Source organism: Pseudoalteromonas sp. 19-MNA-CIBAN-0066 (assembly GCF_040308705.1).
Lineage (GTDB): Bacteria > Pseudomonadota > Gammaproteobacteria > Enterobacterales > Alteromonadaceae > Pseudoalteromonas > Pseudoalteromonas nigrifaciens.
The window spans coordinates 1-46406 of record NZ_JBEONZ010000026.1; the positions used below are offsets into that span (position 1 = coordinate 1).

The 46406-nt window shown below is 39.3% G+C and carries 37 protein-coding genes, 6 tRNA genes, 1 other RNA gene and 1 pseudogene; 15 read left to right on the top strand and 30 right to left on the bottom strand.

From position 1 onward, the window contains the following. The first annotated feature begins 287 nt into the window (after positions 1-287). Positions 288-469, top strand: a non-coding RNA gene (gene ssrS / locus AAEZ18_RS13740) — 6S RNA. 138 nt (positions 470-607) lie between these two features. On the opposite strand, the pseudogene AAEZ18_RS13745 reads toward ssrS, so the two are convergent. From AAEZ18_RS13745 to AAEZ18_RS13780, 8 genes and pseudogenes are all read right to left on the bottom strand, one after another. Beyond that, positions 608-3699, bottom strand: a pseudogene (locus tag AAEZ18_RS13745) (efflux RND transporter permease subunit). Continuing rightward, entirely contained in the window at positions 3696-4997 is a 1302-nt protein-coding gene (locus AAEZ18_RS13750) for an efflux RND transporter periplasmic adaptor subunit (RefSeq protein ID WP_339683725.1), read from the bottom strand. Before AAEZ18_RS13750 ends, AAEZ18_RS13745 begins: the two are co-directional and overlap by 4 nt. Then, entirely contained in the window at positions 4987-6405 is a 1419-nt protein-coding gene (locus AAEZ18_RS13755; protein WP_350595033.1) for an efflux transporter outer membrane subunit, read from the bottom strand. The genes AAEZ18_RS13750 and AAEZ18_RS13755 overlap by 11 nt, the downstream gene beginning before the upstream one ends. A 309-nt stretch (positions 6406-6714) precedes the next feature. Then, positions 6715-6790 (bottom strand) — tRNA-Phe (locus tag AAEZ18_RS13760). A 222-nt stretch (positions 6791-7012) separates the two neighbouring features. Beyond that, a tRNA-Thr gene (locus AAEZ18_RS13765) sits at positions 7013-7088 on the bottom strand. Between the two features lie 59 nt (positions 7089-7147). Beyond that, a tRNA-Phe gene (locus AAEZ18_RS13770) sits at positions 7148-7223 on the bottom strand. Between the two features lie 144 nt (positions 7224-7367). After that, positions 7368-7443, bottom strand: a tRNA-Thr gene (locus tag AAEZ18_RS13775). A gap of 72 nt (positions 7444-7515) precedes the next feature. Beyond that, positions 7516-7591: transfer RNA gene (locus AAEZ18_RS13780), tRNA-Phe, on the bottom strand. 337 nt (positions 7592-7928) lie between these two features. On the opposite strand from AAEZ18_RS13780, the gene AAEZ18_RS13785 reads away from it, so the two are divergent. After that, the gene (locus tag AAEZ18_RS13785) at positions 7929-10703 is read left to right on the top strand and encodes a hybrid sensor histidine kinase/response regulator (RefSeq protein WP_350595031.1); all 2775 of its coding nucleotides are present in this window, start codon (positions 7929-7931) and stop codon (positions 10701-10703) included. 51 nt (positions 10704-10754) lie between these two features. Here AAEZ18_RS13785 and AAEZ18_RS13790 read toward each other — a convergent pair whose 3' ends face one another. Beyond that, positions 10755-11027 (bottom strand): oxidative damage protection protein, encoded by a 273-nt coding sequence (locus tag AAEZ18_RS13790; RefSeq protein ID WP_011327256.1) that lies wholly within the window; start codon positions 11025-11027, stop codon positions 10755-10757. A 34-nt stretch (positions 11028-11061) separates the two neighbouring features. Further along, positions 11062-12123, bottom strand: a complete 1062-nt coding sequence (gene mutY / locus AAEZ18_RS13795; RefSeq protein WP_350595034.1) for an A/G-specific adenine glycosylase — start codon at positions 12121-12123, stop codon at positions 11062-11064. A 174-nt stretch (positions 12124-12297) separates the two neighbouring features. On the opposite strand from mutY, the gene trmB reads away from it, so the two are divergent. The 3 genes from trmB to arcA all read left to right on the top strand — a co-directional run bounded on the left by trmB (position 12298) and on the right by arcA (position 15614). Continuing rightward, positions 12298-13023: a tRNA (guanosine(46)-N7)-methyltransferase TrmB gene (gene trmB / locus AAEZ18_RS13800; RefSeq protein ID WP_089367781.1), complete on the top strand. Its 726-nt coding sequence runs from the start codon at positions 12298-12300 to the stop codon at positions 13021-13023. Positions 13024-13112: 89 nt separating this feature from the next. Further along, positions 13113-14138: a methyltransferase gene (locus AAEZ18_RS13805; RefSeq protein WP_011327253.1), complete on the top strand. Its 1026-nt coding sequence runs from the start codon at positions 13113-13115 to the stop codon at positions 14136-14138. Between the two features lie 759 nt (positions 14139-14897). After that, complete coding sequence (gene arcA / locus AAEZ18_RS13810) at positions 14898-15614, top strand: two-component system response regulator ArcA (protein ID WP_011327252.1); 717 nt, start codon at positions 14898-14900, stop codon at positions 15612-15614. A 4-nt stretch (positions 15615-15618) separates the two neighbouring features. On the opposite strand, the gene arcB is transcribed toward arcA, so the two are convergent. Further along, positions 15619-17937, bottom strand: coding sequence for an aerobic respiration two-component sensor histidine kinase ArcB (gene arcB / locus AAEZ18_RS13815; RefSeq protein WP_350595029.1), 2319 nt, complete (start codon positions 17935-17937; stop codon positions 15619-15621). 213 nt (positions 17938-18150) lie between these two features. Between arcB and folE2 the strand changes: the two genes are divergently transcribed. The 4 genes from folE2 (at position 18151) to AAEZ18_RS13835 (ending at position 21543) form a co-directional block, all read left to right on the top strand. Further along, complete coding sequence (gene folE2, locus AAEZ18_RS13820; RefSeq protein WP_197182834.1) at positions 18151-19071, top strand: GTP cyclohydrolase FolE2; 921 nt, start codon at positions 18151-18153, stop codon at positions 19069-19071. A gap of 115 nt (positions 19072-19186) precedes the next feature. Continuing rightward, positions 19187-19783: a DUF2726 domain-containing protein gene (locus AAEZ18_RS13825; protein ID WP_011327249.1), complete on the top strand. Its 597-nt coding sequence runs from the start codon at positions 19187-19189 to the stop codon at positions 19781-19783. A gap of 107 nt (positions 19784-19890) precedes the next feature. Then, positions 19891-20598 (top strand): 5'-methylthioadenosine/S-adenosylhomocysteine nucleosidase, encoded by a 708-nt coding sequence (mtnN, locus tag AAEZ18_RS13830; protein ID WP_011327248.1) that lies wholly within the window; start codon positions 19891-19893, stop codon positions 20596-20598. Further along, on the top strand, positions 20599-21543 hold the full coding sequence (locus tag AAEZ18_RS13835; protein WP_350595027.1) for a cobalamin biosynthesis protein CobD/CbiB: 945 nt from the start codon (positions 20599-20601) through the stop codon (positions 21541-21543). Between the two features lie 95 nt (positions 21544-21638). Here AAEZ18_RS13835 and tyrS read toward each other — a convergent pair whose 3' ends face one another. Then, the gene (gene tyrS, locus AAEZ18_RS13840) at positions 21639-22838 is read right to left on the bottom strand and encodes a tyrosine--tRNA ligase (RefSeq protein WP_011327246.1); all 1200 of its coding nucleotides are present in this window, start codon (positions 22836-22838) and stop codon (positions 21639-21641) included. Between the two features lie 502 nt (positions 22839-23340). On the opposite strand from tyrS, the gene AAEZ18_RS13845 reads away from it, so the two are divergent. Beyond that, on the top strand, positions 23341-24654 hold the full coding sequence (locus tag AAEZ18_RS13845) for a peptidoglycan DD-metalloendopeptidase family protein (RefSeq protein WP_011327245.1): 1314 nt from the start codon (positions 23341-23343) through the stop codon (positions 24652-24654). 94 nt (positions 24655-24748) lie between these two features. Here AAEZ18_RS13845 and AAEZ18_RS13850 read toward each other — a convergent pair whose 3' ends face one another. From AAEZ18_RS13850 to AAEZ18_RS13870, 5 genes are all read right to left on the bottom strand, one after another. Beyond that, the gene (locus AAEZ18_RS13850; RefSeq protein WP_011327244.1) at positions 24749-24925 is read right to left on the bottom strand and encodes a hypothetical protein; all 177 of its coding nucleotides are present in this window, start codon (positions 24923-24925) and stop codon (positions 24749-24751) included. A 26-nt stretch (positions 24926-24951) separates the two neighbouring features. After that, complete coding sequence (locus AAEZ18_RS13855; protein WP_089367777.1) at positions 24952-25923, bottom strand: aldo/keto reductase; 972 nt, start codon at positions 25921-25923, stop codon at positions 24952-24954. A gap of 114 nt (positions 25924-26037) precedes the next feature. After that, positions 26038-27168, bottom strand: a complete 1131-nt coding sequence (locus tag AAEZ18_RS13860) for a sodium ion-translocating decarboxylase subunit beta (protein WP_011327242.1) — start codon at positions 27166-27168, stop codon at positions 26038-26040. A gap of 13 nt (positions 27169-27181) precedes the next feature. Then, positions 27182-28963: a sodium-extruding oxaloacetate decarboxylase subunit alpha gene (oadA, locus tag AAEZ18_RS13865; RefSeq protein WP_011327241.1), complete on the bottom strand. Its 1782-nt coding sequence runs from the start codon at positions 28961-28963 to the stop codon at positions 27182-27184. 12 nt (positions 28964-28975) lie between these two features. Next, on the bottom strand, positions 28976-29221 hold the full coding sequence (locus AAEZ18_RS13870; RefSeq protein ID WP_350595025.1) for an OadG family protein: 246 nt from the start codon (positions 29219-29221) through the stop codon (positions 28976-28978). 644 nt (positions 29222-29865) lie between these two features. Between AAEZ18_RS13870 and AAEZ18_RS13875 the strand changes: the two genes are divergently transcribed. The 3 genes from AAEZ18_RS13875 to AAEZ18_RS13885 all read left to right on the top strand — a co-directional run bounded on the left by AAEZ18_RS13875 (position 29866) and on the right by AAEZ18_RS13885 (position 30962). Continuing rightward, complete coding sequence (locus tag AAEZ18_RS13875) at positions 29866-30036, top strand: DUF1328 family protein (RefSeq protein WP_011327239.1); 171 nt, start codon at positions 29866-29868, stop codon at positions 30034-30036. 65 nt (positions 30037-30101) lie between these two features. Beyond that, positions 30102-30293 (top strand): hypothetical protein, encoded by a 192-nt coding sequence (locus AAEZ18_RS13880; RefSeq protein WP_011327238.1) that lies wholly within the window; start codon positions 30102-30104, stop codon positions 30291-30293. A 201-nt stretch (positions 30294-30494) separates the two neighbouring features. Continuing rightward, a complete protein-coding gene (locus AAEZ18_RS13885; RefSeq protein ID WP_011327237.1) occupies positions 30495-30962 on the top strand; it encodes a YcxB family protein in 468 nt (155 codons plus the stop codon). A gap of 50 nt (positions 30963-31012) precedes the next feature. Here the strand turns inward: AAEZ18_RS13885 and csrA are convergent, their stop codons facing one another. The 6 genes from csrA to AAEZ18_RS13915 form a co-directional block, all read right to left on the bottom strand. After that, positions 31013-31204: a carbon storage regulator CsrA gene (gene csrA, locus AAEZ18_RS13890; RefSeq protein WP_011327236.1), complete on the bottom strand. Its 192-nt coding sequence runs from the start codon at positions 31202-31204 to the stop codon at positions 31013-31015. A gap of 90 nt (positions 31205-31294) precedes the next feature. Then, positions 31295-32512 carry an aspartate kinase gene (locus tag AAEZ18_RS13895; protein ID WP_338411469.1) on the bottom strand — a complete coding sequence of 406 codons (1218 nt, stop codon included), beginning with the start codon at positions 32510-32512 and terminating at the stop codon, positions 31295-31297. Next, positions 32513-35119, bottom strand: a complete 2607-nt coding sequence (alaS, locus tag AAEZ18_RS13900) for an alanine--tRNA ligase (RefSeq protein ID WP_350595023.1) — start codon at positions 35117-35119, stop codon at positions 32513-32515. It abuts the gene before it with no gap. 19 nt (positions 35120-35138) lie between these two features. After that, positions 35139-35591 carry a regulatory protein RecX gene (locus AAEZ18_RS13905; RefSeq protein WP_011327233.1) on the bottom strand — a complete coding sequence of 151 codons (453 nt, stop codon included), beginning with the start codon at positions 35589-35591 and terminating at the stop codon, positions 35139-35141. After that, on the bottom strand, positions 35591-36379 hold the full coding sequence (locus tag AAEZ18_RS13910; RefSeq protein WP_350595021.1) for a BPSS1780 family membrane protein: 789 nt from the start codon (positions 36377-36379) through the stop codon (positions 35591-35593). Before AAEZ18_RS13910 ends, AAEZ18_RS13905 begins: the two co-directional genes overlap by 1 nt. Before the next feature lie 13 nt (positions 36380-36392). Beyond that, on the bottom strand, positions 36393-37016 hold the full coding sequence (locus AAEZ18_RS13915) for a GTP cyclohydrolase II (protein WP_011327231.1): 624 nt from the start codon (positions 37014-37016) through the stop codon (positions 36393-36395). 254 nt (positions 37017-37270) lie between these two features. On the opposite strand from AAEZ18_RS13915, the gene AAEZ18_RS13920 reads away from it, so the two are divergent. Next, positions 37271-38368 (top strand): energy transducer TonB, encoded by a 1098-nt coding sequence (locus AAEZ18_RS13920; RefSeq protein WP_011327230.1) that lies wholly within the window; start codon positions 37271-37273, stop codon positions 38366-38368. Positions 38369-38491: 123 nt separating this feature from the next. Here the strand turns inward: AAEZ18_RS13920 and AAEZ18_RS13925 are convergent, their stop codons facing one another. From AAEZ18_RS13925 to AAEZ18_RS13935, 3 genes are all read right to left on the bottom strand, one after another. Next, on the bottom strand, positions 38492-38953 hold the full coding sequence (locus AAEZ18_RS13925) for a low molecular weight protein-tyrosine-phosphatase (protein ID WP_350595019.1): 462 nt from the start codon (positions 38951-38953) through the stop codon (positions 38492-38494). Between the two features lie 55 nt (positions 38954-39008). Further along, positions 39009-39662 (bottom strand): glutathione S-transferase family protein, encoded by a 654-nt coding sequence (locus AAEZ18_RS13930; RefSeq protein WP_350595018.1) that lies wholly within the window; start codon positions 39660-39662, stop codon positions 39009-39011. A gap of 84 nt (positions 39663-39746) precedes the next feature. Further along, entirely contained in the window at positions 39747-40253 is a 507-nt protein-coding gene (locus AAEZ18_RS13935) for a DUF3087 domain-containing protein (RefSeq protein ID WP_011327227.1), read from the bottom strand. A gap of 229 nt (positions 40254-40482) precedes the next feature. On the opposite strand from AAEZ18_RS13935, the gene AAEZ18_RS13940 reads away from it, so the two are divergent. Next, positions 40483-41631 carry a PA0049 C-terminal domain-containing protein gene (locus AAEZ18_RS13940; protein ID WP_350595016.1) on the top strand — a complete coding sequence of 383 codons (1149 nt, stop codon included), beginning with the start codon at positions 40483-40485 and terminating at the stop codon, positions 41629-41631. 113 nt (positions 41632-41744) lie between these two features. Here AAEZ18_RS13940 and AAEZ18_RS13945 read toward each other — a convergent pair whose 3' ends face one another. The 4 genes from AAEZ18_RS13945 to AAEZ18_RS13960 form a co-directional block, all read right to left on the bottom strand. Beyond that, positions 41745-43121, bottom strand: coding sequence for a Na+/H+ antiporter NhaC family protein (locus AAEZ18_RS13945; RefSeq protein WP_089367771.1), 1377 nt, complete (start codon positions 43119-43121; stop codon positions 41745-41747). Positions 43122-43256: 135 nt separating this feature from the next. Beyond that, a complete protein-coding gene (gene pbp4b / locus AAEZ18_RS13950; protein WP_350595014.1) occupies positions 43257-44918 on the bottom strand; it encodes a penicillin binding protein PBP4B in 1662 nt (553 codons plus the stop codon). Between the two features lie 10 nt (positions 44919-44928). After that, positions 44929-46104: an exo-beta-N-acetylmuramidase NamZ family protein gene (locus AAEZ18_RS13955; RefSeq protein ID WP_350595012.1), complete on the bottom strand. Its 1176-nt coding sequence runs from the start codon at positions 46102-46104 to the stop codon at positions 44929-44931. Between the two features lie 225 nt (positions 46105-46329). Next, positions 46330-46406 (bottom strand) — tRNA-Arg (locus tag AAEZ18_RS13960).

Below are 46406 nucleotides of genomic sequence, written 5' to 3' on the forward strand. Positions count from 1 at the left end.
AAAAAGAAAATGGCAGGGCTAGACGATGATTACCGCTCAACCCTGTTAGAGTCTGGGATTAAAATGCGCTAGCCGTGGCTTAAGGGGCACTATTAAACACTTTAATAGTGGCAGCTCTTTATTGCTGCGGTATACTTTATTAAGCCCAATATATAAAAAAACATATTTATGGTTAAAAAGCACACTCATAAGTAAATAACTAGTAACAAGAGCATAATAACCACGCAAACAAAATAATATTTTGCTTTTGGGGTTTAAGCTTTCGATTATGTCTTATATACTGGATTTGTTCCCTGGAGTGCTGGAGCTTGGTTAAGTCCCTGAGCCGATAAATTTTATACCAGGGTTTCTGTTCGTATACTATTGTGCAAGCTCGGCATGTACCGAGAAGCCTACGGTAAACCGCAGATTCCCGCCCTGAAACCTCAAGGTTTCAGGACTGACACCAACACCACACTTTGGGGAACACCTTCTTATTTTTATAATCCCTCTTATTATTTATTTGTCTTTTTTGTTATAACTTTCTAAATTATTTTTATAATCTTTGGCAAAAAGAAGCTGCAAGTAATTGCTTACTTACAGCTAAACTCTAAATGCTTACACTTATTTACTTAAACCAACCCTGAAAACGCTCCATGAGCATATAATTTACCGGTACTAGCAATAAAGTGATGAAGGTGGCGAATATAATTCCAAAGCCTAAGCTCACAGCCATAGGAATTAAAAATTGCGCTTGAGTCGCTTTTTCAAATAATAACGGCATTAATCCTATAAAAGTGGTTAAGCTAGTTAGCATAACTGGGCGAAAACGTGACGCGCCGGCAAGTTTAACTACCTCAATTAATTCAATCCCTTCTGTGCGTTTTTTATTAATATAGTCAACTAATACCAGCGAGTCATTAACCACTACGCCAATTAATGCTAGCATGCCAAGCAAGCTCATAATGGTTAATTCCATTCCCATGATCCAATGCCCTACTACAGCGCCTATCATGCCAAAGGGTATAACACTCATTACTATTAATGGCTGTAAATACGATTTAAACGGTATCGCTAATAGCGCATAAATAATAAAAAATACAAATACTAACGCCCAAGCAAGTGAACCAAACGACTCTCTTTGCTCTTTTGCTTCTCCTTCTAATGCATAATCAACTCCTGGGTATTGCTGCATTAGCTCATCCAAATACTGGGATAAATCAGCTTGGAGTATGGTCATGTTAGTGTTGCTTTTCTCTATATCGGCGGTCACATTTAAAGTACGGTAACGATCGATTCGATTGATAGTAGACGGGCTTTGCCCTGTAATTAAAATAGCCACATGCGATAAAGGCACTGAGCCACCGGCAGGTGTGTTTATGAGTATATTTTGTAAGTCGGCTACCGAGCGTCTTTCATCAATAGGCAAACGTACCATTACGCGCACATCGTCTCGCCCACGTTGGATCCTTTGTACTTGCGAGCCAAAAAACGAGTTACGCACTTGCCCTGCTACATTTACTCTATTTAAACCCAGCGCTAAGCCTTGCTCTGTAAGCTCTATTTGTAACTCTTCTTTACCATCAGACATACTATCGGCAATATCGAATACGGTTGGGTAGGTCGATAAACGCGTTTTAATATGATCTGCCACATCTTGTAAAACCTTTAACGATGTACCGCTAAGTTGTACATCTATTGGATCTGAACTACGACCAATTTCGGCTCTAAAGGTGAGGCTTTCAGCGCCGGGAATAACGCCAATTAATTCGCGCCATTCACTGGCAAGCTCGCGTGAGCCAATATCTGAATCACGTTTTTCAACTGGGGTAATTTCAAAGCGTACTGCGCCTGAGTTAGATACTCCGCCGCGCCCGCCCGTTGTTGCTAAAATATTTAAAATAACGCTTTCACCCGTATCAGGGTCACGGTATTTGTCTTGTAATTGCTGCGCTTTTTGCGACATATCGATCACGTACTTATTAGTTACTTCAAACGGTGTGCCAGCAGGTAGGGTTAAATTTACCCGTACGGTTTTACGGTTTCGCTGGGAATACGTGGAAAAAATACAAACTTAGTCCAACCACTGGTGATCATAGTTAAAATAATTAAAAATACGCCAACAAATAAGCTTACCGTTGCCAGTTTATGGCGCAGAGCTAAATTAAGAATAGGCTGATAATATTTTAAAATAGCGCTTTCAAAGCCATCAGCAAAACGTTGCTGTAGCAGATCAAATTTTGACTGCTTATCTTTTTGATGACGTAGTTTTATGTATTTTAAATGTGCAGGTAAAACAAATTTAGACTCAATTAAAGAAAATAATAATACCGGAATAACCACCACCGGAATTTGTGCAAATAATGCCCCGCGTGCACCTTCAATAAAGGCTAATGGCAAAAAGGCCGCTACCGTGGTTAATACACCAAAAGTCACTGGCGTTGCTACTTCTTGGGTACCTAATATGGCAGCTTGTTCGCCCGATTCGGCTGTTTTTAAATGGGTGTAAACGTTCTCTCCGGTGACTATGGCATCATCAACCACAATACCGAGTACTAAAATAAAACCAAACAAGCTCATTACATTAAGCGTTACGCCAAAAATAGGCATAGCAATAAATGCCCCCATGAACGACACCGGAATACCAATAAACACCCAAAATGCGATAGCTGGGCGTAAAAATAAGGTTAGCAGTGCCAGCACTAAAATACCGCCTTGTAAGGCGTTAGTGGTGAGCGTGGCAATACGGCTTTTAACTAGCTCTGAGTCGTCATCCCAATAACTTAATGCAAAACCTTGCGGCAATGAAGGTTGCTGGGCATTTATATAGGCTTTTACTTCATCGGCAACTGTAATTGCGCTTTGTGGGCCTATTCGGTATACGTCGATAAAAGCGGCTTGTTTACCGTTAAAGCGAGTGCGCACTGGGGTTTCTTCAAAATCGTCATTAATTGTGGCTATATCACCTAAGCGAATAATAGTACCGTCGCTGTGGTTTTTAACCACTATGCTGGCAAATTCGTCCTTTCGGTATGCTTGCCCTTTTGAGCTAATAAGTACATCGCCACCTTGGGTTTTTAAGTTACCTGCAGAAATGTCTGAGCTTGAGTTGGCAACCGCATTAGAAATTTGCGACAGTGTTAAGTCATATTGGCGCAAGGTATCTTGGCTTACTTCAATAGCCAGTTCGTAGTCGCGCACGCCACTTAACTCAACCTGCGTTACACTGGGTAAACGTAATATTTGATCGCGTACTTGCTCTGCATACTCGCGAGTTTCTTTTTCGCCATAATCACTAGATACAGTTACCGCTATAACCTCTCGTTTTCGCTCAGCTAAAGCAACGATGGGTTTTTCAGCATCCCCAGGAAAGGTATTAATAGCATCAACACGGCTTTTTATATCAGCGAGCAACTCTCGAGGATCGTAGCCGCTTTCCACTTCAACAGTGACAGAGCCCGAACCTTCAGATGAGCGGCTAAATATTTGCTTTATACCCTCTAAATCTTGTACAGACTCCTCTATACGTATAGTGACACCTTGCTCAACATCCTCTGGCGTCGCGCCACGTAAACTAACCCGAATGCTGATCATATCGGTTTCAAAAGAAGGAAACACTTCTATCGGTATTTTCGTCGATAAACTAAACAGCCCCGACAGCAACAAAGTTACTAACAATAAATTGGCAGCAACATGGTTTTTGGTAAACCAAGCAATCATGGCTTATCTCCTTGCTTTGCTGCGCGACGTTTTTTTACTAGCTCTGCAACACTAATGCCTTGCTCTTTTGCTTGTTGTGCTAATTGCTCTGCTGTTGGGCGTTGCTTCATACTTTGTGGTTTAGTCGCTTTATTATCTTCGCCTAAAATATTCACTTGTGTACCCGAACTAACTTGCCCCAGTGGCGTAATAACAAGTTTATCACCTGCTTTTAAGCCGGTTTTTATCATTGCAAAAGCGGCATTTTGCCATGCAAGCGTTATATCTTTACGCTTTAATACTCCCTGCTCAACAATATAAACGTAAGACCCCTGATAAATAGTGCTATTTGCAATAATAAGTGCATCAGAAACTGTTTTTCCGGTGATCTGCGCTTTAACGTATTGCCCTATTTTTATTGGGTATTGATTACTTTGTGTTGCTTTATAAGGGTCATTAATTTTAGCAACCACGTAGAGTTGCTGTGCACTTTCATCAATAGCACCTTCGGTACGCGCCAACTGCCCTTGCCATGTTTGCTCACCAACTAAATCAGAGCTAAATTTAATCACGGATCCGGCCTGGTTTTTAGCACCGTCGCGGTACTGCTCAGGTAAATTAATAAAAGGTAGGTCTTTGTTTTTTATTGGCAACCGAATCTCTACGCTGTCTATTGCGTAAATAGTAGCGAGCTGAGTATTGTTGCTAACAACTTGGCCTAAATCTACATTACGACTAAGTACTCGTCCTGCAAAAGGCGCTATTATTTGGGTACGTTCTAAGTTTAACTTAGCTTTTTCAAGTGTTGCTTGCGCCGATAATACTTGTGCTTGTGCTGCAGCTAATTGTGGCTCACGTAGCACCAAGCTACTTGCAGGTTTATCATTACCTAAACGCTGCCAATCTGTAATAGCCTGCTGCCCGCGGGCTTGTTCTTCTAAAAGGCCTTGCTTTGCTGTTAATAAGTTAGCCTGTGCCGATTTAACCTCTGCTTGATAGTCTCTATCGTCGAGTTGGATTAGTAGCGCACCTTTTTTAAAAAAACCACCTTCTCTAAAGTCATCACTTATATTTATAATTAAACCCGATGCTTGAGCAACTAATAAGCTTTGTGTACGTGGTTTTACTGTGCCGTAGCTGTCTACCATCACTTGATAATTTTGCGGCTGCAACATTTGAACTGCTACGTTAATTGATGCTTTTGGTGGTGCACCAAAGCGATTAGCTTCTGGCGGGTTACCTTTAATAAACATGACGATTAAAATAGTGGCAATAATAACCGCGATTGGAATAATAATTTTTGCTGTTTTAGTTTTCATTGCTATTACTCTGTAGTTCGGTTGAAGTGTTTGCAAAATCGCCACCAAGGGCAAGGTGTAAATTAACTCGGTTTGCTATCAATTGATTTTTAATACTAATTAAGGAGCTTTGAGCATCGAACGAGCGTCCTTGTGCATCAAGCACTGTAGTGTAGCTAACCAAGCCACTTTGATATTGCTCAAACGATAATTGCTCGGCAGCAAGGGCATTTTCTTGTGCTTCTAGCGTGCTTGTATATTGCGCTTTAAGTGATTGCTGTAGCGTAATCGCATTTTCTACGTCGCTAAAAGCATCGTAAAGTGTTTGTAAATACTGCTGCTCTTGTTTTTGGCTATTTAAACGCGCAATTTCTTCATTCGCTTTTAACCGGCCGCCATTAAAAATAGGCGCTGAAATACTGCCAAGTAATGACCATGCTAGGCTAGATGGCGAAAACAAATCACTTACTCTATCAGTAGTATCACTTAAACTTGCCGTTAAATTTAAACTTGGAAAACGTTGTTTATGGGCATAAGCCAAGTTTGCATCACTTGCTAAAAGCTGATACCAATTTGCACGTAATGTTGGCTTTCGGGTAATTAACTCTGAGGGTAAACCTAGTGGAATGTCGGTATTGATAACTGGTAGGTCATTATTTGCCGAGATAATTCCTTTTGGATAATCTCCCAATAAACGCTCAAGTACTCTTGCTGTAGTTAATAAGCTAGCTTGCTGAGTAGCAATACGTGAACGCTCATTATTTAGCTCGTTGCGAGCTAAATAAACATCGAGAGCTTCGTTTAATCCTTGACGATAACCTGACTCTATAATATCAAGATTTTGCAAAGCATTGGCTTCTCGGCGCTTATATAAATCAAGTAATTGCTTTGCGGTTACTACATCAAACCAGCCCTTTACTACATCGGCAACTAGCTGTTGTTTGGCTTGTTCAAAGCGCGCCTGTTGCGCTAAGTAGTTTAAATTAGCTTGGCGATTAGAATCTGACAGCTTGCCCCATAAATCAACTTCGTAACCTAAATTCAAGCTCACTGAACTTGCATTATTATAACTAATTGGGCGGTTATTTTTACTGCGGCTAGTACGCGCAGATAAGTCCAGAGTTGGCCACAACGCAGCGCCCGACACAATTAACTGCTGCTTTTGGATCGCCACATCGTAACTACTTTGTAAAAGCTGCTGGTTATTTTTAAGTGCCTGCTCCACAAATTGATTTAACTGTGGATTTTGTAATTGTGTAAGCCATTGCTGTTGTACGTGTAATACCGGCGCAGAGGTTTTTTGTTGCCATTGCTGCGGTACATTACTGGGTGCTTGTTCGCGCTGCTGTGAATTTATATTGCTCGCACAGCCGCTGAGCAGCACAATACTGAGTGCCAATAAAGTTGGCTGGTATTGTTGCCAAATCATAATTAAACCTGAATTACTGCTATTTATAATGTAATTCAAGCACTTTGAACTAAAACGCTCAACTTACTTTACATAACATTACATAATTAGCCATAAACTATCGGATAACTATTTATACTCTATTTCGACATTAATGATCATTAAGAAAGTTGAAAGTAACTATAAGTGGTTTGTATCACTAAGGGGGTTGCTAAGTAGTATACTGATAAGCTTAAAATTAGTCTGGAACAATTTTAAGCTGTATGGGATGCAGGGAAAAATAATCTTTATAAACAAAAAAACCTCACAAATGTGAGGTTTTTTAATAAATGGTGCCTCGACGCGGAATCGAACCACGGACACGAGGATTTTCAATCCTCTGCTCTACCGACTGAGCTATCGAGGCACATAAACTGTGCGAGTTAACTAAATATTCTAAGCTAACTTTTTACTAAACTGATTTAGTAAATAAATGGTGCCGACTAACCGAGTCGAGCGAGTAACTTGAACAGACTACTGATTACAGCTTTCTTTTCAAATTACATTATAAATGGTGCCGACTAACCGAGCCGACGGGTAACTTGAACAGACTACTGATTACAGCTTTCTTTCCAAATTACATTATAAATGGTGCCGACTAACCGAGTCGAACGGTTGACCTACTGATTACAAGTCAGTTGCTCTACCAGCTGAGCTAAGTCGGCACACAAAACTGTGTGCTAAGGCACTTTATCAATTTTAAAGATTGATAACTTTTAATAAATGGTGCCTCGACGCGGAATCGAACCACGGACACGAGGATTTTCAATCCTCTGCTCTACCGACTGAGCTATCGAGGCACATAAACTGTGCAAGTTAACTAAATTTTCTAAGCTAACTTTTTACTAAACTGATTTAGTAAATAAATAGTGCCGACTAACGAAGTCGACGGGTAACTTGAACAGACTACTGATTACAGCTTTCTTTTCAAATTACATTATAAATGGTGCCGACTAACCGAGTCGAACGGTTGACCTACTGATTACAAGTCAGTTGCTCTACCAGCTGAGCTAAGTCGGCACACAAAACCGTGTGCTAAGGCACGCATAATACCGTTTAATATCTTTGATTTCAAACACTATTATTTAATAATGGTGCCCAGACGCGGAATCGAACCACGGACACGAGGATTTTCAATCCTCTGCTCTACCGACTGAGCTATCTGGGCAATACTCGGTTTTAATAAAACCCTTCACAAGGATTTTCAATACAATTCCCACTGAGCTCTACCGACTGAGCTATCTGGGCGTGCGGCGTATTAAACGAGTTTTGCTGTTACAAGTCAACTTTTTTTTCATTCTTTATAACTGTTTGCACGGTTTTTATGCAACTCGGGTCTTTTTTAATTAACACTGCTCATTTATACTACAAACAAGTGAAAAGTAGCACCATAATTTTAATCTAAACTATGCTAAAGTTGCGGCGAGTTATTTTTACTTGTTTTGTTTATCCCAAAGTACGGTAAAGGCTTACCGTGTTATTAATATACCAATTAGGAAAAATCCATGCAGAGTAAGTTCTCTTCAGTGATAAAAGGTTTGTTACCTCTTTTTTTATTAAGTAATATAATTATAACCACACTGTTTATAATTGCCATCTCACTTTATTCTCAAAGTGAGATGGATACTAAAAAAAGTACACCGCTTATTGACATCACTTCACTGGCTAACAAGCTAGAAGCTCCTCTAGTCGACGCTTTAACTATTTACGGGCAAGGTAAAGTACAAGAGCTGCTTGAGCTTACCTCTGTATTTAGTGACAACTTTGAATACACGCTATATCGCTTTAGCGCTACATCACAAACGGAGCTGGTATATAGTACTAACAAACCTGCAATTGCTGCTATTAAACTTAACGAGCATTTAGTTGATCAAGGTATTTTACATAAAGTTTTAACGCTTAACGATCAACCTATTGGCGAGCTTATTTTAAAACAAAAAAAATCCCCTCCCACTTTAACTAAACAGACGTCATTATTGAGCGCCTATTTTATGGCTTGTATAGCGGTTATTACATTATTTGTATTAGCATTGCTATTAAACCAATATATTAATAACCGTTTACGTAAGAGTACGGGCTTGCTTAGCGAAGAATTACAGGCTGTAACTGATAGCAGTAATTTTAACAGCACTGTAAATGAACAGTTAGGTAATGGCTTAAATGTGATCGCACTAAATATTAATTTTTTATTGAAAAAAGTACAAGCAGCTTTATCTGAGAATGAAAAAACTCGAAAAGAATTACAAAAACTGCAAAACAATCTTGAAATTGAAGTGCAAACTCGAACCCTTGCACTTGAAAAAGAAACTTTAAATGCGCAAAAAGCAAGTGAAGCTAAAACCACCTTTTTAGCAACTATGAGTCATGAAATTAGAACCCCTATGAATGGCGTTATAGGGACTATAGATTTACTGCGCCAAACAAATTTAGACGGTTCACAATATCGTCTTAGTACCATTATTCGTGAATCTGCTTTTTCTTTACTGAGTATTTTGGACGATATTTTAGATTTTTCTAAAATTGAAGCAGGCAAACTAAATATTGACCCTATCCCGTTTTCTGTAACCGATACGATTGAAGAAGTGGTGCGCGTGCTTTCTTCTATAGCTAAACACCGCGATCTAGATTTAAACTTATCAATTGCTCCTGATATCCCTATTAATCTTATTGGTGATAACACTCGAGTACGCCAGATACTATATAACCTATGCAGCAATGCGATTAAGTTTACCAGTACGAGTGAATCGCATAAGGGGCAAGTTAATATCTCTGTAGAGGTGGCTCACAACACAGCAGAACACTTCACTTTACGTTTTTGTGTAACCGATAATGGTAAAGGCATGAGCCAAGCGCAATTAAGAGAAATATTTAATCCGTTTATTCAAGCGGAAAGCTCAATAACCAGAGAATACGGTGGAACCGGCCTTGGCTTGTCAATTTGTAAAAGTTTAACCGAGTTAATGTTAGGTACTATATCGGTTAATAGTAATATTGGTATAGGCAGTGAGTTCACTGTAGAACTGCCATTTAGTACCTCAGGAAAAATTAAGTTCGCACATAAAAATAGCTTAGATGGCAGGCATATTGTTGTAGTAAGCAATAATGTTGACCGTGAAAAAGTAATCTATCGTTACTTATCATTTATGGGCGCTAAAATAACCTATGTGCATAACGAGCAAGAAATTGAGTCTCTGCACGATGCTAAAGATATCATTTGGGTTGTTGATGGTATTGATAATATGGACAGCATAAATGCATTTTTAAGGCGTTTACTTTACTCTTTAGAGGATAATAATCAGCAGGTTGTCGTTTTAAGCAAGCTAGATGATGCCGCTATTAATCATAAAAATATTTTTTATATTAACGCAACGCCATTATGTAAGTCTAACTTTATGCTATCAATACTTGTAGCTGCAGGTTTACATCAGCCTAAGCACATTAAAAAAACCATAGCATACGACAACTATTTAACTACAGAGCAAGCTTTAGCCGCTAACAAGCTTATTTTACTAGTTGAAGACAACCTTTTGAATCAGCAAGTTATAACTGATCAACTGCACATCTTAGGTTACGGTGTTGAAGTAGCTAATAACGGTGAGGAAGGGATTAATATGTGGCGAAAAGGTAACTATTCGCTCATTTTAACCGATTTACATATGCCGATAATGTCGGGCTACGATATGGTCGAAAAAATCCGCAATGAGGCCGAAATGCTAGGTTCGGTTATTTCACAGCCTTATATAATAGCCGTGACAGCCAACTCTTTAAAAGGTGAAAAAGAACGCTGTTTAGCTGTTGGTATTAACGACTTTATTACTAAGCCTGTTGAGCTTAACGTTTTAGAAAATACACTAATACGCTGGAATGAAAAAAACAATCACAAGAGCATAGACATACCACATCAAAAGCCAGCAATGCCAATAGATATGGATTCAGTAGCTAAATACATTAATGGCGATGACGCGAAGAAAATACGTTTCTTTAAAATGTATTTAGAGCAAAGCCAAGAGCTAATAAAGTCGATTAACTTTGGTGTTATGCAAAGCAACGTTAATGACATTCTTGAGGGGTGTCATCAGTTAAAGTCTATATCTAAAACCATTGGGGCGCATCGCGTCGCTGAACTGGCCGTCGTGTTTGAAGAGCAATGTAAAACAGATGAACTAAACAGCGATAAGTTAATTGATTTAAGAGATCAATTAGAAATTGAATATTCTAAAGCTGCTCAATTTTTAAAAGAGCAAATTAAAAGTGCCGAGCAGCAAGAACAACCGAATTAATTTAGGTATAAAAAAAGGGCTATTTAGCCCTTTTTTTATACCACATAACAATTACTTTTCTGGTGGTTTGTAGCCTTCAATTTCTACTTCTTTGTTTTCAAACAAAAAACCAACCATTTGCTGTTCTAAAAAGCTACGATGCTCTGGGTCCATCATATTTAAATGCTTTTCGTTAATCAGCATTGTTTGCTTGTGCTGCCACTGCGCCCAAGCCTCTTTAGAGATATTGTTAAAGATTTTTTCGCCTATTTCGCCAGGATATAATTGAAATCCAAGCCCTTCAGCTTCTTTTTGTAACTTTTGACAAAATACTGTACGTGCCATAATTAATTCTCTTTAGCGATAGTTATAAACAAGTCTAACCTATTGGTGCAATTTGTTTAACCAACTTTTTAGTTGGTGCTGCTAAACCCACCTCAATTGACTGATCTAGTAGGTACCAAACTAATTGTCGATCGTTAATTACATCTGGAATTTGTACTACATTTAGCACATGTGGATTAATAGTAAGTTCAAAGTGCGAAAATATATGGGTAAAGGGTTCAAGCGCCACTAAGTCAGCTGTTAGCCCTTGCTGCGCTATAAACACCTCTAGTTCGCTCAATTCATTAAACTCAAAAAAGCCAAACAACCCGCCCCATATTCCTGAGTTAGGCCGTTTTTCCATGAGCACTTTTTCATCATGTTTAATAATTAACTGATGGCAGCTTTTTTTCGGCACTGTTTTTTTAGGTTTTGAGTGTGGGAATGTTTTTACCTGCTGCGTTTTAAATGCACCACAGCGGCTACTTAACGGACATGCAGGGCAGTCAAAACGACTACGCGAACATAAGCTCGAGCCTAAATCCATCATAGCTTGATTAAACTCGGTTACGTTATTTTTAGGCGTTAGCTGCTCGCTCAAATGCCAAAGTTGGCTTTCGACTTTTTTAACACCATACCAGCCTTCAACCATAAAAAAACGGGCTAATACTCGTTTAACATTACCATCGAGTATGGGGTGATGCTGCCCAAGTGAAAGTGATAACACTGCACCGGCTGTAGAGCGCCCTATTCCGGGTAAATCAATAACCTCTTCAAGCGTTGTAGGAAACTGCCCCTGATACTTGTCACGAACTATTTTAGCTGTTTTATGTAAGTTACGTGCCCTTGCGTAATACCCTAAACCAGTCCAGTGATGCAGCACCTGATCTTCATTGGCGTTAGCTAAAGCAATAATATCGGGAAAGCTTTGCATAAACCTTTCAAAATAAGGGATAACGGTCACTACTTGAGTTTGTTGTAACATCACTTCAGACACCCATACTTTATAGGGTGTTTTTGCTAACTGCCACGGCAGCGTTTTTCTACCATGAAGGTGATACCAATCAACCACTTGGTTAGAAAACCAATCTGACTGCTGTTTATTTAAATCCAAAATAGTTTACTTTTTACGTATGCTCAATGGCGGCTCAGTTTATTGCAGTTAGTGAAAAGATCAAGCTATAGCGCCTCTATACACCTAGTAAAATCAGCTAGAGCTTGTTATCCATGGCTTGGTCAGGGATAATACGCAACCATTTTTTAAACCAGTTATTTTTGTCAGGCCAATAATATGAGTGAATCAAGTAACACTAATCTTGAGCAAGCAAAGCAAGAAGGTAAGTATATCCGCACTATTCGTAGTTTTGTAAAGCGCGAAGGTCGTTTAACCAAAGGCCAAGCTGCCGCTATCGAAAAATGCTGGCCAATAATGGGCTTAGAGCATAAAAATGGCATGCTTGATTTAAGCGAAGTTTTTGGCAATAACAATGATGTAGTGCTAGAAATTGGTTTTGGTATGGGCAAATCACTGGTTGAAATGGCAAAAAATGCCCCGCATTTAAACTTTATTGGCATAGAAGTACACCGCCCAGGCGTTGGTGCTTGTTTAATGGATGCTGATGAAGCGGGTATTACTAATCTGCGTATTTTTGAACACGATGCGGTTGAAGTTTTAGCCGATTGTATAGCAGATGAAAGTTTAACAACCTTACAATTGTTTTTCCCTGACCCTTGGCATAAAAAGCGTCACCATAAACGCCGTATTGTACAAGGCGAGTTTGTTGAAAAATTACGTTCACAGTTAAAAATGGGCGGTGTTTTTCATATGGCTACCGACTGGGAAAATTATGCTGAGCATATGCTTGAAGTAATGCAAGCTGCGCCTGGCTTTAAAAACCAGTCAGCAACAAACGACTACGTACCACGCCCTGATTTACGCCCGTTAACCAAGTTTGAGCAACGCGGCCATCGTTTAGGTCATGGTGTGTGGGACTTAATGTTTGAACGCACTAAGTAATCTGTATTTCGGATAATAAATATCTTAACCAACATTTAGGTTAAGTACATAACTCTGTAAATTATATAATCTGTAAGGTAAAGCCATTTATGAGCGTATTAACCAATCCAAGCCTACTGTTACTTCGCAATAGCGAAAAGTTAGTTGGGAAATCTATATTGGTGGTCAACTTTGTTCAAGATGGCTTTTTAGCCGAGCTTAAAAAGCGCAACCCTGAGAGTAAAATAACCGCCTTTAGCTACAATCATGCTAATGGCGAATTTGCCAAAAACACACCCGGCGTTGATGTATGTGTAAACCACTGTATTAGCGGTAACGACTTTGATTTAGTGATTCTTTACTATCCAAAATCAAAACCTGAAGTTCTTATGGCGCTTGATAATATACGCGCAGTAATTACAGCAGATGCTGAGTTACTGGTGGTTGGCGAAAATAAGAGTGGTGTTAAATCAATAGAAAAACAGCTTACTGATAAAGCTAATTTTAGTAATAAAATAGACTCAGCAAAGCACTGTGTTTTATATTCATTTGCAGAGCTTAAACAACTTAGTCAGTTTAATATTAGCGATTATCATAAGCCATTTACGGTCAGTGTGGCCGATAGCGAATTTACCGCTATCAGTATTCCTGGGGTATTTAATCACGGTAATTTAGATGTTGGCACTAAAATATTGCTTGAAAACGCTCCGCTTATTAAGCAAGGTACTGTGCTCGATTTTGGTTGTGGCGCTGGCTTAATTGCAACTTATTTAGGGCTGCAAAATCCGGCATTGAGCTTTGTTTGTAGTGATGTGAGCGCATTGGCAATCTATGCAACAACGCAAACCCTTAAGCTTAATAACATTAAAGGCGAAGCCCTCTTAAGTGATGGACTTACTAACATTACAGGTAAGTTCGATCTTATTATTAGTAACCCACCTTTTCATACCGGTATTGCAACCGACTACACAGTGGCTGAAACCTTTTTAGCCAATGCTAAACAGCACCTAACTAAAGCAGGTAAGTTAAATATTGTTGCTAATAGCTTTTTAAAATACCCGCCAATTTTAGAAGCACAATTTGATAACTATCAAACCGTGTTTAAAAATAATAAGTTTGCCGTTTACAGCAGTTAATAATGCTCATGTTTGAGCACCTCACGTGCTCAAACTTATTTATAAAATTAATTACCCTCCTGAATTTTACCGCTTAGCAATAATAGTCAAAATATTGAGGGGAATAGTAAAATCAAGTATTTGACCTTTTTATAACAAATAAATAAGGATAAGGTACGAGAACTATTTCAAGCCGTCTATCTGCTGGCAAACCTGTTAAGTAATATCCAAGTAAACTCTGAGCGTAAGACAGCTTTTATAGTCAAAGTAAAAACGACACTCACCAACAACACCACAGCTTAAACAACGTACTGATTAATTATAAGCATGCTCTTGAATTTTAACTTTATGACCTCATTAATAGAGCATTCGTTATTCAACTATATTATTTAGTGAATTAACTGCTTAAAGTTAAATATTTTCTGAACTTTAATGCTTTTAAGATATCACATACATTGATGAAAGGTTGGAAAGTGATATAATTTCGTTTTGAATTAGTCTGATTATTTTAAGTATCTTTACCTGATTGATGGATGTATCAATTACTAAAGGGAAATGGCTTTGACTTTAATAATTCAAAATATGCATCCAATTTTAAAGATCAATTAAACAGTAGCTTTACTCTATACCTTTTAAGTAGGCTGTGCGGATCCTGCTGTTTTTCTCTAATTGTTTTTACTTGTTAACAATTAGATATAATCCTATACTCTTTTAGTAATCGGTTTATAAAACTATACCGGTTTTTTTTATAAATAAAACACACCAAAAGGTTAATTAAAAATGCAAACGCCAGTCATTCTGATAGTAGAGGATGAAGACGTAACTAGACTAAACCTCGTTAGTTTATTTGAAGCTGAAGGTTACAAAGTTATTGAAGCCATTGATGGCGATGACATGCATGATAAGCTTACAAATAATGACGACGTCAATCTTGTAGTTATGGATATCAATCTACCGGGTAAAAACGGGCTAATTTTAGCACGTGAGTTACGCCAAAAACGCAAAGTCGGTCTTATTTTCTTAACAGGCCGTGACAATGATGTAGATCGTATTTTAGGCCTAGAAATTGGTGCTGATGACTATATTACTAAACCGTTTAATCCTCGCGAATTAACTATTCGTGCGCGTAATTTAATTACTCGTACTGCCCTAGGTGGTGAAGAGTCTGCACTTGAAACAAATGGTGTAATTACGTTTAACGGTTGGGAACTTGACGAAAACAGTCGCTGTCTTACTTCTCCAGGTGGAGACGCAAAACGTCTACCTAAAGGCGAATACAGAGCACTGCGTTTAATGCTTGACTCTCCAGGTCGTATTTTTAGCCGTGAGCAATTAATTAAACACATGACTGGCCGTGAGCTACGTGCAAACGATAGAACAGTTGATGTTACAATTCGTCGTATTCGTAAGCACTTTGAAAGCGACAACTCAACAACTGAGTTGATCAGCACCATTCATGGTGAAGGTTATCGCTTCATTGGTAAAATCGACAGCTAATTAGTTACCCTAATTGCTGTAAGAATAAATGAAGGGCATGTTGTCCTTCATTTATTTTGTCTGCTAAAACATCTAACCACTGCTTTAATACCTCGTCAGATTCATCCAGCGCACCATACTCCATTACTTTTGCATGCAATTGCACATCATTTAAGCCTACAGATCCCGCAGCACCTTTAAGCTTATGTGCAACTGATTTATATTCTTCTCTGTCGCCTGAGTTTAACGAGGTAAGTAACTCTTGCTGATACTGGGGGTTGAGTTTTTCAAATAACTGACTACTGCGTTTAAACACCACCAAACCCATTGAGTTTACAAAGTCTTCTATAGTTTCAACATCAAGTAAATGTGCATTAATGTCAGCAAGCGCTGCTGCACTTACTTTTAATTGTGGCCCATTACTTCTTGTTTGTTTTATACCAAATAAATCAGCTAATATTTTATCTAGTTTTACCGTATTGATAGGCTTAGCGAGCGCTCCTTGGATTGAAATCCCCTCTAGCTCTTGCTCTGCACTGCGCACATTTGCGGTAAGCGCTACAATAGGTAATTTATCAAAATGGCTATCGGCTCTTATTTGCCTTGCTACTTCATCACCGTTTATATCGGGTAACTGCATATCAAGTAAGATCAAATCTAAATCGTCTTCAGTTTCTACAAAAGACAATGCATCTTCGCCGGTCTCAGCCCAAATAACTTCATGACCACGCTGTTCAAGTAAGTTAGTCGCAATTTCGGCATTTAACGGCACATCTTCTACTAACAGTATATTTAAGCTGCGTCCTACATAACTATTCTCAGTGGGTGCGCTACATAAAATTAACGGTATTTCTACTATAAAGCAGCTCCCCTCGCCTTCGGTACTATTAACCGAAATAATCCCCTGCATTGCATCAACTAAGGCTTTGGTTACTGCTAAGCCAATGCCAGAACCAATAGCATTGGTGCCTTTAAGATCTGGCGCTTTATAATACATATCAAAAATACGAGAGAGCTGTTCGGCTGGTATGCCTTCTCCGGTGTCTGATATTTTCATGGTAAGCCAAGGGCCATCATCTCGATTTTCACGAATACAGGTGAGGGTTACACTGCCCTTATGAGTAAATTTAACCGCATTATTTATTAAGTTCCAAACAACTTGGCGAAGTCGGGTTGGATCTAGTTGCGCATAAATATCTAGCATGCCTAAGCGTTTAATATCAAAAGAAAGATCTTTTTGTTCAGCAATTAGGCCTGCAAAGTTAACCACATCGTTAATAAAGTCTGATACGTTTATAGCATTAGTTGCAATATCTAACTGCTCTCTGTCTATTTTGTCTAAATCTATAATGTCGTTAAATATATTACCTAGTGTTTCGGCACTCGAAAACACCGTATTACACCAACTACGCTGCTGTTTATTAAGCTCTGTATCTAGCAACATACGTGTTAAACCAACAATGCCATTAAGTGGTGTACGCAACTCATGGCTCAAAGTGGCAATAAATTTACCTTTATCTTTGTAGGCTGTTTCAAGTGCTTCTGCAGCCTCTTTACGACTCGTAATATCACGGCCAAATGCAAGTAAACCTATGTACTTACCTTTATCATTAATAAACGGCAATTTACGTAATTCAAACCAACGCGTTTCGCCGCCCACATCGTATTGAACATCTATAGTTAATGCTTGATGAGTTTGCTCTACCTGTTTATCGGTTTTTAAAACTTCAGATAAAAATTGATTAGGAAATATTTGTTCAGCACTCTTACCGATTAATTCGTCACTGGTTTTACCCATTACTTCTTCAAACATTTTATTACAGCCAGCAAACACACCGTTGTTGTCGCGGTAATAAAATAAATCGGGGGAGGAGTCTACTATTGAGCGCTGTAGCATACTTTGCTGGGCAAGCTCTTGTTGTGTTTTTTTACGCTCAGCAATTTCTTTTCTTAGCTCTTCTATTGCCCGGTGCTTGGCATGAAACGCCATTTTACGCTCATCAATTTCTACATTTAAGCGATTTATATTATCTTTTAATGTTTGATTGAGTAGCTTTTCTTGTTTTGTCGCACTGTCTAAATATGCATAGGAGGCATCTAGTTGCCTGATTGAATTTATTAGCACGCTTATAACCAGAGGCGATACCACAGAGGTAAAAAATACCACTGCTAATATATCAACAAGATTAACTTCTCCAACGGCAACATAATAAAACATACTTGATAAAACAAGCGAAACTGCCAATAACAAAGCATAGCAAATGGCTGCAGTTTTAAACTCACCAAACCGAGTTATTAAACTAGAAAGAACTCGAGCCCAAGGGCTCAAAGAGGAATCGGTCATATATCAGTGTGTCTCTTAGCTTAATTACAAAAAGGTTTAAATTGCATGTTATGGTTAATTTTAGCATTTTCTATCAGCTATTTTCAGGTTGTGCGATAAAAACTCTAATATTTATTGTTTGAATCATTAGCTGGCTACAACTCATCATTCCAGCAATAAATTATTTAGTGTAAAATGCGGCGCTTTATTATTGCTAATAACGAGTAACACACCATGCAAACTAATATGCCCGATATAGCTAACACGGCTCCCGCCTTACAAACTGGTACATTAGACTGGGTGGGAATGGGTGAAATTGAACTGCCATTTATTTTTGAGTCGCATGGCATAACGCCAGTTACTGTTAATGCTAAAGCCCGCGCTTTTGTAAACTTACACAAAGAAGATGCAAAAGGCATTCATATGTCGCGCTTATTTTTAGCGCTCGACACGCTCTCTACTGAGCAGCAAGTTAATCCTCAAACATTAGCTCAAGCGCTCGATTTTTTTATTAGTAGCCACGAAGGCTTAAGTGATAAAGCACTTATAGAATTTAAGTTTGAATTACCACTGCGCCGTAAATCGTTATTAAGCGGCAAGGCTGGCTGGAAAAGTTACCCCGTTATATTAACCAGCACAATTGAACAAGGTGTTATTAATTACGAGCTAAGTGTTGATGTAACCTATTCATCAACTTGCCCATGTTCAGCGGCACTTGCGCGTCAGCTGATACAAAATGCATTTGCCGAAAAATTCAGTCAAGAAACCCTCAGTCAAAAAGAAGCACTAGAATGGCTAGGTACTACGCAAGGTATTGTAGCCACCCCACACTCGCAGCGCTCAATTGCTAATGTAAAAGTAAAGCTCGACAGTAATATTACTCAATTTGACGTAGTTAATTTAATTAACACGATTGAAGATGAATTAAAAACGCCAGTACAAGCGGCAGTGAAACGTGAAGATGAACAAGAGTTTGCCCGCCTAAATGGTCAAAATTTAATGTTTTGTGAAGATGCTGCTCGTAAAATTAAAGCGCTACTAGAAACACAGCAATACTGTGATTACTGGTTACAAATAAATCATTACGAATCGCTGCATGCGCACGACGCACTCGCTATTGCAGTTAAAGGCGTTGCTGGCGGTTATAGAGCTTAAGTTCTTATTTTGCAGTATTCAATATCCATACGGAAACATACTACTTAACCAACTAATTTAGGCACGTTAATTGCTTTACTTAAGCAGTGTCAATTTGTTGTTATGGAGTTACCGTATGGAATTCGCTTTATTATCAATTTTAGTATTAGTTGTTGGGGCCTCTGTTGTTGCGTCAAAGTTTAACGATGATGGCGGAAACCCTTATCCTTTTACCCGCAAGCAAAATGTATTTACTCAAGTAGAAAGTGCTTTTTTAAATTTATTAGAACGCGCAGTGGGCGATCAGTATAAAATTGTTAGTCGTGTAAAACTAATCGACGTGATTGATTGCAAACAAGGTTTATCGGCAAAGTCTAAGCGTGCAGCAATGGCTAAAGCTAAAAATAAACAGCTTGATTTTGTGCTAGTCGATAAAGAAAAAATGACCATAGTGGCAGCCGTAGACTTAGTAAACAATGCCAATAAAGATGGCCATAAAGCACAACGCGACTGGTTTGTTAATGGCGCATTAGAGGCCGCTGGCATCCCGCATATTCGTATGAAAGTAAAATCAGGCTATCGCCCAAGTGAAGTACGCGACGCTATTATGTTTAAACTCGGCAAACCTGCGGCTACGCAAACAGCTCGCCCTATTCGTACCCGAGTTCAAAAACCAGCGGTACTATCACCTTCTCAAGCTAAAGCGCACTCTACAGCACTAGCCGAAATTTAACGTAAATAACATAATAAAAAGCGAGCAAAGTAAAACTGCTCGCTTTTTTGTTTTTTAGCGCTAACTTCACGTATAATCAGCGCATTCAAACTCAGGAACTTAACACTATGAATGTTGGTATTATTGGCGCAATGGAGCCAGAAGTTAAAATTTTGCGCGAAGCAATGCAAAATCCACAAACTTTAACTAAAGCTGGTTTTACTTTTTATACCGGTGAATTAGCAGGTAACACAGTAACATTGGTTCAATCTGGTATTGGTAAAGTAGCATCAACTATTGCAACTACATTACTTATTGACAACTTCGCCCCTGATTGCGTAATTAACACCGGCTCTGCCGGCGGCTTTGATCCGTCATTAAATGTGGGCGATGTAGTTATTTCGTCAGAAGTTCGTCATCATGATGTTGATGTAACTGCCTTTGGTTACGAAATAGGTCAAGTACCACAAATGCCAGCAGGTTTTGCAGCACACCCTAAATTAGTGGCTGCCGCAGAGCAAACTATTGCGCAAATTAGTGACGTAAAAACCTTAGTTGGTTTAATTTGTACCGGCGACATATTTATGTGTGACCCAATACGTATTGAAAAAGCCCGTAGCGACTTTCCTACAATGCTTGCAGTAGAAATGGAAGGGGCATCAATTGCGCAAACCTGTCATACACTTAATACACCGTTTGTGGTTATTCGCTCGATGTCAGATATTGCCGGCAAAGAGTCGCCGCAGTCGTTTGAAGAATACCTAGAAACAGCATCAATCAATTCGTCTAAAATGGTAGTGGCGTTACTTGAAAAGCTAACGGCAGTTTCACTGTAAATGCTCAGCAATATGGTTCAAAATCACTTGGACTTTATTGTATTTATAATGGCGCTCCTTGCTGAGCGCTTTTTACCACTTGTTAGTTGGTATCATCCTAACACCGCTTTAACGGCTATTTTTAGCGCTATTGGTAAGCGTATTTATAAAGCAGCAGAACCCAATAGCTATCAATATTTAGCCGCAGCCCTTGCCAGTACACTTATTTTAAGTGTGGTACTTATTATTATTGTATTACTACTGGAATTTGCATTTTACCCTGAATTACTCGCCGGGCTTATTTTATATTTATGCCTTGAGAGTAAAGCTATTGATAAAAAAGCACTACGTATTGCTAAGCTTACCAAACAAAACCAAAAATCTGCCGCCCGTGAGCTATTAAAGCCATTAGTAGCCCGAGATGTTATTAAACTCTCTGGTGCAGGCATAATTAAAGCCTTAATAGAGAGCCTAATATTACGTACTGCAAGATATTACTTTGTGGTGATATTTGTTTTTTTAGTACTTGGCCCTATTGCAGCGCTTGCCTATCGATTACTTACTTTAATTGAGCAGGCATGGCGCAGTAACATTAAACCCAACAGCCCTTTTTTAAAGCCGCTTAAAATTACCTTGTTTATTATTGAATTTATTCCTATGCGCTTATTGGCACTGACTATTGCAGCCAGTAAAGCGAGCAAGCTAAGCATGCATTATATAAAGCATTATGGCAGGCACTTTTATCAAACTAATACTGGGTGGCTTTTAAGCACTTGCTCTGCATCATTAGGCGTACAACTAGGCGGGCCTGCAGTGTATTTTGGCGAACGTTTTAACAAAATGCGTATTGGTACCGAACGCCTCCCTATTGCTGAGGACGTGCCGGTTACTATTAATAGACTAAATCAAGCGCGGGTATTTTGGTTACTGGTCGTTGTTTGCATAGAAATACTTAAAAACATTTAGCTAAGGGCGAGTTACACACCTATTATTAAAAATACAAAAAATATAAGCACAAAAAAACCAGCCGTGGCTGGTTTTTAGCGTTTTACCGTTTAGCTTTACGCTACAGTAATATTTGCAAACTTACGCTTACCTACTTGGTAAATAGCCGTACTGCCTTTTGCTATTTCAAGTTTAGTGTCTGTAATTTTATCTTCGCCGTTGAGCTTAACTGCACCTTGCTTAATCATGCGCATTGCTTCTGATGTACTAGCAACTAAGTTAGCTTCTTTAAGCAAGTTAGCAATTAAAATACTGTCTTGCTCAATGGTTACTGTTAGTTCAGGTATTTCATCCGGCAGAGCTTTTTTCTGAAAGCGCTGAATAAAGTCATCATGAGCTGCTTGTGCATCGGCTTCACTATGAAAGCGCGCAATAAGCTCTTTTGCTAACTCAATTTTAATATCACGAGGATTTGTACCTTGCTCTACACGCTCTTTTTGCGCGTTAATACCAGCAATCGACAGCCCGCTTAATAAGTCGTAGTAACGCCACATTAGCACATCACTAATCGACATTATTTTACCAAACATATCGTTAGGCGCATCGGTAATACCTATATAGTTACCCAACGATTTAGACATTTTTTGCACCCCATCGGTGCCCTCTAATAACGGCGTCATTATTACTGTTTGTGGTTTTTGGCCTTCGTCTTTTTGTAGCTCACGACCCATTAGCAGGTTAAAGCGCTGATCAGTACCACCGAGCTCTACATCAGCCTCAAGTGCAACCGAGTCCCAACCTTGTACTAACGGATATAGAAACTCATGAATAGCAATAGACTGGCCACTAGCGTAACGCTTTTTAAAATCATCACGCTCTAACATACGCGCAACGGTTTGGCGTGCTGCAAGTTTGATCATTCCAGCTGCGCCTAAATTTTCCATCCAGGTAGAATTAAATGCGACCGTGGTTTTTGCCGGATCAAGAATTTTAAATACTTGCTCTTTATAAGTCTCAGCATTAGCAAGCACGTCTTCGCGAGTAAGCGGCTTACGCGTTACGTTTTTACCTGTTGGGTCGCCAATCATACCGGTAAAGTCACCAATTAAAAATACAACCTCATGACCTAAGTCCTGAAAGGTTTTCATTTTATTAATAAGTACCGTGTGACCTAAGTGTAAATCAGGCGCGGTTGGATCAAAGCCCGCTTTAATTTTTAGTTTTTTTCCAGATTTTAATTTTTCAACTAACTCATCTTCAATTAATATCTCTTCTGTACCGCGTTTTATCTCTGCAAGAGCGGTTTGTAAATCCACTGTGTGTTACTCCAAAAAATTCTGTTAACGAAGGGGTTAATTATTAATATGCTCGCGGCTTATTACTAGATAAGTAGCACTTTTAGAGTCAATAAACCTATGTAACTAAGATAGCAAATTATTACCTAATTAAAACAACTTTTTAAACGATAGCGTCACTAAATAAGGCAAAGCGGCATAAGTTGCATAAACGAGTAAAGATAACTGTTTGCAACACTTTAAAAACAGCACAAACAGCTGCAGCTTTGGTTTTTAAATTACTAACGTGATGATGCATCATTGTTTTATTATTTTGCTCAAAAATACCGCGGTTTAGCCCTAGTTCTAGATTAATAAAACACCTAGATCATAAGCTGCTTTAATACTAAGATGCCTATAAGCCCTGTGATTTTAGCTTAATTTAGCATTAGTTTAAATCTACAAAATACTAGTATTCGTACATTATTCGTTATATCCTGCAAGATAATCTATTAATTTTCTTGACAGCAGAAAAAGGCACGTTATGGTTCACGTGGTTCACACGCTCCCCAAAAAACACAAATTGCTTATTTTAGGCTTAGTTTCTGCTATTGCTGGCTTAGCTTTTCTCCCTTCTGAAAAAGCCACTGCATCCAAAGACAATAGTGAAAACACGCTAGAAATTGGCAAGCGCTATGAGTTACAAGTTAAAGTTGATGACAACGAAAAATTAACTGCGTTAAACTCAGAGCAAGCAGCAGACAAGCTGCCAGAATACGACTTTGTTGATCACCAAGTAAAAAATGGAGATAACTTAGCTATTATTTTTAAACGTGCTGGCTTTTCAGCTCAAACGTTACATAAATTAATTAACACTAACGCAGAAACTCGCAAACTTACTAAAATTCACCCGGGTGAAACACTGAGTTTTGCCACTGCAAAAGATGGCGATTTAGCACAGCTGCGTTACGTTATTTCAAAAACAGACACTTTATTTGTTACCTTAAACGATGAAGGGCAATACGACACTTCAATCGATAGTAAAGAAATAGAAACGCTAACTAAAACAGTAGGCGGCGAAATTTCTAGTAGCTTTTGGACTTCAGCAATAGCTGCAGGTTTAAGCGAGCGCCAAATAATGAACTTTGCCGATATATTTGGTTGGGATGTAGATTTTGCTAACGATATTCGCAAAGGCGATGGGTTTGGTTTAATTTATGAATCTCACTATGTAGATGGTGAATTTATTGGTACTGGTAAAATTATTGCTGCGGAATTTGTTAACCAAGGCCAGCGCTATGCTGCAATTCGCCACACTGACGGTAGTTTTTATACTCCTGAAGGGCGCAGCATGAAAAAAGCATTTTTACGTGCACCGGTTAGTTTTAAATATATAAGCTCAAGCTTTAACCCGCGACGTTTGCACCCAGTAACGGGGCAAGTTAGAGCGCATCGCGGTATAGACTTTGCGGCGCGCACTGGCACGCCGGTAGTTGCCTCAGGTAATGGTAAAGTTATTAAATCGGGTTACAGTAAATATAATGGTAACTATGTATTTATTAGCCATGGCACACAGTACGTAACTAAGTACTTGCACCTTAATAAACGCCTAGTAAAAACAGGGCAAAAAATTAAGCAAGGTGAGCAACTCGGTACTGTTGGGTCTACTGGTCGTGTGACCGGTGCCCACTTACACTATGAATTTTTAGTTAATGGTGTTCATCGTAATCCTAAAACCGTTAAATTGCCTAAGTCAGAGCCGCTGCCACGTGCAGAGCTTGCCAAGTTTAAGCCTATTGCTGATAACTTTATTGCCCAGTTAGAGCGCAACCGCGAACTACAGTTAGCACTTAAGTAACATTAAATCATTATTAAAAAAGCCTTTGCTAGGTAACTTGCAAAGGCTTTTTTGTACCTATAATTTTTTTGCCTATGAATAATAGACTGACACACTAATTCATTAATACATAAATTAGCTGTACCACTAACGATACCATTACCAGTGGCCATATATACTTACTGTATTTTTTAGCCCCATCTAAGCCTATTTTACTTTGATACTTTTCTAATAACGGAATTAATATTAACAATGCGACAAACAAGCTAATTAAAATAACGAATATATTCATAGTAATACCTTAAGTGGGGGTCTAAATTAGGGTAACTCGTGCCCTTTGGCGCTGACATATAATGCATACCAATGCTCTCGGGTTAATTCTATATTTACAGCGCTGCACGATGCAGCCAGTCGCTTAGCATTAGTTGTGCCTATTACCGGTTGAATTAATGCCGGATGGCGCAGTAACCAAGCCAATACAATAGCCTCGGCAGACGTGCTATAAAGTGCTGCTAACTTATTAACTAATATAGCGGTATTAATATCTGCAGGTGATGCATTTTGCAGCTGTTTTCCTGAATATAATCCTTGGCATAAGCTACCCCAGCTTTGAATTTGTATTTCCTGCTCGGTGCAATATTCTATAAAGCCGGGAGTAAAGTTAATGTCTTTGCCATCGCGGTTACCGACATATACCCCCTCATCAACCCAGGCTGATTGCTTTAAGCTTGCTTCAATTTGGTTGGCAACTATGGGCATATCAAGGGCTGTTTGTAAAAACTGTATTTGTTGCTGCGACATATTAGACACCGCAAAATGACGTACTTTGCCACTTTCTTTTAAGCGACTAAATACCTGAGCTACTTCTTCAACTTGTATCAAAGGGTCGGGTCTGTGCAGCATAAGTACATCTAAATAATCAGTATTTAACCGCTTAAGAGAGCCCTCTACTGATTGCTCAATCCATTGCTTTGATAAGTCGTAGCGCTTTGGCCCTTGCTCATCGGCAAAACGAATTCCGCACTTTGACTGGATATAAATTTGCTCTCTCAGCTCTGGGCGCTGCTTAAGGACTTGGCCAAACACCTGCTCAGCTTTACCAAATGTATAAATATCGGCGTGATCAAAAAAATTAATGCCACCGGCTATTGCTGTATCTATACAAACATGTGCCTGCTGGGTATGAGTATTAGTTAAGGGGTCTTTATTCCAGCCTCCCCCAAGTCCCATACAACCAAATATGAGCTTGCTAACATTAGGTAAATATTTTGCCAAAGGAGTGTCATGCATGCCGGCTATCCTTAATTAATTACAAGTAGCTTACTGTAACAAAAACAGTCAATAAATTAAGCATAAAAAAAAGCGCAGTAAACTGCGCTAATCGGTTGGATTTTAAAATTGATGTTAGCCAACAAGTGCTAATAAAATACCTGCTGCAACTGCACTGCCTAGTACTCCGGCAACATTTGGCCCCATTGCATGCATAAGTAAAAAGTTATGCGGATTGCTCTCAAGGCCTACTTTATTTACTACGCGCGCCGCCATGGGTACAGCCGATACTCCCGCAGCACCTATTAATGGATTAATCGGCGTTTTAGATATTTTATTTAACCCTTTAGCCATAAATACGCCCGAGGCTGTACCTATAGCAAAAGCCAGTGCGCCAAGCACTAAAATACCTATGGTCTCAACAGTTAAAAACTTATCTGCAGCAAGCTTTGAGCCTACAGCTAAACCTAAAAATATAGTTGTAACATTGATGATTTCGTTTTGAGCACTGTTACTTAATCTATCAACAACACCAGACTCTCGCATTAAGTTACCTAAACAAAACATACCAACCAGAGGTATCGCCGCAGGTAAAAACATTGCTGTTAAGCTAAGTACCATTAACGGAAAAATAATTTTCTCTTTTTTAGATACTTTACGCAGCTCTGGCATTTTTATTTGGCGCTCTTCAACCGTGGTTAATGCGCGCATAATTGGCGGCTGAATAATTGGCACTAATGCCATATACGAATAAGCAGCTACCGCAATCGCACCTAACAAGTCGGGTGCCAGTTTAGAGGCTAAAAATATAGCGGTTGGGCCATCAGCTCCACCAATTATCGCAATAGCCGACGCATCTTGCAGGCTAAATTCAAAACCAGGTACATAGTTAAGTAAAATAGCGCCAAACAAAGTCGCAAAAATACCAAACTGTGCAGCCGCACCTAATAGCAACATACGAGGGTTAGCAATTAGCGCACTAAAATCAGTTAACGCGCCTACTCCCATAAATATTAATAGTGGAAAAATCCCCGTATCAATACCTACGTAATACACATAATGCAGTAAGCCGCCGGGGTCGGATAAACCAGCCACCGGAATATTAGTTAATATTGCACCAAAGCCGATAGGTAATAATAATAGGGGCTCAAATTTTTTGGCTATTGCCAAAAACAATAATAAACAGCCTACCGCAATCATAATCAACGCTGGAAATGTAAAGTTAGCAATGCCTGTGGCATGCCAGAGGTTTAAAATACCATCCATCCTCTATTTACTCCTAAGCTAATGCAATCATAGCGTCGCCGGTAGTTACAGCATCGCCTTCACCAACTAACACTTCAGCAATTGTTCCGGTGTGCGTAGCGCGTATTTCAGTTTCCATTTTCATGGCTTCCATAATAATCACTACATCACCTTCATTCACAACTTGCCCTGCTTTTACCTTTATCTTAAAAATATTACCGGCTAAAGGGGCGTTAAGTGTTTCGCCTGATGCAACCGAAGCAGACTGAGGAATATGTTCTGAGTCTTTTAATGTAACTTCTTTAAGCTCGCCGCCTTGAGCTACAACAACGTCGTAAACTTTACCGTCTACTTTTACGCTGTATTGCTCAGCTTTAACGCTGTTGTTATTTGAAGCTGATTTAGAGGGAGCTTTATTGCTTTTATCTTCAACACAAGGAACTGGCTCAAATGCATCTGGGTTGTTACGGTTTTTAATAAACTTCAAACCAACCTGTGGGAATAATGCATACGTTAGTACGTCATCAATTTGCTCATCAGCAAGAGTTAAACCTTGCTCTTGTACTTCTTTTAATAATTCAGCCTCAAGCGTTGCAAGCTCAGGTGCAATATTATCTGCAGGACGGCAAGTAATTACCTCTGCTCCATCAAGCACACGCTCTTGTAGCTCTTTATTCATAGGTGCTGGTGTTAGGCCATATTCACCTTTTAATACGCCAGCTGTTTCTTTAGTAATTGTTTTATAGCGCTCACCCGTTAGTACATTAAGTACCGCTTGAGTGCCTACAATTTGCGACGTTGGTGTTACTAAAGGTAAAAAGCCAAGATCTTCACGTACACGTGGGATCTCAAGTAAAACTTCATTAAGCTTATCTGCTGCGCCTTGCTCTTTAAGCTGGTTTTCCATGTTAGTTAACATGCCACCAGGTACTTGCGCGAGTAAAATACGGCCATCAACCCCTTTTAAGCTACCTTCAAATGCCGCGTATTTTTTACGTACATCTCTAAAGTAAGCAGCAATTTCTTCTAGGTGATTTAAATCAAGCTCAGTATCACGCTCAGTCCCTTCAACTATCGATACAATAGTTTCAGTTGCGGTGTGTCCGTAAGTCATACTCATAGATGAAATTGCGGTATCAAGCATATCAATGCCTGCATCAATCGCTTTTTGATAAGTCGCAGTACTTAAACCTGTTGTGGCGTGGCACTGCATTGCAATTGGAATAGATACAGTTTCTTTTAGTGCTTTAATTAGTTTTTCAGCATCGTACGGCTTTAATAAACCCGCCATATCTTTAATACAAATTGAATGACAGCCTAAATCTTCCAACTGCTTAGCTAGCGTTAACCACATATCAAGCGTATGAACAGGGCTTACTGTATAAGAAATAGTCCCTTGGGCATGTGCGCCTACTTTTATAGCCGCTTTAATTGCCGTTTCAAGATTACGTACATCGTTCATTGCATCAAATATACGAAATACATCAACGCCATTTTTATGGGCACGCTCTACAAATTTTTCTACTACATCGTCAGCATAATGGCGGTAACCTAATAAATTTTGACCGCGTAATAGCATTTGCTGTTTAGTATTTGGCATCGCTTTTTTTAGTGCGCGAATACGCTCCCAAGGATCTTCACCTAAATAACGAATACACGAATCAAACGTAGCTCCCCCCCACGACTCAATAGACCAATAACCTGCATCATCAAGCTTTTTTGCAATCGGTAGCATATCGTCAAGGCGCATACGAGTTGCTAACAATGATTGATGCGCATCACGTAGTACCAGTTCTGTTAATTTTAATTTAGCCATTTAAGTGCTCCTTTAATTATTGTTTGTTTTGTACTGAGCAATGGCAGCACTAATTGCGGCGATGTGCTCATTAGGCACACCTTGTGATTTAAAAGACGGTGTTCTGGCAGGTATTGCAAGCTCAGGCTCTGCAAAGCGAGATACCAGCTTAGACATAACCGTAACGCAGGTAATTAATAGTGACAGAAACACAAACACCCCCACCATACCGGTTAGCATTAAGTTGCTTGCTGTTGTAAGTAAAGCAGCGATATCCATTTTCCTCTCCTATAAAACTTATACCGAAATCAAAATAAAAAATCATTTTACGTAAATAATTATTCACCGAATAATAACAAAAAACAGTGTTTTGTCTATAGCCTGTAAATTGGTAAAACCAATTTAAACAAAACTAACATGCTATTAATTAACTTAACACTACAAAAAGGACTAGATACGCGCTATTACATAGATAATAAAAATAGTGAATATAAATAAAAGTTATATAGGCGACCTAAAAACCGTTAATAATGCACTTAAAGTAAAGCGTTAACAGTTCTATTAGCATAAAGTAATTTCACCACTGGCAATTGGTCTTACCAAATATATTTGTTAATTATTCAACCGTTTAAATAGCCGCTGTTATTAAGCCCGCTATGCTCGCAAGTCTCGAACTGCAATTAAATAGTTCTTAAACTCAGCTCACAAAGACCAATATGCGCTAACTTCTCTTATAAAAAACTAACATCCATAATCACTTGTATCAGTATGAATAAATTACATAGCAAAGCGTAAAACTTACCATTGAGTGCACGCTGAAATAACACAAACAAAAACAAACCATTGATTTAAAAGTAAAAAAACAATGGCACGTAACTCGCTTCATATCCATTGAGCAAATTTGATAAACCAAGGAGAATACAATGTTACGCTGGACAATCACTTTTTTAGTAATTGCTTTAATTGCTGCAGTGTTAGGTTTTGGTGGTATAGCAGGCGCCGCAGCGGGTATTGCAAAAATTATATTTTTTATATTTTTAATACTTTTAGTTATATCTTTAGTATCGGGTGCCCTACGTGGCAAAAAGCCCTAGGTAACAAACTAAAGTTTTAAACTAATTAAAAATCATTTAAATCAAAATTTACAAGGAATTACATTATGAATTCGACAACTTTAAGAGCAGCACTAATTGGCCTATTCGCAAGTTTATTTATTATGGGCTGTGAAGATAACCACGCAGAAGATGCTGGTGAGCGTATTGACGAAGCAGTAACTGACGTGCAAAACAAAGTTGAAGATGCATGTGAAGAAGTAAAAGAAGGTGTAAATGCAGAAGAAACTAACTGTTAATTCTTCTAATTTATTAAAAAAACGGCTCTAAAATGAGCCGTTTTTTTATGTGTGTAATAAAATAATATCTAAATTAAAGGTTGGATCTGATAAATAATAAACGCCAATATCTTTATCTATTATGCAGTTATTTATTATATAACTGCGCATTTACTGGTTAGCTTGTTAAAATGCATATAACTATGTTTTAAGAACTCCTATATGACACTTACAACAACCTATACGCTTGATAAGCCTTATTTTTATGAGTGCTTTGACGAATCAGTTGCGCATAGCAAGCGCGCGCAACCAAAATACTTTTTATTAGCGCTATTAGTAGCACTCGGTTTATTTGGAATTTATGGTTTAGACGATCATTACCTAGGATCTTTTCTGATCATGGTTGCGGTACTCGAATGTATTGCCTTTTATTATCGCCGTCCTTGGTGGGTTACTAGACAAATGCTAAGCAAAGCCTCGGGGTCTGAGGTCACCCTTACCTTTGACGAAGAAGGGATTAAATCGAGTAACTTTTATAAAAACACCCAACTTCTGTGGTCAGATATTAACGAAGTTATAACCACAGAGCGCGGCATACTATTAAAAAACAAAAAAGGTATGCAGTATATATCCAAGCACATATTAACTGCCGAAACACTTAATTTTATACACAAAAAAGCCACTCAGTGAGTGGCTTTTGGCAATAACTCAGTATGTAACTAAGTTATATACATTGCTGATTAAGCATTGCCAGGTTCAGGGTTAGACTTTTCAGCTTGAATACGCATGTAAATCTCTTCACGATGCACTGAAACGTCTTTTGGTGCGTTAACACCGATTCGAACTTGATTCCCTTTAACACCTAGAACAGTAACGGTTACTTCGTCACCGATCATTAGGGTTTCACCTACTCTACGAGTTAGTATTAGCATTCTTTTGCTCCCTTGTTCCAATAAAATTATAAGATTCCGCTAAAACATTTTAATGAAAATTAGACTAAAAAGTAAGTAAAACCTATCAATCTATTCATTTTCTGTTAAAAATATCTTATGTAATGCACGAACAGCCAACTCTAGGTATTTTTCATCTATTAAAACCGATATTTTAATTTCTGATGTAGACACTAAAATAACATTAATATTTTCTGCAGCTAATGCATCAAAAAATAAACTAGCAACACCCGAATGTGACTTCATACCCATACCAACAGCAGACACTTTAGCCACTGTTGTTAACCCAAAAATATTTTGTGCTGTTAACTGAGCTTGCTGCTCTGTTAAAACGTCTAATGCGTGTAAATAATCATTTGTGTGTACAGTAAAAGCATAGTCTACTTTGTAAACATTATGATTAACTTGATTAATCATATCTATTTCGATGCCGTTATCTGCAAAAAGTTTCAAAATCTTTGCAAGATATTGTGTACCACTCAGTACACCCTCTACATTTATTAAACATTCATCACGATTAAACGCAATACCCGAAACGACATTACCAGGCATATCGCTCTCCTCAAAACTAATCAATGTACCAGCATCAGGGTAAAAACTTGATAGCACCCTAAGTGGCACATTATGCTTTCCTGCCGCTTCAACTGAACGAATATGCAATACTTTAGCCCCTAAACTTGCTAACTCTAGCATTTCAGCAAAGGTAACTTGGCTCATTCGTCGTGCATTAGGTTCAACACGAGGGTCTGTAGTATATACGCCGTTAACGTCGGTATAGATCTGACATTCGTCTGCTTTTATTGCTCCAGCAATTTCAACCGCCGAAGTATCGGTACCGCCACGCCCTAATGTAGTTACATTTCCTTCAATATCACGGCCCTGAAAACCCGCAATAATTGCAATACGGTTATGCTCAAGCTCATGTTTTAAACGCGTTGCAGCTACATCTGTAATACGGGCTTTGCCAAACATATTATCGGTTAAAATATTAACCTGATCGGCTAATAAACTCACAGCAGAATGACCGCGTTTAATAATAGCCATAGCTAATAAAGCCACCGAAACCTGCTCGCCGGTGCTAATTAATACGTCAAGTTCACGGCTACTTGGCCGAGTATCTATTTGTTTGGCGAGATTAATTAAGCGGTTGGTTTCTCCCGACATAGCCGAGAGCACTACAACCACTTGATGGCCTTGTTGTTTAGTTTTAACAACAAGATCGGCAACCGCTTCAATTCGCTCTATTGAACCAACTGAAGTGCCACCGAACTTTTGAACAATAAGTGCCACTTAAGCTTGTGTTTTCTCAGTAAACCAAGCTGTTACACTGTCTAATGCTGCAGTTAGGTTTTCTGGCTCAGAGCCACCCGCTTGTGCCATATCTGGACGGCCGCCACCTTTACCACCTACTTGGCTGGCCATATGGTTAACTAGCTCACCGGCTTTAACTCTACCGGTTAAATCTTTAGTTACACCTGCAATTAAGCTCACTTTATCATCGCTTGCAACACCTAGTGCAATAACACCCGAGCCAATTTTGTTTTTAAGATCATCAACCATACCGCGTAACGCTTTTGACTCAGTGCCTTTAACGTTGGCTATTAATAGCTTAATACCGTTAATTTCTACTACTGAATCAAGTAATGAGGCACCCGCAGCACTTGCTAGCTTATCGTTAAGTTGCGCAATTTGTTTTTCTAGCTGTTTTGATTTATCAAGCAGCGCAGTTACTTTTTCAAGTACTGACGCGCTGTCGGCTTTAACTACAGCAGCTACATCATTTAGCTTTTGCTCTTGCTCACTCACGTAGGCAATCGCGTCAGCGCCGGTTACCGCTTCAATACGACGAACACCCGCAGCAATACCGCTTTCAGATACTATTTTGAATAAACCAATATCACCTGCGCGTTCAACATGTGTACCACCACAAAGCTCAATAGAGTAGTCCCCAATAGTAACTACACGTACTTCGTCATCGTATTTTTCGCCAAATAACGCCATTGCACCTTTTGCTTTAGCGTCATCTATTGCCATAAGCTCGGTACTTAACGCAAAGTTACAACGAATTTCATCGTTTACTACACGTTCAATTTCGCGTAATTCTTCTTTAGTAACAGCTTCAAAATGTGAAAAGTCAAAACGCAAACGCTCTGCTTGAACTAGCGAGCCTTTTTGACCTACATGTTCGCCTAATAATTGGCGCAGTGTTTCGTGTAATATATGCGTAGCAGTATGGTTTTTCTTGATGCGTTCGCGGCGTGCGTCATCAATTGTTGCTTCTACTTTATCGTTAAGACCAATACGGCCTTGTACTATACCGTGGTGTGCAAATGCATTACCTAATTTAGTCGTGTTAGTTACTGTAAACTCGCCACCAGCAACGCTAATTACACCTGTATCACCAACTTGGCCGCCCGACTCTGCATAAAATGGCGTACGGTCTAGTATTACAATGCCTTTTTGGCCATCTTCTAGTAATGAAACCGACTCACTGCCAGCAAACACTTCAACCACAGTCGCACTATGGCTAGTGGTGGTGTAACCTTTGTAAGTTGTTTGTTTGTCTGACTTTAATTGAGCGTTATAATCGGCACCAAATTTACCGGCCTGCTGCGCTGTTTTACGCTGCACCGCCATGCACTCTTCAAAGCCTTTATTATCAATCGTCATTTGACGCTCACGCGCCACATCTGCAGTTAAATCGGCAGGAAAGCCATAAGTATCGTAAAGTTTAAATACTAAGTCGCCAGGAATTACATCACCTTTAAGGTCGCTTAAGCTTTCTTCTAAAATAGCTAAACCACGCTCTAGCGTTTTACCAAACTGCTCTTCTTCAATGCGTAATACTTTTTCAATAATTTCTTGCTGCTTTGCAAGCTCTGGGTACGCTTGGCCCATTTGCTCAATAAGTGCAGCTACTAATTTATAGAAAAAGGCACCTTGTGCACCTAACTTATTACCATGGCGAACAGCACGGCGAATAATACGACGTAGTACATAACCACGGCCTTCGTTAGATGGCATAACCCCGTCAGAGATTAAAAATGCACACGAACGAATATGATCCGCCACTACGCGTAGTGATTTATCGTCCATGTCTTGTGCGTTAGTAACACTTGCAGCAGCGGCAATTAAGCCTTTAAATAAGTCAATTTCATAGTTTGAATGAACGCCTTGTAAAATAGCAGCAATACGCTCAAGCCCCATACCTGTATCAACCGATTGCTTAGGTAGTGGCAGCATAGTTCCGTCGTTTTGACGGTTGTACTGCATAAATACTAGGTTCCAAATTTCGATAAAGCGATCGCCATCTTCCTCAGGTGATCCAGGAGGACCGCCCCAAATATGCTCGCCATGGTCGTAAAATATTTCAGAACACGGGCCACACGGACCGGTATCACCCATTGACCAAAAGTTATCTGCAGTGGCAATTTTAATAATGCGATCTGCAGGTAAGCCTATATCGTTAGACCAGTAGTTAAACGCTTCTTCATCGTCATGGTAAATAGTAACTAACAGTTTTTCTTTAGGTAGCTTTACTTCCTCTGTTAAAAACTGCCACGCAAATTTAATCGCGTCTTGCTTGAAGTAATCACCAAAACTAAAGTTACCTAACATTTCAAAAAATGTATGGTGACGCGCAGTATAACCAACGTTTTCTAAATCGTTATGTTTACCGCCAGCACGTACACAGCGCTGCGAGCTAGTCGCACGCGTATAAGGGCGGCTTTCTGCGCCTAAAAATACATCTTTAAATTGCACCATACCGGCATTGTTAAATAACAAAGTGGCATCGTTACCCGGTATAAGCGAGCTTGAAGGAACAACTTGATGTTGTTTGCTGGCAAAAAAGTCTAAAAACTGTTGTCTAATTTGTGCGGTAGTCATGTGCTGCATGTGAAGGTCTCACCCGTATTTACTGTGCTTGCATTGCAAAATCGATTTCATCGTAGCTAAAGCCTCTATACATTAGGTAGCGCACGCGCTTGGCCTTGTCTTTGTACTCGAGGTCTGCCGGTGTATTTGAATATTTTTTATTGTACGCATCCTGCGCCAGCTCAAACCAATCTACTTCAAGCTCTTCAATTACTTTTTCAAGTAATGAACGGTCAATCCCTTTGCCCATAGCTTCGCTTTGAATGCGCCTTAAGCCATGGCATTTAAATATGTGTTTTCTAACAAAGCCTTCACAGTAACGTTGCTCGTTTACAAAATTGTGCTTTTCGCACCAATCAAGCAAGGTTTCGATAAACTCATCTGTGGCTTCTTTTTTTTGTAATTTGAACGTTAATTCTCGGCGTGAATATTCTTGCCTTGATAACAACCAAAGTACATAGTTTTTTAATTTCTGCTTTAACTTATCATCCATTAAGCGTCAAAACGCCCACTAGATTCACTACTTAATGGCGTAATATTGCTATCATCACTTGGTGGTACAACCGGCATAAAAATAGCTTGATAAGATACAAAAAAGCTAATGTAGCAAATAGGCATTAAAACCAACAAGGGTAAGAACGATAAAAACATCGAAAGCACAATAAATAACCCGCAAATAATAGCATAAACGCTTAGCGGTAAAATATTATAATAAAACACCATAAAGGAGTTTTTAAGAGCGCTAAAAATGCGCTGTTCTTTATTAAAGTAAACTAATGGAACCGCGTAAGCGAATGCAGTTAAATAAACCGACAACGCTAATAAAAATAGCACCACGCTTGCCATAGAAATACTCTCTAACATTTGGCTAAATGCTATATTAGGATCTAAATCTGGCTGCGCCATAACCGCAATTGCATCGGCAAATAAACCGTTTGCTAATAATGCCATTAAAATACCCGCACCCATTTGGTACAAAGCCAAACGCAGTAAACCTAAACGATTACCTTTAGTGGTAATGGGTTTGAGAATATCAGCGAGCATAATTTTACCGCCTTGCTGCTTAGTAAGCACAGCCTGATAAAATCCTGCGGTTAAAAATGGCGTAGCTAAAGCCGCTACCACTTGTAATAGCGGTAAAAATAACGACAACAGGCCAACAATACCAATAAATAAATGCATAAAAATAAAAGTAAGCGGCTGGGTTTTAAAAATAAGCCAGCCCGCTTTAAACCACTTTAGGGCAGCATCGGCCTTAAAAACTCGTAATTGTGTAGACATAGTTACTCTTAATTTAAGGTTTTTTAATTTTTTTGATATCTAACATGTGCGCGCCATGTTTAATTTTGGTTTCTAAATACGCTTTATTACCCGCAACACCGGCTTTAATGTGTGCGTGCGTACCCACAACCGAATCAACCGTAATACCAGCATCTCTTAGTGCATTTAGCTTTTTAGGGTTATTGGTCATTAATTTAACGTGGGGTAAATTAAGCGCATTTAGCATTAGCACCGCATCCGAAAAATCACGTAAATCATCGGCAAAACCTAAATGATTATTTGCCTCATAAGTGTTCATACCTTGCGACTGCAACACGTAAGCATCTATTTTATTATACAAACCAATACCACGACCTTCTTGGCGTAAATACAATAAAATACCGCCTTGCTCGTGCATCATTTCAATACACTCATTTAACTGCTCACCGCAATCACAACGCGACGAGTAAAATACATCACCCGTTAAACACTCTGAATGCATACGAATAAGCGGTACATCTTGCTCTGTATCAGCGTTGTTAAACACCATAGCAATATGTTCTTTGCCATCTTTTAAATCAGTAAACGAGATAATTTCAGCGGGAATATCACTGTTCTTGCCAACATTAAGCTGAACTCTTGCTCTTACTTGCGCCACGACAAATCCAAATATTTAAATAACTACGACACGATAATGAAGTGATATTATCACAAAAGAATACAAAAAGATCGAAATCCAAGGGTATTTATTGCAATTATATGGCGACGAGAAGCTTAATTATCAATGCATAATTACAATATATAATTCTCACTAAAGCCCTTACTGTTTACCTTTATTTACATCAATTCATGACTAATTATAAGTAAATTGTTAATGTGTTAAAAAGTATAATAATTATAATATGGAACATTATGAAACCACATAAACTCGCCTTACTGCTTAGCCTTAACCTTTCAGTTATTACTGCATCGGCTTTTGCAAGCGAAGCTACAAATGCAAACACTGCATTTTCTCAAGCGTACCAAAATTACTTAAGCGCCGTAGATACCAACGAAAACATACAACAAGCTGCCAAACTCGCTTACTCTTTAGGTGCTAAAGTATATGGCGATAACGCAGATAACACCGCAAATTTAGCCATTAATTACGCTAAAGCTATCAGCGGATTTAACCAGGAAGACGAAGCTAAACGCTACGAACTGTATAAACAGGCGTACAATATTTTAGCTAACAATCATGGTGAAAGCTCAGTCGAGACAATAGACGCCTTACTAGGTATGGCAAGCAATACTAAATCAGCGCGTCAGGCCGATAGCCAATTGGAACGTATAGTTGATATAGCAAAAGAGCTTAAAAAACCAAGATTTGTAGCCGACATGCAATTTGCTGCAGCCTCTTTGTTAGTTAAAAAGTTTGTGCCAGAAAAATACCGTTCTGCTAAACACTACGCCGAAGAAGCTGACGAGTATTACCAAGCAAACTTACCTGAAAACGCTGTAGAGCGTATCAAATCAGATTTTTTAATGGCCTCGTTTGATGAAGGTCGTAAAAAATATGATTCAGCAATTACAAGGTTAAACCGCATAGTCACCGTATTTGATAATAACTTAAGCTACGATCACAGCGCCGAGCTAAGCGCTCACTCTAAGCTTATAGCACTATACGAAAAGCAAGGCGAAAGTGAGCAAGCAACTAAGCACTGCTTAGCTATTGCTAAAATGGTGCCTTGGGAAGAAAGCCAAGAACAAACCCCGCTTTATCGTGTTAATCCTGACTACCCTATGGGCAAAGCACGCCAAGGTAAAGATGGCAGTGTAGTTATGGAGTTTGAAGTAGACACCGCAGGCTTTGTTAAAAACGTGAGTGTGCTCGATTCAAATGGCGGCGTAACCTTTGAGCACTCGGCAAAAAAAGCAGTAGAGCAATGGCGCTATGCTCCTAAATTTGAAGATGGCATACCTGTAACAGCAAAAACCCAAGTACGGCTCGACTTCAAAATTAACCGATAACTTAGTGAACTACCCAGCGACTAAAGATCACAGGGTTTTCTCGCTAAATAATCATAAATTCTCTAATAAAAAAGGCGCAATTTAGCGCCTTTATTAATTCACTATAACGCACAAAGCCATTACTTAAACATTGGCTGTTAATTTAGCTAATATTTTATCACTTGCTGCTTCAATTAAATCTAGCACCTTTTCAAAACCATCGTCCCCACCATAATAAGGATCGGGAATAGCACTTACAGCCTGCTCACCAAACTCTAAAAACAGTGCAAGCTTATACTGTAAATGTGCTGGGCAACGCTGAGTTAAATCGGCTAAATTTTGTTTGTCGGCGGCTAAAATCAAATCGAATTCAGTAAAATCACTACTGCGCACTTTGCGCGAATAAATCCCTTTGAAGCTATAACCTCGTTTTTCGCCCGCCTGCATAGAGCGGCTATCTGGTGAATTGCCTTCGTGATGACCTATAGTACCGGCCGAATCGACTTTAACGACAATACCTAACTGCTCAGCACGTTTTTTTAATACCGCTTCAGCTGTGGGCGAGCGACAAATATTACCTAAACACACAACCAGTATTTTTTTCATAGAGCCTCCCTCTAAACTAAACGCTATTAATTACTGAACTAAATAACCTTAAATACTATTGCATTGACGCAAGCATAACCTGCTCATTTTGTAATAAAATTTGCATTGCTGGTAATGCTTTTACACGTTCAAAAAGTGCTGCTAAATTTGGCCAGCGCTGTGCATTAATCTGCTCGCCCGCATGCTGCATATTTACCATTTGCGACGCAAACGCTATATCAGCAAGTGTTAACGCGTTACCTACAAAGTAATCATTATGACCTAGCACGCCTTCAAGGTAGTCAAAGTGCGGTGGTAACTGCTCATTCATAGCCAACTTTACTAAACTTTCATCACATACTTTTTGCATACCTAAATTAATTACTCGCTGTTGAAACACAGTAAAAGTAGTTAATGGGGCTAGTTCATAATCAGCGTATTTTTCTAACCAGCGTACCTGAGCAGTCTGCTCGACAGTGTCGCCAAGTAATTCTGTATTCCCTGTGTATTTATCATCAAGGTATTGGCAAATAACACTCGAATCAGCCAGCACTAAATCACCATCTTTAAGCGCTGGTATACGCCCTAATGGATTTAACTCAAAAAACCAAGCCGGTTGATTAAACGGCGACACTATTTCTAACTTATAATCTAACTGCTTTGCAGCCAAACACAGACACACCTTGCGTACATAAGGAGAAAGAGGTACGCCATAAACAATTAAACTCATGTTAAACCCTTATCAGAAGAAAAAAGCGCAACTAATACGCTAATTAAAAAGCTATTTAATACTTAAAATCGTTTTAAAATTGCTTTAAAAGTTCTTTAAAATACTTGCATCATAGTCATTGGCATCAAGTGTTAAATTATACTTAGCCGCCACACTATCCAGCTCAGCTTGCTTAATTGCTAAGTCATCCATAGTGATTGTATTGTCATCGAGCTGCCATAACAATTTAGAGCCCGCGTAACTGTAATGAATAGCCAATAGCGCATCACTATTACCTTCACGCCCTGCAGCCTTTAATTTCGCCATTTTACGCGTTATTTTATTAAGCGCTTGTTTAAGCTCCCACACATACACCACTTCAATCATAAACGGATGCGTGCGGTATTTATTAAGTAACCACGCAAGCCCTAATGCGCTAATAACAACGCCCGCTACGTTCCAATGAAAGTGAGTGCCGCTCTCATCAGGAAACAAAGCAATCAGCGTTTGCGATATAGCTAAGCTCCCAACAGCTAAACCCACAGCACAACCGGCAATAACACGGTTTAAATGCTTACGATAACGCGCTTTATTTATTTCAATGAGTTGCATAACAGCCTAAAATTAAGTGAACAAAATATAACTGCCGCCATTGTAACTAAACAATCCACTTATCGAAAAATCTATTTGCGTTCTTTTTGATTTAACAACAGCATTAGTGCTATTAGCCCTCTGCAACGTTAGGAGCTGTTAATCAATGGTTAGCCAACGAATTAATTTGCACTGCGTCTAGATGCGTAGGATAGTAACCAAATAATCGCTGTAACTGTATAGGACTACCATGCTTAAACTACTATTTGCTTCAAGTTTAATTTTTTCTTCTTGCTCGGTTTTGAGTAACAATTTAACAACCGAAGAGCAACGAATTGAAGCCGCTACCCACGCCATGCCTCAGGTGCTAATGGCCTTTGCTGATGAGGTGAATCAATTTGAACAGCAATGGAAAAGCCTTAACAACTTTCGGCATGCAACTGACTTAATCGCTGATTATTCAAGTCAATTATGGTTAAACGCCAAACAACGCATTGTTACAACTAAAAACTACGATGATCGCGAGCTTTACTGGGCACGATTACTTTCAAGTAAAATAATTCGCTCTGTTAAGCCAAAATTTATCCTCTCAGTTGCTGAGCAAAATAACCTTTTAACTCAGTTAGAAAAAGGCAGTCGCGGTCATAACGACCTCAGCTTTACTAAAGGCAGCACTAAAAAAATTATCCTTACCGGCTTTGACCCCTTTTTATTAGATAAAAACATAAATCAAAGTAACCCATCTGGGGTTGCTGCCCTCTTGCTAGATGGTCAAGTAATTAACTACCAAGGCATTAGCGCTGAAATTAACACCGTTATGGTGCCCGTTCGTTATGCCGACTTTGATCAAGGTATAATCGAAGCACTCCTCGCGCCCTATTACGCCCTGAATAATGTCGATATGATTGTTACTGTAAGCATGGGTCGCAAAGATTTTGATTTAGAAAGATTTCCCGGTAAGCGCCGCAGCGTAACTGCCCCAGACAATGCCAATATTATATTTGGCGGGACACAAACAGCTCCCTTGCTCCCAAGTTTAAATAACCAGCCACTGCCAGGTAACGAATTTGTACAATTTAGCCTTCCCGTGGCAAATATGCAGCAAGCACAAGGGCCGTATAAGGTTATTGATAATCATAAGATCACGACCTTAGAAAAAACCTACGAGCCCGCAACACTTGCCGAGCTGAAAAATAGCATTGCCGTAAATGGCTCTGGCGGTGGATACCTGTCTAACGAAATTTCGTATCGCAGTATACGCCTTCGTAATCAACTTAATTCAACCATTCCAACAGGCCATATTCACACCCCCAGAATTCAACAGTTTGAGCCGAAAACGGAAGCAAAAATAGTAAAGCAAATTACCGCAATGCTAGAGCACAGCTTAAATGCGTTGTAAGTAGCTGACCTGTCGGATGGCGCGGCTGCGCCGCTTATCCGACCTACGTATAAACAAAAAGCCTGCAAATTTGCAGGCTTTTTGTCATTCAAAATGAGTAATCATAAACGCGTTTATAAAACAATTATGCTCGTTACTAAGTAGGCTATAAGTGTCAGGCCACCAGCGAACAAGGCATAGGGTAGCTGGGTTTTAACGTGAGTAAGTAAGTCGCAGCCCGATGCAATTGCCGATACTGCGCTGGTGTCGGATATGGGCGAGCAGTGATCGCCAAATATACCGCCACCTAAAATAGCGCCTAATACCAACGACGGCGGCAAACCCAATGCTTGAATAAGCGGCACGCCAATAGGGATTAAAATTGCAAAGGTGCCCCACGATGTACCCGTAGTAAACGACATAACCGCACCGGTTAAAAACAGTGCCGGTACCACCAAGTAAATAGGAAGGTAATCGCCCACTAAAGATGCCACAAACACACCAGTACCCAACTCTTTTAAGCTTGCTCCTAAAGTTAACGATAACAATACAATGCCTACTAATGGCAGTAATTCGCCCATCCCTTTAAAGCCTGTTTCAACTAGCTTATGGTGGCTAAATTGGCGTGATGCTAGCATTAAAAAGTAAGCTACAACTATGGCTAAAACGGTTGCATACAATACCGACTTTGAGCCACTACCTTCTGCCAATACACCGTTACCTGTGTAAAACATAAAGCCCACCATGCTAACAATCAGCGTAATAAGGGGCACTAACATAAAGCGTGCTTTAGAGCCTTTTACTTCTTCTTTTAAGTCAGTTGTTTGTAGCTCTAGTTTTTGCTCAGCTTGTTTCATTGGGCCATATACTTTATCAAACGCAATGGTGTAAAAAACAATAACAAGCGTGATTATGGCGTAAAAGTTATAGCCTACGCTGCCCCAAAGTACCGATACAGCCGATTCACCTAACTCGTAGTTACTTAATAACCCTAGTACAAATGCGCCCCAACCATTTAGTAATATTAAAATACATACCGGCGCACTGGTGCTATCGATAATATAAGCTAAGCGGGCGCGGCTCATTTTAAATTTATCGAATAATCCGCGCGATAAAATACCCGCAGTAAGTACACTCAGGTTTGACTCTATAAACACCGCAATGCCAGTAAACATAGTTAAAAAGCCAACTTGGCGCTTACTTTTCGCTATACCTTTGTTCATTAACATATTAACGGTAGCGGCTACTCCACCCGACTCGCGAATGTAGGCAAGCAAAGCACCAATCAAAATACTAAAAATTAAAATACGGGTATTGCCGGGCGAGCTTGCTACGCTAACAATACGTTCAATAGTGTTTAAAAAGGTATTAAATACACTACTGCCCTCCCCCTGTAATGCGAGTAAAAACTCTGACGAAGCCACTGCAAGCAACAGCGCCATAATGACCTCTTTGCGCCAAAATACGACAGCAATGGCGATTAACGGCGGTAAAATAGAATACCAAGACATAAATTAACCTTTATTTTAGTGTGCTAATTTACGGGGTAAATATTTTACACTTTGTTATCTAGCTTAAGTTTTACAGTCAAAACCCATTTAAGTAAACCACTAAGCACATTGATATATGCTATTTATACTGTCAGTTTATTGATTTAATAACGCTTCGTATATTAATGAAACAACCGAGCCATATTGTGCAGTTTCATAATTTTTACCACTAAATTGATAACTTTTTTGCGAGCCTGTAATTGGCGTATGCCGCGCATTAGTTAATAAAACAATGGCTAAGTCGTAAACGGGATCAATTACCGTTACTGTGCCTGTCCAACCTGTATGCCCATAAGCCTGTGCGCTTGCGTAAGGGCCAAAGTGCCAACGCCTTGCTTGGTTATTACCAGCAAGCCTAAAGCCCAGCCCGTAGGTTTCATCGCTACTTTGTGGGGTTAAAAACTGCGCCAAAGCACTTGCACTAAAAAGCTGCTTATCGCCGTAACCACCATTATTTAATAGTAGCTGACAAAGTATGGCTAAATCTGGCGCATTACTAAATAACCCCGCATGCCCTGCTACGCCACCTAGAGAATAGTACGCACGCTCGTCATGTACTTGGCCTTGTAAAACATGGGTGCGAATATTATCAAATTTGATTCGTCCGTCTCTCGTGTTACCACCCAGCTCTGTGGCGGCAAATTGCTGAGCATTAAAGCCTTTTTTAAGGGGGTTAAACACAGTGTTATGCAATTTTAATGGCGCATATACTTGTTGCTCTAGGTAATCGTCAAGTGAAAGACCGGTTATACGCTCAACCAATACTCCTAAAATCATGTAATCAATGTCTGAATAAACATGCTGCCCGAGCGATTTTTCGCTAAGTGGCACACTGGTAAGTAAGAGCTTTTTTGTAGTATGGCTATTTTGTGAGTAAAACACATCGCCATTGCTACTGTCTTTACGATGAAAATCAAACACCGGCGGATAGCCTGCGCTATGCGTGAGTAAATCTTTTACGCGTCGCTGCTCTCGACCATCGCCTTGATACTCTGGTAAATATAATTGCACTGACTTATTAATATTTAATAGGCCTTCGCTTACTAACTTCATTAATGCAAAGTTGGTAGCAAATATTTTAGTATTAGAGGCTAAGTCAAATAAGGTATCAGTTTGCATTGGCTCTGGGCGTAATAGCATTAAATCGTTCTGTTGATACTGCTTTGCATCGCCATAGGCGGTTAATTTAATTAACTCACCATTTTTTACTACCGCTAAAACAGCACCAGGAAAACCCGCTTTAATGTCACGCTCTATTAATGCATCTACCTCACTAAAATTAGCCTGTTGATGTGATGCTTTATTTAAAGTAGGAAACGCAAAGCGCAGCGTTAAGCTTGCCCCGGCAGGTTGAATGTTTGCAACTTTAAAGGTGTTAACCCCGTTATGCGTTAGCTTAGCCAAACTATATTGGTACACAGTATTAGCGCCGAGCAACTGTTTAATTTTAAGCAGTTGATTGTTTATATAAATATCGGCACTTTTAGCACTATAGTTTTGTATTAACAGCTGACCATGGCCTTTATATGCTTTAAACGTGCCACGATTATTTACATACTCACGGCTACTGGGGTTTGGCTCAGGAAAGGTAACAATCACTTGCGCATTAGGCAACTCAACAAGTTTACTTTGCGTTAATAGTGCCTTGGGTTCGAGCGGCTCTACAGAAGAACTGCATGCACCCAGCATAAAACTTAAAGCCACTATTAATAGCTTTTTTATACTGTAATAATTTTTATTTTTTAAATATAAGTACATAAACTGCCTTTTACTCATATAACAAATAAGGTGCTCTTTGCTGTTTAAATTGCATCAACCCCGCCTGCCAAGTTTGCTTTATTTGTTGTGCCGATTGCCCCGCCTCAATAGCTAAGCGCAGCTTATCGGTACCTGCTAACTTATCCATAAAATCAGCGCGCTCAAAAAACGTAATGTTATTGTTATTAAGCTGCTTATAAGCACTTATTAAGTAGCTTAAATCTAACCCTTTAGTGGTAGCTTGGCGTAAGTCGAGCCCCTGCACAGTTTGGTTTTTAAATTTAGGGTTTAGGGCCGCGCCTTTAATAGCACGCGGGGTAAAATTAAACTCTCCTAAAGCAATCGGTGAATACCCTATAACCTGAAACGCAAAGTCGGTGCCTCTGCCAATACTAATTGGCGTGGCTTCAAAAAAGCACAATGATGGATAAAGCGAAATAGCAGTATCATTTGGTAAATTAGGGCTTGGCTTTATCGGTAAACTATAGCTAGTTGCGCGCGTATAACCAGTAACTGGGATCACGTTAAGCTCTAAAACAGCAGCTTGATTGATCCAGCCTTCACCTTTGATCATATTTGCAAGCTCGCCCACAGTCATACCATGAACTATAGGAATGGGGTGCATACCTACAAATGACTTAAATTGCGGCTCTAATATGGGCCCATCAACATAGGCTATATTTGGGTTTGGCCTGTCGAGTACTAAAAATTCGATCCCCTGCTCTGCAGCTGCTTCCATCATGTAATGCATAGAGCTTATATAAGTATAAAAGCGCACTCCCACATCTTGAATATCAAAAATCATTACATCAACATCAGCTAAAACTTCGGCACTTGGTTTTTTATTGTTGCCGTAAATGGAGATAAGCGGAATACCCGTTTTACTATCAACGGTATTTTTTACGTGTGCCCCTGCATCGTGATCGCCACGAAAGCCATGCTCAGGTGCAAATATTTTAGTTATGTTTACGTTTTTTGCCAGTAGGCTATCGACTAAATGGGTTTTCCCTACTGTTGATGTTTGATTAACCACCAGCCCTACGCGTTTATTTTTTAACTGCGGTAAATATTTAGCATATTGCTTCGCACCCACAACAATTGAACCTTTAGCTTCATCAGCTTGTACGCTAAGTATTAAAGTAGCGCTTAAAATAAAAAATAACGTAATAAATAGGGTTTTAAACATACTGCAATATCCTTTTAAACAAGGCGTTTAAAGTAACATAGGTAGTGATAAAGAGCAGCTTTAGAAAGGGGTTAAGTGGGCTTGAGCAGGCTTTGAATTGATATAGTGATTAGGCTCTGCGTCTACGACGAATAAATAAACTCGGTGTCTACTGGGTAGCAACCTACATTTCACTTTATTTCAGGCATAAAAAAACCGACTCAAGTGTCGGTTAATGTATGAAAGTGGTGGGCGCAGGAGGATTCGAACCTCCGACCGCTCGGTTCGTAGCCGAGTACTCTATCCAGCTGAGCTATGCACCC

What these genes read in the sequence shown, in the direction of transcription:
- AAEZ18_RS13750 (WP_339683725.1), bottom strand. Translation starts at nt 4,997, where the DNA reads ATGAAAACTAAAACAGCAAAAATTATTATTCCAATCGCGGTTATTATT.
- AAEZ18_RS13755 (WP_350595033.1), bottom strand. Translation starts at nt 6,405, where the DNA reads ATGATTTGGCAACAATACCAGCCAACTTTATTGGCACTCAGTATTGTG.
- AAEZ18_RS13785 (WP_350595031.1), top strand. Translation starts at nt 7,929, where the DNA reads ATGCAGAGTAAGTTCTCTTCAGTGATAAAAGGTTTGTTACCTCTTTTT.
- AAEZ18_RS13790 (WP_011327256.1), bottom strand. Translation starts at nt 11,027, where the DNA reads ATGGCACGTACAGTATTTTGTCAAAAGTTACAAAAAGAAGCTGAAGGG.
- trmB (WP_089367781.1), top strand. Translation starts at nt 12,298, where the DNA reads ATGAGTGAATCAAGTAACACTAATCTTGAGCAAGCAAAGCAAGAAGGT.
- AAEZ18_RS13805 (WP_011327253.1), top strand. Translation starts at nt 13,113, where the DNA reads ATGAGCGTATTAACCAATCCAAGCCTACTGTTACTTCGCAATAGCGAA.
- arcA (WP_011327252.1), top strand. Translation starts at nt 14,898, where the DNA reads ATGCAAACGCCAGTCATTCTGATAGTAGAGGATGAAGACGTAACTAGA.
- arcB (WP_350595029.1), bottom strand. Translation starts at nt 17,937, where the DNA reads ATGACCGATTCCTCTTTGAGCCCTTGGGCTCGAGTTCTTTCTAGTTTA.
- folE2 (WP_197182834.1), top strand. Translation starts at nt 18,151, where the DNA reads ATGCAAACTAATATGCCCGATATAGCTAACACGGCTCCCGCCTTACAA.
- AAEZ18_RS13825 (WP_011327249.1), top strand. Translation starts at nt 19,187, where the DNA reads ATGGAATTCGCTTTATTATCAATTTTAGTATTAGTTGTTGGGGCCTCT.
- mtnN (WP_011327248.1), top strand. Translation starts at nt 19,891, where the DNA reads ATGAATGTTGGTATTATTGGCGCAATGGAGCCAGAAGTTAAAATTTTG.
- AAEZ18_RS13835 (WP_350595027.1), top strand. Translation starts at nt 20,599, where the DNA reads ATGCTCAGCAATATGGTTCAAAATCACTTGGACTTTATTGTATTTATA.
- AAEZ18_RS13845 (WP_011327245.1), top strand. Translation starts at nt 23,341, where the DNA reads ATGGTTCACGTGGTTCACACGCTCCCCAAAAAACACAAATTGCTTATT.
- AAEZ18_RS13850 (WP_011327244.1), bottom strand. Translation starts at nt 24,925, where the DNA reads ATGAATATATTCGTTATTTTAATTAGCTTGTTTGTCGCATTGTTAATA.
- AAEZ18_RS13855 (WP_089367777.1), bottom strand. Translation starts at nt 25,923, where the DNA reads ATGCATGACACTCCTTTGGCAAAATATTTACCTAATGTTAGCAAGCTC.
- AAEZ18_RS13860 (WP_011327242.1), bottom strand. Translation starts at nt 27,168, where the DNA reads ATGGATGGTATTTTAAACCTCTGGCATGCCACAGGCATTGCTAACTTT.
- oadA (WP_011327241.1), bottom strand. Translation starts at nt 28,963, where the DNA reads ATGGCTAAATTAAAATTAACAGAACTGGTACTACGTGATGCGCATCAA.
- AAEZ18_RS13870 (WP_350595025.1), bottom strand. Translation starts at nt 29,221, where the DNA reads ATGGATATCGCTGCTTTACTTACAACAGCAAGCAACTTAATGCTAACC.
- AAEZ18_RS13875 (WP_011327239.1), top strand. Translation starts at nt 29,866, where the DNA reads ATGTTACGCTGGACAATCACTTTTTTAGTAATTGCTTTAATTGCTGCA.
- AAEZ18_RS13880 (WP_011327238.1), top strand. Translation starts at nt 30,102, where the DNA reads ATGAATTCGACAACTTTAAGAGCAGCACTAATTGGCCTATTCGCAAGT.
- AAEZ18_RS13885 (WP_011327237.1), top strand. Translation starts at nt 30,495, where the DNA reads ATGACACTTACAACAACCTATACGCTTGATAAGCCTTATTTTTATGAG.
- csrA (WP_011327236.1), bottom strand. Translation starts at nt 31,204, where the DNA reads ATGCTAATACTAACTCGTAGAGTAGGTGAAACCCTAATGATCGGTGAC.
- alaS (WP_350595023.1), bottom strand. Translation starts at nt 35,119, where the DNA reads ATGCAGCACATGACTACCGCACAAATTAGACAACAGTTTTTAGACTTT.
- AAEZ18_RS13905 (WP_011327233.1), bottom strand. Translation starts at nt 35,591, where the DNA reads ATGGATGATAAGTTAAAGCAGAAATTAAAAAACTATGTACTTTGGTTG.
- AAEZ18_RS13910 (WP_350595021.1), bottom strand. Translation starts at nt 36,379, where the DNA reads ATGTCTACACAATTACGAGTTTTTAAGGCCGATGCTGCCCTAAAGTGG.
- AAEZ18_RS13920 (WP_011327230.1), top strand. Translation starts at nt 37,271, where the DNA reads ATGAAACCACATAAACTCGCCTTACTGCTTAGCCTTAACCTTTCAGTT.
- AAEZ18_RS13925 (WP_350595019.1), bottom strand. Translation starts at nt 38,953, where the DNA reads ATGAAAAAAATACTGGTTGTGTGTTTAGGTAATATTTGTCGCTCGCCC.
- AAEZ18_RS13930 (WP_350595018.1), bottom strand. Translation starts at nt 39,662, where the DNA reads ATGAGTTTAATTGTTTATGGCGTACCTCTTTCTCCTTATGTACGCAAG.
- AAEZ18_RS13935 (WP_011327227.1), bottom strand. Translation starts at nt 40,253, where the DNA reads ATGCAACTCATTGAAATAAATAAAGCGCGTTATCGTAAGCATTTAAAC.
- AAEZ18_RS13940 (WP_350595016.1), top strand. Translation starts at nt 40,483, where the DNA reads ATGCTTAAACTACTATTTGCTTCAAGTTTAATTTTTTCTTCTTGCTCG.
- AAEZ18_RS13945 (WP_089367771.1), bottom strand. Translation starts at nt 43,121, where the DNA reads ATGTCTTGGTATTCTATTTTACCGCCGTTAATCGCCATTGCTGTCGTA.
- pbp4b (WP_350595014.1), bottom strand. Translation starts at nt 44,918, where the DNA reads ATGTACTTATATTTAAAAAATAAAAATTATTACAGTATAAAAAAGCTA.
- AAEZ18_RS13955 (WP_350595012.1), bottom strand. Translation starts at nt 46,104, where the DNA reads ATGTTTAAAACCCTATTTATTACGTTATTTTTTATTTTAAGCGCTACT.